This window comes from Mycobacterium paraintracellulare, from assembly GCF_000276825.1.
GTDB lineage: Bacteria > Actinomycetota > Actinomycetes > Mycobacteriales > Mycobacteriaceae > Mycobacterium > Mycobacterium intracellulare.
Genome location: NC_016948.1, coordinates 2,512,634 through 2,569,465, shown reverse-complemented (window position 1 = coordinate 2,569,465; position 56,832 = coordinate 2,512,634). Strand labels below are relative to the sequence as shown.

General features: G+C 66.2%; 57 protein-coding genes and 1 pseudogene (2 of these 58 only partly in view). 32 read left to right on the top strand and 26 right to left on the bottom strand.

Going from position 1 to position 56,832, the window contains the following annotated elements:
* The 3 genes from OCQ_RS11900 to OCQ_RS11890 form a co-directional block, all read right to left on the bottom strand.
* Positions 1-417, bottom strand: the 5' portion of a protein-coding gene (locus OCQ_RS11900) for an SRPBCC family protein (RefSeq protein ID WP_014384690.1). 72 nt of this gene lie to the left of the window's left edge; the window shows 417 of its 489 coding nt (coding positions 1-417); it begins with the start codon at positions 415-417; its stop codon lies off the left edge, out of view.
* Positions 418-639: 222 nt separating this feature from the next.
* Positions 640-894 (bottom strand): hypothetical protein, encoded by a 255-nt coding sequence (locus tag OCQ_RS11895; RefSeq protein WP_009957172.1) that lies wholly within the window; start codon positions 892-894, stop codon positions 640-642.
* Positions 895-939: 45 nt separating this feature from the next.
* On the bottom strand, positions 940-1,956 hold the full coding sequence (locus OCQ_RS11890; protein ID WP_014384689.1) for a zinc-dependent alcohol dehydrogenase family protein: 1,017 nt from the start codon (positions 1,954-1,956) through the stop codon (positions 940-942).
* A 320-nt stretch (positions 1,957-2,276) separates the two neighbouring features.
* On the opposite strand from OCQ_RS11890, the gene OCQ_RS11885 reads away from it, so the two are divergent.
* Together OCQ_RS11885 and OCQ_RS11880 are read left to right on the top strand one after the other, a co-directional pair.
* Entirely contained in the window at positions 2,277-2,834 is a 558-nt protein-coding gene (locus OCQ_RS11885; protein ID WP_009957170.1) for a general stress protein CsbD, read from the top strand.
* Positions 2,835-2,860: 26 nt separating this feature from the next.
* Positions 2,861-3,535 carry a hypothetical protein gene (locus OCQ_RS11880; RefSeq protein WP_014382546.1) on the top strand — a complete coding sequence of 225 codons (675 nt, stop codon included), beginning with the start codon at positions 2,861-2,863 and terminating at the stop codon, positions 3,533-3,535.
* 8 nt (positions 3,536-3,543) lie between these two features.
* Here OCQ_RS11880 and OCQ_RS11875 read toward each other — a convergent pair whose 3' ends face one another.
* The 3 genes from OCQ_RS11875 to OCQ_RS11865 form a co-directional block, all read right to left on the bottom strand.
* Positions 3,544-4,206: a cutinase family protein gene (locus tag OCQ_RS11875; RefSeq protein WP_026071609.1), complete on the bottom strand. Its 663-nt coding sequence runs from the start codon at positions 4,204-4,206 to the stop codon at positions 3,544-3,546.
* Between the two features lie 67 nt (positions 4,207-4,273).
* Positions 4,274-5,047, bottom strand: a complete 774-nt coding sequence (locus tag OCQ_RS11870) for an enoyl-CoA hydratase/isomerase family protein (RefSeq protein ID WP_014382545.1) — start codon at positions 5,045-5,047, stop codon at positions 4,274-4,276.
* Between the two features lie 59 nt (positions 5,048-5,106).
* The gene (locus OCQ_RS11865; protein ID WP_009957166.1) at positions 5,107-6,129 is read right to left on the bottom strand and encodes a YhjD/YihY/BrkB family envelope integrity protein; all 1,023 of its coding nucleotides are present in this window, start codon (positions 6,127-6,129) and stop codon (positions 5,107-5,109) included.
* 139 nt (positions 6,130-6,268) lie between these two features.
* Between OCQ_RS11865 and hrpA the strand changes: the two genes are divergently transcribed.
* From hrpA to OCQ_RS11850, 3 genes are all read left to right on the top strand, one after another.
* The gene (gene hrpA / locus OCQ_RS11860; protein WP_014384687.1) at positions 6,269-10,186 is read left to right on the top strand and encodes an ATP-dependent RNA helicase HrpA; all 3,918 of its coding nucleotides are present in this window, start codon (positions 6,269-6,271) and stop codon (positions 10,184-10,186) included.
* A 192-nt stretch (positions 10,187-10,378) separates the two neighbouring features.
* The gene (locus OCQ_RS11855; RefSeq protein WP_231117685.1) at positions 10,379-11,806 is read left to right on the top strand and encodes an FAD-dependent monooxygenase; all 1,428 of its coding nucleotides are present in this window, start codon (positions 10,379-10,381) and stop codon (positions 11,804-11,806) included.
* A gap of 95 nt (positions 11,807-11,901) precedes the next feature.
* Positions 11,902-12,879 (top strand): hypothetical protein, encoded by a 978-nt coding sequence (locus OCQ_RS11850; protein WP_014384686.1) that lies wholly within the window; start codon positions 11,902-11,904, stop codon positions 12,877-12,879.
* 4 nt (positions 12,880-12,883) lie between these two features.
* Here the strand turns inward: OCQ_RS11850 and OCQ_RS26780 are convergent, their stop codons facing one another.
* Positions 12,884-13,054, bottom strand: coding sequence for a hypothetical protein (locus OCQ_RS26780; protein WP_162832316.1), 171 nt, complete (start codon positions 13,052-13,054; stop codon positions 12,884-12,886).
* A 142-nt stretch (positions 13,055-13,196) separates the two neighbouring features.
* Here OCQ_RS26780 and zwf point away from each other — a divergent pair, with 142 nt between their 5' ends.
* Positions 13,197-14,696, top strand: coding sequence for a glucose-6-phosphate dehydrogenase (gene zwf, locus OCQ_RS11845; RefSeq protein ID WP_014380122.1), 1,500 nt, complete (start codon positions 13,197-13,199; stop codon positions 14,694-14,696).
* 18 nt (positions 14,697-14,714) lie between these two features.
* Here zwf and OCQ_RS11840 read toward each other — a convergent pair whose 3' ends face one another.
* On the bottom strand, positions 14,715-15,638 hold the full coding sequence (locus tag OCQ_RS11840; RefSeq protein ID WP_009957159.1) for a class I SAM-dependent methyltransferase: 924 nt from the start codon (positions 15,636-15,638) through the stop codon (positions 14,715-14,717).
* 177 nt (positions 15,639-15,815) lie between these two features.
* On the opposite strand from OCQ_RS11840, the gene OCQ_RS11835 reads away from it, so the two are divergent.
* A complete protein-coding gene (locus tag OCQ_RS11835) occupies positions 15,816-16,697 on the top strand; it encodes an HpcH/HpaI aldolase/citrate lyase family protein (RefSeq protein ID WP_009957158.1) in 882 nt (293 codons plus the stop codon).
* Between the two features lie 82 nt (positions 16,698-16,779).
* Positions 16,780-18,015 (top strand): osmoprotectant NAGGN system M42 family peptidase, encoded by a 1,236-nt coding sequence (locus OCQ_RS11830; RefSeq protein WP_009957156.1) that lies wholly within the window; start codon positions 16,780-16,782, stop codon positions 18,013-18,015.
* Here the strand turns inward: OCQ_RS11830 and OCQ_RS11825 are convergent.
* Entirely contained in the window at positions 18,012-18,779 is a 768-nt protein-coding gene (locus OCQ_RS11825) for a class I SAM-dependent methyltransferase (RefSeq protein WP_041784973.1), read from the bottom strand. The two genes, OCQ_RS11830 and OCQ_RS11825, sit on opposite strands and share 4 nt — an antisense overlap.
* A gap of 52 nt (positions 18,780-18,831) precedes the next feature.
* Positions 18,832-19,515: a GAP family protein gene (locus OCQ_RS11820; RefSeq protein ID WP_008256612.1), complete on the bottom strand. Its 684-nt coding sequence runs from the start codon at positions 19,513-19,515 to the stop codon at positions 18,832-18,834.
* Positions 19,516-19,874: 359 nt separating this feature from the next.
* Here OCQ_RS11820 and OCQ_RS11815 point away from each other — a divergent pair, with 359 nt between their 5' ends.
* Together OCQ_RS11815 and OCQ_RS11810 are read left to right on the top strand one after the other, a co-directional pair.
* On the top strand, positions 19,875-20,636 hold the full coding sequence (locus OCQ_RS11815; protein ID WP_008256611.1) for an SDR family NAD(P)-dependent oxidoreductase: 762 nt from the start codon (positions 19,875-19,877) through the stop codon (positions 20,634-20,636).
* A 158-nt stretch (positions 20,637-20,794) separates the two neighbouring features.
* Complete coding sequence (locus OCQ_RS11810) at positions 20,795-21,238, top strand: limonene-1,2-epoxide hydrolase family protein (RefSeq protein WP_008256610.1); 444 nt, start codon at positions 20,795-20,797, stop codon at positions 21,236-21,238.
* A gap of 30 nt (positions 21,239-21,268) precedes the next feature.
* Here the strand turns inward: OCQ_RS11810 and OCQ_RS11805 are convergent, their stop codons facing one another.
* Positions 21,269-21,826: an FKBP-type peptidyl-prolyl cis-trans isomerase gene (locus OCQ_RS11805; RefSeq protein ID WP_179960074.1), complete on the bottom strand. Its 558-nt coding sequence runs from the start codon at positions 21,824-21,826 to the stop codon at positions 21,269-21,271.
* Between the two features lie 185 nt (positions 21,827-22,011).
* Here OCQ_RS11805 and OCQ_RS11800 point away from each other — a divergent pair, with 185 nt between their 5' ends.
* The 3 genes from OCQ_RS11800 to OCQ_RS26030 all read left to right on the top strand — a co-directional run bounded on the left by OCQ_RS11800 (position 22,012) and on the right by OCQ_RS26030 (position 23,704).
* On the top strand, positions 22,012-22,368 hold the full coding sequence (locus OCQ_RS11800) for a type II toxin-antitoxin system prevent-host-death family antitoxin (protein WP_008256608.1): 357 nt from the start codon (positions 22,012-22,014) through the stop codon (positions 22,366-22,368).
* Positions 22,369-22,381: 13 nt separating this feature from the next.
* On the top strand, positions 22,382-23,032 hold the full coding sequence (locus OCQ_RS11795) for an AAA family ATPase (protein WP_014380118.1): 651 nt from the start codon (positions 22,382-22,384) through the stop codon (positions 23,030-23,032).
* Between the two features lie 207 nt (positions 23,033-23,239).
* On the top strand, positions 23,240-23,704 hold the full coding sequence (locus OCQ_RS26030) for an SRPBCC family protein (protein WP_225331369.1): 465 nt from the start codon (positions 23,240-23,242) through the stop codon (positions 23,702-23,704).
* A gap of 209 nt (positions 23,705-23,913) precedes the next feature.
* Here the strand turns inward: OCQ_RS26030 and OCQ_RS11790 are convergent, their stop codons facing one another.
* Both OCQ_RS11790 and OCQ_RS11785 read right to left on the bottom strand, forming a co-directional pair.
* Complete coding sequence (locus OCQ_RS11790; protein WP_036428866.1) at positions 23,914-25,170, bottom strand: PPE family protein; 1,257 nt, start codon at positions 25,168-25,170, stop codon at positions 23,914-23,916.
* Between the two features lie 553 nt (positions 25,171-25,723).
* Positions 25,724-26,686, bottom strand: a complete 963-nt coding sequence (locus OCQ_RS11785) for a LysR family transcriptional regulator (protein ID WP_008256578.1) — start codon at positions 26,684-26,686, stop codon at positions 25,724-25,726.
* A 78-nt stretch (positions 26,687-26,764) separates the two neighbouring features.
* On the opposite strand from OCQ_RS11785, the gene OCQ_RS11780 reads away from it, so the two are divergent.
* From OCQ_RS11780 to OCQ_RS11755, 6 genes are all read left to right on the top strand, one after another.
* Positions 26,765-29,119 (top strand): CehA/McbA family metallohydrolase domain-containing protein, encoded by a 2,355-nt coding sequence (locus OCQ_RS11780; protein ID WP_014384682.1) that lies wholly within the window; start codon positions 26,765-26,767, stop codon positions 29,117-29,119.
* Positions 29,120-29,326: 207 nt separating this feature from the next.
* Positions 29,327-30,346, top strand: coding sequence for an ABC transporter substrate-binding protein (locus tag OCQ_RS11775; protein ID WP_014384681.1), 1,020 nt, complete (start codon positions 29,327-29,329; stop codon positions 30,344-30,346).
* A 75-nt stretch (positions 30,347-30,421) separates the two neighbouring features.
* Positions 30,422-31,156: an ABC transporter ATP-binding protein gene (locus OCQ_RS11770; RefSeq protein ID WP_014384680.1), complete on the top strand. Its 735-nt coding sequence runs from the start codon at positions 30,422-30,424 to the stop codon at positions 31,154-31,156.
* A 64-nt stretch (positions 31,157-31,220) separates the two neighbouring features.
* Positions 31,221-32,012: an ABC transporter permease gene (locus OCQ_RS11765; RefSeq protein WP_014384679.1), complete on the top strand. Its 792-nt coding sequence runs from the start codon at positions 31,221-31,223 to the stop codon at positions 32,010-32,012.
* 29 nt (positions 32,013-32,041) lie between these two features.
* Complete coding sequence (locus OCQ_RS11760) at positions 32,042-33,199, top strand: metallophosphoesterase (RefSeq protein WP_008256571.1); 1,158 nt, start codon at positions 32,042-32,044, stop codon at positions 33,197-33,199.
* A 23-nt stretch (positions 33,200-33,222) separates the two neighbouring features.
* A complete protein-coding gene (locus tag OCQ_RS11755; RefSeq protein ID WP_014384678.1) occupies positions 33,223-34,197 on the top strand; it encodes a PPE family protein in 975 nt (324 codons plus the stop codon).
* A 55-nt stretch (positions 34,198-34,252) separates the two neighbouring features.
* On the opposite strand, the gene OCQ_RS11750 is transcribed toward OCQ_RS11755, so the two are convergent.
* From OCQ_RS11750 to OCQ_RS11720, 7 genes and pseudogenes are all read right to left on the bottom strand, one after another.
* Positions 34,253-34,963 (bottom strand): cutinase family protein, encoded by a 711-nt coding sequence (locus tag OCQ_RS11750; protein WP_014380113.1) that lies wholly within the window; start codon positions 34,961-34,963, stop codon positions 34,253-34,255.
* Positions 34,964-35,133: 170 nt separating this feature from the next.
* Entirely contained in the window at positions 35,134-35,460 is a 327-nt protein-coding gene (locus OCQ_RS11745) for an SseB family protein (protein WP_008256568.1), read from the bottom strand.
* A gap of 69 nt (positions 35,461-35,529) precedes the next feature.
* Positions 35,530-36,674 (bottom strand): annotated as a pseudogene (locus OCQ_RS11740) (PP2C family protein-serine/threonine phosphatase).
* Positions 36,675-36,796: 122 nt separating this feature from the next.
* Positions 36,797-37,540 (bottom strand): GAF and ANTAR domain-containing protein, encoded by a 744-nt coding sequence (locus OCQ_RS11735; RefSeq protein WP_036428863.1) that lies wholly within the window; start codon positions 37,538-37,540, stop codon positions 36,797-36,799.
* 226 nt (positions 37,541-37,766) lie between these two features.
* The gene (locus OCQ_RS11730; RefSeq protein WP_008256566.1) at positions 37,767-38,651 is read right to left on the bottom strand and encodes an MEDS domain-containing protein; all 885 of its coding nucleotides are present in this window, start codon (positions 38,649-38,651) and stop codon (positions 37,767-37,769) included.
* An 83-nt stretch (positions 38,652-38,734) separates the two neighbouring features.
* Positions 38,735-39,484, bottom strand: coding sequence for a cutinase family protein (locus OCQ_RS11725; RefSeq protein WP_036428861.1), 750 nt, complete (start codon positions 39,482-39,484; stop codon positions 38,735-38,737).
* A 187-nt stretch (positions 39,485-39,671) separates the two neighbouring features.
* Positions 39,672-40,430 (bottom strand): TetR/AcrR family transcriptional regulator C-terminal domain-containing protein, encoded by a 759-nt coding sequence (locus OCQ_RS11720; protein WP_014380107.1) that lies wholly within the window; start codon positions 40,428-40,430, stop codon positions 39,672-39,674.
* Between the two features lie 479 nt (positions 40,431-40,909).
* Here OCQ_RS11720 and OCQ_RS11715 point away from each other — a divergent pair, with 479 nt between their 5' ends.
* Positions 40,910-41,548 (top strand): maleylpyruvate isomerase family mycothiol-dependent enzyme, encoded by a 639-nt coding sequence (locus tag OCQ_RS11715; protein WP_008256561.1) that lies wholly within the window; start codon positions 40,910-40,912, stop codon positions 41,546-41,548.
* 36 nt (positions 41,549-41,584) lie between these two features.
* Here the strand turns inward: OCQ_RS11715 and OCQ_RS11710 are convergent, their stop codons facing one another.
* Both OCQ_RS11710 and OCQ_RS11705 read right to left on the bottom strand, forming a co-directional pair.
* Positions 41,585-42,061: an SRPBCC family protein gene (locus OCQ_RS11710; RefSeq protein WP_014384673.1), complete on the bottom strand. Its 477-nt coding sequence runs from the start codon at positions 42,059-42,061 to the stop codon at positions 41,585-41,587.
* Positions 42,058-42,765 carry a DUF899 domain-containing protein gene (locus OCQ_RS11705; protein WP_008256559.1) on the bottom strand — a complete coding sequence of 236 codons (708 nt, stop codon included), beginning with the start codon at positions 42,763-42,765 and terminating at the stop codon, positions 42,058-42,060. Before OCQ_RS11705 ends, OCQ_RS11710 begins: the two co-directional genes overlap by 4 nt.
* 174 nt (positions 42,766-42,939) lie before the next feature.
* Between OCQ_RS11705 and OCQ_RS11700 the strand changes: the two genes are divergently transcribed.
* The 8 genes from OCQ_RS11700 (at position 42,940) to OCQ_RS11665 (ending at position 49,020) form a co-directional block, all read left to right on the top strand.
* Entirely contained in the window at positions 42,940-43,749 is an 810-nt protein-coding gene (locus OCQ_RS11700) for a PPOX class F420-dependent oxidoreductase (RefSeq protein WP_008256558.1), read from the top strand.
* A 119-nt stretch (positions 43,750-43,868) separates the two neighbouring features.
* A complete protein-coding gene (locus OCQ_RS11695; protein ID WP_008256557.1) occupies positions 43,869-44,777 on the top strand; it encodes an RNA polymerase sigma-70 factor in 909 nt (302 codons plus the stop codon).
* A gap of 3 nt (positions 44,778-44,780) precedes the next feature.
* Positions 44,781-45,572, top strand: a complete 792-nt coding sequence (locus tag OCQ_RS11690) for an SDR family oxidoreductase (RefSeq protein WP_008256555.1) — start codon at positions 44,781-44,783, stop codon at positions 45,570-45,572.
* Positions 45,569-45,958 carry a hypothetical protein gene (locus OCQ_RS11685; protein ID WP_008256554.1) on the top strand — a complete coding sequence of 130 codons (390 nt, stop codon included), beginning with the start codon at positions 45,569-45,571 and terminating at the stop codon, positions 45,956-45,958. Before OCQ_RS11690 ends, OCQ_RS11685 begins: the two co-directional genes overlap by 4 nt.
* Positions 45,959-46,076: 118 nt before the next feature.
* Positions 46,077-46,505, top strand: coding sequence for a cellulose-binding domain-containing protein (locus OCQ_RS26025; protein WP_080588015.1), 429 nt, complete (start codon positions 46,077-46,079; stop codon positions 46,503-46,505).
* Positions 46,506-46,650: 145 nt separating this feature from the next.
* Positions 46,651-47,607: an SAM-dependent methyltransferase gene (locus OCQ_RS11675; RefSeq protein ID WP_036428858.1), complete on the top strand. Its 957-nt coding sequence runs from the start codon at positions 46,651-46,653 to the stop codon at positions 47,605-47,607.
* A complete protein-coding gene (locus tag OCQ_RS11670) occupies positions 47,604-48,293 on the top strand; it encodes a type 1 glutamine amidotransferase domain-containing protein (RefSeq protein WP_008256548.1) in 690 nt (229 codons plus the stop codon). The genes OCQ_RS11675 and OCQ_RS11670 overlap by 4 nt, the downstream gene beginning before the upstream one ends.
* Positions 48,294-48,411: 118 nt before the next feature.
* Positions 48,412-49,020 carry an LGFP repeat-containing protein gene (locus tag OCQ_RS11665; protein WP_008256546.1) on the top strand — a complete coding sequence of 203 codons (609 nt, stop codon included), beginning with the start codon at positions 48,412-48,414 and terminating at the stop codon, positions 49,018-49,020.
* A gap of 180 nt (positions 49,021-49,200) precedes the next feature.
* Here OCQ_RS11665 and OCQ_RS11660 read toward each other — a convergent pair whose 3' ends face one another.
* Complete coding sequence (locus OCQ_RS11660; protein ID WP_014384669.1) at positions 49,201-50,076, bottom strand: phosphotransferase family protein; 876 nt, start codon at positions 50,074-50,076, stop codon at positions 49,201-49,203.
* 396 nt (positions 50,077-50,472) lie between these two features.
* Here OCQ_RS11660 and OCQ_RS11655 point away from each other — a divergent pair, with 396 nt between their 5' ends.
* Positions 50,473-50,712, top strand: a complete 240-nt coding sequence (locus tag OCQ_RS11655) for a hypothetical protein (protein WP_014382512.1) — start codon at positions 50,473-50,475, stop codon at positions 50,710-50,712.
* Positions 50,713-51,071: 359 nt separating this feature from the next.
* On the opposite strand, the gene OCQ_RS11650 is transcribed toward OCQ_RS11655, so the two are convergent.
* Positions 51,072-51,899 (bottom strand): DUF1906 domain-containing protein, encoded by an 828-nt coding sequence (locus tag OCQ_RS11650; protein ID WP_008256524.1) that lies wholly within the window; start codon positions 51,897-51,899, stop codon positions 51,072-51,074.
* 115 nt (positions 51,900-52,014) lie between these two features.
* On the opposite strand from OCQ_RS11650, the gene OCQ_RS27340 reads away from it, so the two are divergent.
* The gene (locus OCQ_RS27340) at positions 52,015-52,446 is read left to right on the top strand and encodes a hypothetical protein (protein ID WP_197538612.1); all 432 of its coding nucleotides are present in this window, start codon (positions 52,015-52,017) and stop codon (positions 52,444-52,446) included.
* Positions 52,447-53,945: 1,499 nt separating this feature from the next.
* Here OCQ_RS27340 and OCQ_RS11640 read toward each other — a convergent pair.
* Both OCQ_RS11640 and OCQ_RS11635 read right to left on the bottom strand, forming a co-directional pair.
* Positions 53,946-54,770, bottom strand: a complete 825-nt coding sequence (locus OCQ_RS11640; protein WP_041785589.1) for an acyl-CoA thioesterase — start codon at positions 54,768-54,770, stop codon at positions 53,946-53,948.
* Positions 54,771-54,796: 26 nt separating this feature from the next.
* The gene (locus OCQ_RS11635) at positions 54,797-55,804 is read right to left on the bottom strand and encodes a CobW family GTP-binding protein (protein WP_014384667.1); all 1,008 of its coding nucleotides are present in this window, start codon (positions 55,802-55,804) and stop codon (positions 54,797-54,799) included.
* Between the two features lie 136 nt (positions 55,805-55,940).
* Between OCQ_RS11635 and OCQ_RS11630 the strand changes: the two genes are divergently transcribed.
* Positions 55,941-56,570: a TetR/AcrR family transcriptional regulator gene (locus tag OCQ_RS11630; protein WP_008256519.1), complete on the top strand. Its 630-nt coding sequence runs from the start codon at positions 55,941-55,943 to the stop codon at positions 56,568-56,570.
* A 34-nt stretch (positions 56,571-56,604) separates the two neighbouring features.
* Positions 56,605-56,832: the beginning of an enoyl-CoA hydratase-related protein gene (locus tag OCQ_RS11625; protein ID WP_008256518.1), read on the top strand. Its footprint extends 441 nt past the window's final position; only the first 228 of its 669 coding nucleotides appear in the window; the start codon lies at positions 56,605-56,607; its stop codon lies off the right edge, out of view.

The window sequence follows — 56,832 nt, the reverse complement described above, 5'->3', positions numbered from 1 at the left end:
CAGCCGGTAGAGGACCTTGAAGGCCGCCGCGCCGGACAGCAACGCGGGCGCGGGCGCCTGGACGCACAGCGTGACCTCGGTGCCCAGCTCGCGCGGGGCGGGCCGGTAGTTGACGACGATCTGGTTCCCGTTGCCGACGAAGCGGATTCCGCCGGATTCCTCGACCAGCGTGGAATCCCAGGCCACGTCAGGCGCCGCGGATGACCGCCAGCGATAGCGATTCCGTCCGTCGGATTCGACGTCGGCGATGTCGCCGAGCACCACCGACAACTGGTCGGGGTCGTGCCAAAAGCGCTCGATCCGCTCGACGGGGCACGCGATCGTGACCGTTTGCGCCTTGGCGCGTCGCGGCACCTTGTCGATCACCCTGTTCACCGCGCCCAACACTTGGTTTTTCGCGAAGCCGAGATAACTCACCGCGCGCTCCCTCCGTCGGGGCATTGCGGTACCCGCCCACGGGCCGCCCAAACCGACCGCGGGCGCGGGGCCGGTGACGCGAAGGGGTCCCTACAGCGGATCGCCGTCCGGCGATGCCGTCTGCAAGGTGCGGCCGACCGGCGGGTCGGTCACCGAATAGGCTGCGGGCCAAGGCTTTTCGTGCGGTCCGCCGCGTTCATGGAGCCGGAATCGCCGGCGTCGTCAGTTTTCGGAGTTCGGTGTGGGACTTTGCGCGGATTCCCACTTCGCCTCGAGGGACCTCTCCACCGTGGTGCCGGCGGCCAGGTCGAGCTGAAAGGTCTCCCCGCGGTCGCTTTCCAGCGTGACGAGATATCCCGCATCGGTGGGGTCCTTGAACACGACCTTGTAGGGCTGTGCGCCGGAGCCGCGGTCAACGGCGATGATGTCGCCAGGGGTGACGTCGTCGATGCGGTCGTTACCGGAGGCTTTGGACATACCGCCGACCGTAGCCGATGTCCGCCCGCCGCGGCCGGGGCCCGGTCAGGGCTGCAGGAAGGCCTTGATGGCGCGCCGCTCATCCATGGCCCGGTAGGCCTCGGCGACTTGTTCAAGCGGCAGGTGTAGGTCGAAGACCTTGCCGGGATTGATTCGCCCGTCGAGCACCGACTCGATCAGGTCGGGCAGGAAGTGCCGGACCGGGGCGGGGCCGCCGCGGAGCCCGACCTGACTCCTGAAGAGTTGCTCGCCGGTGATGCTGACGTCGTGGGGGACTCCCACGAACCCGACGAAGGCGCCTGGGCGGGCGGATTGGATGGCTTGCTGCATGGATTGGCCGGTACCCACGCATTCGAGCACGGCGTCGGTGCCGACGCCTTCGGTCATGTCCTTGATGACGGCGACACCGTCGTCGCCGCGCTCGGTGACGATGTCGGTGGCGCCGAACTCGCGCGCCAGCTTCTGCCGGGGCTCGTGGCGGCTCATCGCGATGATCCGCTCGGCGCCCTTTTCGCGGGCGGCGAGCACCGCGCACAAGCCGACCGCGCCGTCCCCCACGACGGCCACCGTCATGCCGGGAGCGACGTTGGCCGCTTCGGCGGCAAACCATCCGGTCCCCATCACGTCCGACAGGGTCAGCAGGTCCGGAATCGATTCGTGGTCGGGTTGGTCGGGGAGGGCGACCAGGCTGCCGTCCGCCCACGGGATGCGGATCACCTCCGCCTGGCAACCGCTCATCAGTACCCCCTGCACACACGATGTTTGAACTCCGTTGCGGCAGTTCGGGCAGGTGCCGTCGGAAGCGAAGAAGGATCCGATGACGAACTGGCCGGGCTTGACCGAGGTGACCTCGCTGCCAACGGCTTCGACGACGCCGCAGTATTCGTGACCGAACGGCTTGGGCTCGGGAACGGGGTTGATGCCGCGGTAATCCCAAAGATCCGAGCCGCACACGCACGTGGCGGTGGTGCGGACGATGGCGTCGGTGGGGGCGACGATCTCGGGGTCCGCGATGTCCTCGAAACGGACGTCGCCGGCGCCGTAAATGACGGCTCCTCGCATGATGCCTTCCCTCCCGCGCCAGCCGGCCCTACCCAAATCGATGGGTTTCAACCGCGCCTCGACGCCATTTGACGTGCCCATCCGTCGAGTCGGACGCGACGGCCCTGCCGGCAAGAGTATCGCCCTGCCGCTCTTTCGCGCATGGCAAGGCGCCTCCGTCACGAACGATGTTGCGGCAGTTGTTAATTCACGCCCGCCGACCGCGGCGATGACGTCCTGGCGATCAGTGACGCGGTTCACGTCGTGTTTGAGCCACCGAGTCCGTGGAATCCCCCTGCGTGAACGAACGTTCTTGGCCAACGCCGCAAGGAGAAATTTCGATGAGTAAGCACGACAAGGCAGACGAGGCGCGTAGGGGCCTGATCGATTCGGTCAAGGGCAAAGCCAAAGAGGTCGTCGGCGCCGTGACGGGCAATGATTCGCTGACCGCCGAAGGACAGCTCGAGCAAACCCAGGCGCACGAACGCAAAGAAGCGAACGCAACCGAGGCCGTCGCCGAGGCCCAGGCCAAGCAAGCGCGGGATGACGCGGCCGAAGCCAAGGCGGATGGCGCCCGACAGCGCCTGGCGGCGAACGCCAGCGCGGTGGTTACGGAGGATTCGATCGAAGCCCGACAAGCCGCGCAGAAGCGCGCGGCCGAGCGCGCGGCGCAGCAGACCGCCGCAACGGAACAAACGCGGGCTGAGCTCGACGCACAACAGCAGATCCAACGGGCCAAGGCCGACGAACGCGAGGAAATCGGTGACGCGACGGAGGACGTCGTCGATGCCGCCGCGCAGCATCAAACCTCGGTGCAGGTGGCCGCGAACGAAAAGGCGGAGGCCGATCGCCTTCGCCACCATGCCCAGAACGTGTCCGACGAAGCCGACCTGCCCTGAGGGCGGGCCACGTACAGGAGAAAACGATGAAAATATCCGACGCCCCGTTGGCGGTTCTGCGGTTTCACTACCAACTCGCCCGGTTCCCGCTGCAGTTGATCGAAGATCGGGTCGTTACCCGAATCCCAGCGGAAGCGCGTGCGCGGCTGCTCTATGAGCGCTCGCTCGGGATGCTTGACAGCACTGTCGGGAATGCGCTCGGCGATCCCCGGCTGGTCGAGCGGGGGACGGCGCTCGTGGAACGCAGCGACGCGCTCGGACGTGCCGCACAGCTGGATGCGACGGCGGCGACCAGGAAAAAGCAGGCCGACGCGGAGTTGGCGGGTGCTCGTGACGAGGCGATCGAGGAACGCCAGCAAGCGCAGGCGGCAACAGCTCAGGAGATCGCGGAGGCCCGCAACGCCGCCGGGGACCGCAAGCGGCAGGCGGCAGATTCGGCGCAGAAGGCGAGCGCCTCGGCAAAGCAGCGCGTCGACGAGGCGGCCGCCAAGCAGAAGGACGCCGTCGAATCGGCAAAACGCCAGGTGGAGAACAGGACTCAGGCCGCCGAGCGGGCCGCGTCCAAGGCTTCCGCCGCCAAACTCGATGAGGCCGAGGACAAGCTAGGCGAGGCCGCCGACAAGCGCGCCGAAGCGGATCGCGTCGCGGATTTGGCGGCCGCCGAAAAGCAAGAACGCCAAGAGCGGCGCGCGAACGACTAGAACCTGCCTCAGACGCGCGGCGCGGCTTGGTTGACCTTGTCGGCCGCGAACGTCGCGGCCTGGGCCGTCATCCCGGCGTCGATGTAGGAGACGTGCGCGATGATGTTGCCGCCACCCGAGCAGATCGGGTCGTCGGGGGCGCACAGGCTGATGGTCTTGGCGCCGTACGCCGGGTTGATCGTGGGGAGCGGCTGGCCGCCCCACAACATGGTGGAGAAGCCGCTGGACGGCTCGCCGAAGAGGGCGACGGCGGCGACGTGGTCGGCCGCCGAGGCGGGCAGCGCGTTGGTGGCGAGGTCGATCACCGTCGAGCCCTGCGAGTACCCGCCGAGCACGATCCGCGAGTTCGGGCAGCTGGCCACGGTGTCCTGGATGTGGGTGGCCGCGTCGTCCGCGCCGGCGTTCGCGCTGTTGTGGTAGTCGTCGTTGGCCGGGTAGTTGACGGCGTAGACGTCGACGGATCGCCCGCCGAGCTGCGACGTGAGCGAGTCGACGAACGCCTGGCCGATGTTGCCGAGGCCGGGCTCCTGGTGGGTGCCGCGGGCGAAGACCACCGAGACGTCCGAGCATGGATCGGCGGCGGCGGTCGGAGCGCCGATGGGTGCATTCAGCAGCGCCCACGCCGTCACAGTCGAGATACCAACGAAGCGAGCAAGTCTGCGTGCATTCATCCCCGAATCCTGACACATGCGCCACGACGACGGTGGCGGTGGCCGGTTCGGCGCCATCCGCGGCACGTCAACGGCCACGCCACTGCGGCTTGCGCTTCTCGCTCCAGGCCCGGATACCCTCGGCCACGTCTTCGGTCGCGCCGGCCACCTTGCGCATCGTCTCGCCGAAGCGCACCGACTCGATCCAGCCCATGTCCGCGGTCCGCCAGGCCACCTCCTTGGTCGCCCGCTGGGCCAACGGTGCGGCCTCGGTGAGGGTGCGGGCCCAGGCCTGCGCCTCGGCCTGCAGTCGGTCGGGCTCGACGAGCCTCCAGACCAGGCCGACCTCTTTGGCGCGCTCGGCGCTCATCGGCTTGCCGGTCAACAGCAGTTCCATGGCGTTGGCCCAGCCCACCCGCTGCGGCAGCCGGATCGCCCCGACGATGGTGGGCACCCCGATCGAGACCTCGGGGAAACAGAACGTGGCCTCGGTACTGGCGATGACGAAGTCACAGAACAACACCCCGGTCACCCCGTAGCCGATGCAGGGACCGTGCACGGCGGCGATCGTCGGCTTGAACAGTTCCATCCCGGATTCGAACGAGTTGATCGTCGGTTTCTCCCAGAAGGTGCCGCCGAACGTGCCGACGGAGCCTTCGCCGTCCTTGAGGTCGCCGCCCGCGCAGAACACGCTGCCGTTGGCGGTCAGGATCCCGACCCAGGCGTCCAGGTCGTCGCGGAAACGATCCCATGCGGCGTTGAGGTCCTGGCGCAGCGCGCCGTTGATGGCATTGCGCGCCTCGGGGCGATTCAGCGTGATGGTGGCGACGTGATCTTGCAGCTCATAGGTGACCAGACTCATGCCTGCAGAGTATTGCGCCGGGCGTGACGACCCACCGATACGCCGGGCGCGAACCTACCTCACGGCGTGCGGGAGCGGCGAGAGTCGTCGGAAACCCCGGGGCGCCCAACGGCTTTCGCGGAGAGACGCCTGACGTCATCGAACCGCACGCTGACACGCTCGAAGGCCTTGACGCGTTCGGCTTTGACTTTCTTGGTGTAGGTCCTGCGGTCGGCCGGCGTGAGGTCCGCGTCGTCGCTGAACGCGCTGAGCAGGGCGCGCGGGTACAGCTTTTCCACCAAGACGACGTTGACCTCGGCGCACAACACCAGCGCCACCGAGGCGAGGAACAGGAAGGCCAACGCCCCCAACACCAGTGCGAACACACTGTTGGTGGCGCTGGCCCGTTTCACGGTGTGCGCGACATAGCCCGCCCCGAACCACTGCAGCATCTGCCAGATGAAGGCCGCGGCGACCGCCCCGGGCAACACCTGCCGGTACGTCAGTGCCCGCGCGGTTGTCACGCGAAAAGCCACCAGGCAGATCAACGCGTTGATCACGACGGCGGCGAGCGCGAGGCCGGCGGTTTCGAGAATGCCGACGGCGCCGGCGGCGTGACCGACCGCGGCCAACACGGTGGCCGCGATGGCCGCCGAGCCGAGCACCAACAGCAACAGCAAGCTGCGCAGGCGTGACCGAATGGGGTTGGGCCGCTTGTGTTTCGGCACCGCCCAGACGGAATCCATCGCGTTCTGCAGCGCCTGTCCCACACCCAGACCGCCGTATAGCGCTCCGAGCAGGCCCACGATCACGCCGACGGCGCCTCCGCTGAGCCCCTCGGGGTGATGCAATTGGCTGCCCAGGACCGGGAACTGGCTCAGCGTGCTGTGCAGCACCTGTGCCTGCAGATCGGGCCGGCCGGCCAGCACGACCCCCAGCGCGGTGGTCAACAGCAGCAGCAGCGGAAACAGGGACACCAGCGCGTAGTAGGTGATCAGCGCGGCGAGGTAGCCGCCCTGATCGTCGTTGTATTTGTAGATGACGGCGACGATCACGCCCACGGTTCGATTCCGTCGCTGCAGCTCGTCTAACCAACCGACCATCGCCGATCACGTCCCCCGCACAAGCCCGCATCCCGTTCGATGCGCTCGCCAGGTCATACCCGAATTGGGCCGCCGTCAACCGCGGTGGGCGCCCCGGGGCTTGGGACGCCACCGGCGGCGGGTGCCTATTCTGTGCGGGGTGGCCGGACCGTCTGCAGCGCAGTTGCGCAACCAACTCGACGGCCTGACGTTGCGCGACGCCGCCCGCATCGGCAGGCGCCTGAAGAACCTCCGCGCCGCCACGCCCGAGAAGCTGCGGCGGCTCGCCGACGAGATCGCGGCGGCGCGGCCGCTCGTCGCGGCCCGCCAGGCCGCCGTTCCGACGATCACCTACCCCGACCTGCCGGTCAGCGCACGGCGGCAGGAAATCGCCGACGCAATCCGCGGGAATCAGGTGGTGGTGATCGCCGGGGAGACCGGGTCGGGCAAAACCACGCAGCTGCCCAAGATCTGCCTGGAGGCGGGTCGCGGCATCCGCGGAACCATCGGGCATACCCAGCCCCGCCGGCTGGCCGCGCGCACCGTCGCCCAGCGCATCGCCGACGAGCTGGCAAGCCCGCTGGGCGAGACCGTCGGCTACAGCGTGCGGTTCACCGACCGGGTCGGCGACCGCACCCTGATCAAGCTGATGACCGACGGAATCCTGCTCGCCGAGATCCAGCGCGACCGCCGCCTGCTGCGCTACGACACCCTGATCCTCGACGAGGCACACGAGCGCAGCCTCAACATCGATTTTCTGCTCGGCTATCTGCGCGAGTTGTTGCCGCGCCGGCCCGATTTGAGGGTGATCGTCACCTCGGCGACCATCGAGCCGCAGCGCTTCGCCGCGCATTTCGAGAATGCGCCGATCATCGAGGTGTCCGGGCGGACCTATCCGGTCGAGGTGCGTTACCGGCCGCTGGAGGTCGCCGTGCCTTCCGCATCGACGGACGATCCCGACGATCCGGACCACGAGATCGTCCGCACCGAGACCCGCGACGAGATCGAGGCGATCGTCGACGCCATCCGTGAACTCGAAGCCGAGCCGCCCGGCGACGTCCTCGTCTTTCTCTCGGGTGAGCGCGAGATCCGTGACACCGCAGATGCTTTGACGTTTTTGACGAACGGCCCGGGCCACACCGAAGTGCTTCCGCTGTATGCCCGGCTGCCCACCGCCGAGCAACAAAAGGTGTTCGCGCCGCATACCGGGCGTCGCGTCGTGCTGGCGACCAACGTCGCCGAGACGTCGTTGACCGTGCCGGGAATCCGCTACGTCATCGACCCTGGCAACGCCCGGATTTCGCGCTACAGTCGCCGCCTGAAGGTGCAGCGGCTGCCGATCGAGCCCATCTCGCAGGCCTCCGCCGCCCAACGGGCCGGCCGGTGCGGCCGGGTCGCGCCCGGCGTGTGCATCCGGTTGTACTCCGAGCAGGACTTCGCGGCCCGGCCGCGCTACACCGAGCCCGAGATCCTGCGGACGAACCTCGCCGCCGTGCTGCTGCAGATGGCGGCGCTGCAAATCGGCGATATCGAAAAGTTCCCGTTCCTCGATCCGCCGGACCGGCGCAGCGTCCGCGACGGCGTCCAGCTGCTGGTCGAGCTCGGCGCGTTCGACGGCCGGGGCGCGATCACCGAGCTCGGCCGCCGCCTTGCCCGGCTGCCGGTCGACCCACGGCTGGGCCGGATGATCCTGCAGGCCGAGACCGAAGGATGCGTGCGGGAGATGCTGGTTTTGGCCGCGGCGCTGAGCATCCCGGACCCGCGGGAACGGCCGAGCGATCGCGAGGAAGCCGCCCGCGAAAAGCACGCCCGCTTCGCCGACGAACACTCCGACTTCATGTCGTACCTCAACCTGTGGCACTATCTCCGCGGACAACGGAAGTCGTTATCCGGCAGCGCGTTTCGACGGATGTGCCGATCCGAATTCCTGCACTACCTGCGCATCCGCGAGTGGCAGGACCTGGTCGGCCAGCTACGCAGCATCGCCGGCGACCTGGGCATCGTCGAAGACACCGCCGGCGAGCCCGCCGATCCGGCCCGCGTGCACGCGGCGCTGGTCGCCGGGTTGCTGTCGCATGTGGGCATGCGCCGCGAGGACACGCGCGAGTACCTGGGAGCGCGTAACGCGAACTTCGTGCTGGCGCCCGGCTCGGTGCTCACCAAACGGCCGCCGCGCTGGGTCGTCGTGGCGGAGTTGGTCGAGACCAGCCGGCTGTATGGGCGCACGGCCGCGCGCATCCAGCCGGAGGTGGTCGAGCGGGTGGCCGGCGACCTGGTGCAGCGCACCTACAGCGAGCCGCATTGGGACGCCAAGCGCGGCGAGGTGATGGCCTACGAGCGGGTGACGCTGTATGGCCTGCCGCTGGTGGCGCGCCGCCGCGTCGGATACGCCCGCATCGAGCCGGTGGTGGCGCGCGAGCTGTTCATCCGGCACGCCCTGGTCGAAGGGGAGTGGCAGACCCGGCATCACTTCTTTCGCGACAACGCCCGGCTGCGCGCCGAGCTCGAGGAGCTGGAGGAGCGTGCCCGCCGCCGCGACCTGCTGGTCGGCGACGACGACGTCTACGCGCTCTACGACGCCCGCGTTCCCACCGAGGTGGTCTCGGCGCGGCATTTCGACGCGTGGTGGAAACGCCAGCGGCACAAGACACCCGACCTGCTGACGTTCACCCGCGCCGACCTGCTGCGCACCGACGACAACGCCGGCACCGATCGGCCCACCACGTGGCGGACGGGCGACGCCGCGCTGCCGCTGACCTACCGGTTCGAGCCGGGGGCCGCCGACGACGGGGTCACGGTGCATGTCCCGATCGACGTGCTGGCGCGCCTGGGGGGTGACGAGTTCGCCTGGCAGGTACCCGCGCTGCGCGAGGAACTGGTCACCGCGCTCATCCGCTCACTGCCGAAAGACCTGCGCCGCAACTTCGTTCCCGCCCCCGACACGGCACGCGCGGTGCTGGCCGCAATCGAGCCGGCCGCCGAGCCGCTGCTGTCGGCGTTGCAGCGCGAATTGCGCCGTCGCACCGGTGTTTTGGTGCCCGTCGAGGCGTTCGACCTGGACAAGCTGCCGCCGCACCTGCGGGTGACGTTCGCGGTGGAGTCCCCTGACGGCGCCGAGGTCGCCCGCGGCAAGGATCTGCAGGAGCTGCAGGAACGACTCACGACGCCGGCCCGCCGCGCGGTGGCGCACGCGGTCGCGGGCGAGCTCGAGCGCACCGGGTTGCGCGACTGGCCCGACGATCTCGACGAACTGCCGCGCGTCATCGAACGCGCCGTGCAGGGGCGCACCGTGCGAGGCTTTCCGGCGTTCGTCGACACCGGCGGCGCCGTCGACCTACGCGTGTTGGCGACGCCGGACGAACAGCACCGGGCGATCGGTCCCGGCCTTCGGCGATTGGTCCGGCTCAGCGTTGCGTCCCCGGTGAAAGCCATTGCGCGACAACTTGACCCGCGCACCCGTCTGACGCTCGGCACCAACCCCGACGGCGACCTGTCCGCGCTGCTGGAGGACTGTGCCGACGCCGCGGCCGACACCCTCATGCCGACGCCGGTGTGGACGCGGGGGGAGTTCGTCGCGTTGCAAGAACGCCTGGGAAAGACCTTGGCGCCCACGGCCGCCGAGATTGCGCGCGCGGTCGAGCGGGTACTCGCCGCCGCCCACGACGTGCGACTCCTGCTGCCCACCAACCCGCCGCCCGCGCACTCCGAGGCGATCGCGGACGTGCGCGCCCAGCTCGACCGGCTCTTGCCGCCGGGCTTCGTCACCGCGACCGGCCGGGCGCACCTCGCCGATCTCACCCGCTATCTGCTCGCGATCCGTCGCCGGCTCGACGGGCTGGCGCGCGGCGCCCAGGCCGACCGGGAGCGGATGGACCGGGTGCACGCCGTGCAGGACGCCTACGACGAACTGCTGCGTGAGCTGCCACGAACGGCGAGGACGGACCCCGACGTCCTCGATATCGCCCGCCAGATCGAGGAACTCAGGGTGAGCCTGTGGGCCCAGCAGCTCGGCACGCCGCGCCCGGTCAGCGAGCAGCGGATCTACCGCGCCATGGACGCTGTGCGCGATCGTCGCTGAATGTTTTTCCCCGCCACTTTCAACCTATAGCGCATCCCGGGGCTTGCCGCAAGACCCGGGTGATGTCGCAAAATCGCTGTCCGAAACCAAAATTCGGGAGAGCGCGGGGGTATCGACGTGGTTGTTTCGCAGAGCTCGGGCGGGAAGGTCGAGCATGCGGTGCTCATCGCCGGAGGTGGCCCCACGGGGCTGATGCTCGCCGGCGAATTGGGTTTGGCCGGCGTCGACGTCGCGATCGTCGAGCGGCGCGCCAACCAGGATTTGATCGGATCGCGCGCCGGGGGTCTGCACGCTCGCACCATCGAAGTCCTCGATCAGCGCGGCATCGCCGATCGATTCTTGTCGCAGGGACAGGTGGCGCAGGTGGCGGGTTTCGCCCAGATTCGGCTGGACATCAGCGACTTTCCCACCCGCCACCCGTACGGACTGGCGCTGTGGCAGAACCAGATCGAACGAATCCTGGCCGAGTGGGTCGGCGAACTCGGCGTGCGCATCTATCGCGGCACAGAGGTGGCCACCCTCGCCCAGGACGACAACGGCGTCGACGTCGGCCTGTCCGATGGCCGGGTGATGCGGGCGGGCTATCTCGTCGGGTGCGACGGCGGACGCAGCGTGGTCCGCAAGGCAGCCGGCATCGAATTTCCGGGGTGGGATGCCACGACGAGCTATCTGCTCGCCGAGGCGGACATGGACTACGAAGATGACCAGCCGCCGCCGTGGGGTATCCGCCGCGACGCGCTCGGAGTCCACGCCCTGTCCACCACCGAGGAGGGCGGGCCGGTGCGAATCATGGTCACCGAGAAGCGCCTCCGGAACTCCGGCGAACCCACGGTGCACGATGCGAGCCGGGCGCTCGTCGCCGTCTACGGGACGGATTACGGAATCCACAGTCCCCGTTGGATTTCCCGCTTCACCGATGCCGCCCGGCAGGCCGCGTCCTATCGCGTCCGACGGGTGCTGGTCGCCGGCGACGCCGCGCACGTCCATCACCCGGTCGGCGGGCAGGGTCTGAACACCGGCGTCCAGGATGCCGTGAATCTGGGATGGAAGCTGGCCCAGGTGGTCAACAACACGTCACGCGACAGCCTCCTCGACACCTATCACGCCGAACGGCACCCGATCGCCGCGCGGGTGCTGCGCAACTCGATCGCGCAGCTGGCGCTCCTTCGCGCGGACGACGGCACCGAGGCGCTGCGAGAAACGATGGGCGAGCTGCTGGGCATGGAGGAGCCTCGCAAACGGTTCGCCGCGATGATGTCCGGGCTGGGCATCCGCTACGACCTCGGGGAGGGACACCCGCTGCTGGGGCGCCGCATGCCCGACCTGGACCTGATCACCGCTGACGGTCCGCTGCGGGTGTTTGCCCTCCTGCGGGACGGCCGGCCCGTTCTGCTCAACTTCGGCCCGGCCGGGCGCATCGACATCGCGTCGTGGGCGGGACGGGTGCGTGTGGTCGACGCGAAACACGAAGGGGATTGGGAACTTCCGGCACTGGGGACGGTGTGCGCCCCAACGGCGGTGTTGATCCGTCCGGACGGATATGTTGCCTGGACCGGTGAGGGAACCGACCCGGCGCTGCGTGATGCCCTCACCGCCTGGTTCGGGCCACCGGCCGGGTGATTGGCGCCGGTCGCGGGCCACCGTCGGGTGACTTGTTTTGGGGGGCGCACGGTGTATCGTGCGTGTTCCCTGATCATGAGCAGGAAGCACGCACCGTGGACATGGCAAGCGACCAATCGTCGACACCGCCGCTGGATTGGGGCGAAGCCCAACCCCTGCTGAGGCCGGTGCTGCGGCCGCAAAGCTACGCCAATCAGCTGGTCAACAACGGGGCGCAGCCCTGGGTCCGTCCGGTGTTCCCGCACATCAACGAGATGGTCGTCGTGGACCTTCCCACGGTTCGGGCCATGGTGACGCCGGCCGAAGCCGGCGCCTGGGGCATTACCGGCGACCAGGCGTTCGCGGTGGCCCGGGAGAATCTGACCGCGCGTCAGCAGGTCTTCACACCGGGCGAGAAGTATCTGTTGAAGGACGCCGACGGTGCCAGCTATGTCGACTCGATGATTCTGGCCACCGGGTGGCTGGGTTCGCTGGCGGTGGCGGGCGGCCCACGACCGCTGGTGTTCTTCCCCGGGGACGGGTCGCTGGTGCTGGGCACCGACGCCCCCGACCAGGTGGCCGAACTCTTCGAGGTCGCCGAGCAGCTGTACCTCGAGGCCGAACAACCTGTCTCGCCGCAGGGCTACACCATTGCGGGCGCCATCATCGTGCCGTTCGATCAGGCCGGCCCGCACCCGCTGCGCGGGTACGGCCTGGCGGCTCGAAGCCTCTTGGCCGCAAGGGAATACCAACACCAGACCGACTACCTGCGGCAGCATTACGAGCGCGAACTGTTCCCGCAATACGTCGGCGAGGCCCAGGTGATCGACACGCCGTGGGGGCGGCGCACCACGACGGTGTGGGGGCAGGGCCCGGCCTGGGAGCTGCCCCACACCGATTACGTGACGTTCCTCGTCGGCGACCCGTCGAACGTGTCGGACAAGTTCACCGTGCCGTTCGCCACGGTCGTCGACGTGGTGGGCATCCTGCCCGTCGCGGGGATCACCCCGGCGCGATACCGAGCCAACGAGTGGCCGGCACCGGAAACGCTGGCGACGCTGAAGGCTCACGCCATAGATCTGCCGAGCGGATGACTCGCTAGTCCGGCGGCTCGTTGTCCGAGCCTCGGACGGCGGCATGCTCCCGGTCGCTGGGCTTGCCGGGGACGTCTTCGGCTTCGCGGTCCCCGGCGACCTTCTCCTCGAGCCGATCGACGATGTTCTCCAGCTCCTGAGCGCGGCTCAATGGGTCTTTATCGGGCTTTGTCATGTCGCTTTCCGTTGGCTTGGTGGGGCGGCGAACCCCGATGCCGGGGGCCGCCGCTATCCCATACCCGATCGAGCGATCGCTAACCGGCCGCAACCGGAGAACAGGGGCGACAGAGCGTCGCGGCGGTGGAAGTATCGCAGGAGTGGCCACCGCAAAACCTCAGACGATCTCGTACCCCGCGCCCGACGCACGCCCGCGTCGCCACCACCCCGATCCGTTGGACCCCCACGTCATCGTCCTGTTCGGCGCGACGGGGGATCTGGCCAAGCGAAAGCTCATCCCCGGCCTGGCCTACTTGGACCAGTCCGAGCTGGCGCCCAACATTCAGATCGTCGCCACCTCACTGGAAGACTTGACCGACGACGAATTTCGCGAGCTCGCCAAGAACGCGATCGATTCATTCGGGACACACAAGCTCACACCCGACCAATGGGCGAACTTCGCGAGGATCATGACCTACGTCCCGCAGGGCGCCGGACCCGAAGCGCTGGCCACCGCCGTGGCGGACGCCGAAGCCAACCTGGGCCCCAACGCCCGGCGGCTGCATTACCTGTCGGTGCCGCCCAAGGCGGCGCGCGCGGTGATCACCATGCTGCGCGACGCGAAATTGGTCGACCGCTCACGGGTCGTGATGGAGAAACCATTCGGCACCGATCTGGCCAGCGCGGTGGCGCTCAACGACTTCGTGCACGAAACCTTCGAGGAATCCCAGATTTTCCGCATCGACCACTTCTTGGGCAAAGAGGCCGCCCAGAACATCTTGGCGTTCCGCTTCGCCAACGGGCTGTTCGAACCGATCTGGAACCGCAACTTCATCGACCACATCCAAATCGATATCCCCGAGGCACTGGGCCTGGATCAACGAGCGAGCTTCTATGAAGAGACCGGCGCATACAAGGACATGGTGGTCACCCACTTGTTCCAGGTGATGGCGTTCGTGGTGATGGAGCCGCCGACCGCGCTCGAACCCTTTGCCATCAGCGAAGAGAAGAACAAGGTCTTCCGGTCGATGCTGCCGGTCAAGCCCTCGAATGTGGTGCGCGGCCAGTACCAGGGATACCGCGACGAAGCCGGGGTGGCAAGGGATTCCGACACCGAGACGTTCATCGCCCTCCGGGTCGGCATCGACAACTGGAGGTGGGCCGGGGTGCCCATCTACCTGCGGACCGGCAAGAAGATGGCCGAGGGCATCCGCATCATCTCCATCGCGTTCAAGGAGGCCCCGCGCACGATGTTCCCACCCGGATCCGGGGTGGGAACCCAGGGTCCCGATCACCTCACGTTCGACCTCGCCGACAACTCGAAGGTGTCTTTGTCGTTCTATGGCAAGCGGCCCGGCCCCGGCATGAAGCTGGACAAGCTGTCCATGCAATTCTCCTCGCAGGAGATCGAGACGGTCGTCGATGTGCTGGAGGCCTACGAACGGCTCATCCTCGACGCGATGCGGGGCGACCACACCCTGTTCAATACCGCGGAAGGCATCGAATCCTTATGGGAGCGTTCGGAAGAGCTCCTCACCGATCCACCTGCGGTCAAGCTGTACCAGCCGGGAACCTGGGGGCCCAACGCCATTCACCAGTTGATCGCGCCGAACGCCTGGCGGTTGCCGTTCGAGCGGGAGTGGCGCCACGCCAGGCCCTGACGCGGGCGCCGGATCAACTCAGCTCAGCTCGGCGCTGAGGTAACTGATGGCGTGACGGAATCGCTTGAGGATTTCGTTGTCGGGCATCGCGAAACCGTAGTCGGCATACACCTGTTCGGTGGGGTGGCGCGTGACGTTCCAGCCGGTCGTGGACAGGTGCTCGGCGGCCGGACGGCGCTCCCCGAGCCAGACGAGTTCGGCGACGTCGATGTCGAGGCCGTGCTGGCGCCAGTTGTTGCGCATCGCCCGGGCCCGCTCGTCGGTGAACACGCTCATGTCGGTGATGTTCTCGGTGGCCAGCCGGCTACCCGGGGCGCTGAGCGCGGTGATGTTGTCCAGCAACCTGTCTTGGGCTTCCGGCGGTAGGTAGGGCAGTAGGCCCTCGGCGATCCAGGCGGTTGGAGAGTCGGCGTCGAAACCGCTGCCGCGCAAGGCGGTTGGCCAATCATCGCGCAGATCGATGGCGACGGTGCGGCGCTCGGCGGTCGGTTCCGCGCCGATCTGGGCGAGCGTGTCGGTCTTGAACGAGATGACCTCGGGCTGGTCGACCTCGAAAACCACGGTGCCCGCAGGCCACGACAACCGGTAGGCCCGGGCGTCGAGCCCGGCGGCCAAAATGACGGCCTGGCGTGCGCCGGCCGCCGTCGCGGCGCGGAAGAAATCGTCGAAGAACCTGGTCCGCACCGTCATCTGCTCGCGCCGCTGCTGCAGTGTCATCGGCGAGTCGTCGGTGTCGAGCGGGATCTGGCCGTCCAGCATCCGGACGAAGAAGGGATGTCCGACCGCCCGCACCAGCGGCTCGGCGAACCTGTCGTCGAGCAGCGGGTCCGGCTCGCGAGACGCCAACGCCCGGGAGGCCGCCACCATCGTCGCGGTCGCCCCCACGCTGGAGGCCAGGTCCCAGCTATCGCCCTCGCTTCGTGCCGAATCGATCGATGACATCCGTGTTTCCCTTCCAGGATCCGGCCGCCGCGCCGGCCGATTGGGCCGTGGGGCGGCCGCCACCCGCGACTACACCACCGCTACCGAAGGGTACTTTCTGCTATGCCGCGGTCACCACGCGCCACATGCAGGTGACTCCTTTCCCGCACGACTAGACGACAGGAAGCGAATCACGCTATGGCACCGACCCTGCGCCCGCGCCGCTCCGCCCTGTACTTGCCCGGCAACAAGCCCCGGGCGCTGGAGAAGGCCAAATCGCTGCCGGCGGATGTGCTGATATTCGACCTCGAAGACGCCGTGGGGCCCGACGCGAAGGCCGAATCGCGTGCGACGGTGTGCGAGGCCGTCTCGTCGGACAGCTACCGGCCCCGCGAGGTCGTGGTGCGCATCAACGGATTGGACACCAACTGGCACAGCGACGACTTGGCCGCGGTGGCCGGATCGGCCGCCGACGGGGTGCTGGTGCCGAAAGTCGAGACGGGCCAACAGGTTCGGGCGCTGGCCGACGCGCTCGACGCGCTGGGGGCACCGAAGTCGTTGCAGCTGTGGGTGATGATCGAAACGCCCCGGGCGTTTCTGAGGGCCGAGGAGGTCGCGTCGGCCAGCGAGCGCCTGGCCGGTTTGGTGGTCGGCACCAACGATCTCGTCAACGAGCTGCACGGCCTGCACGTCCCCGGGCGCGCGCCCGTCGTCCCCGCGCTGGGCATGGCCCTGCTGGGCGCGAGGGCGGCCGGAAAAATCATTCTGGATGGCGTGTTCAACGACATCACGGATGAGGGCGGATTCCGGGCCGAGGCGCAGCACGGCCGCGAAATGGGATTCGACGGCAAGACCCTGATCCATCCGTCACAGATCGCCCCGGCGAACGAGCTGTTCGGCCCATCGCAGAAGGAGCTCGACGACGCCCGCAAGGTCGTATCGGCCTACGAGGAGGCGCGGGCCGCGGGCACCAGCGTCATCACGGTCGATGGCCGCATGATCGAGAGCCTGCACGTGCGCGACGCCCAGCGGATTCTCGCCCTGGCCGATTTGATCGCGGAGATGGAAACCGCTTCCTAGCTCGGATTAGGCCGGGCAGAGCGATCGGGGTCGGCCACACGGTAGGTTGTACGCGATTCCCGACGACTCGAGAGGAGACAAGGTGGGCGAGACCGCGGCCATGGCCGAGGCCGACCGCACGTGGATGATCGACACGCTGCTCGCACTGCTGCAGACCCCGAGTCCGTCGGGGCGCACGGATGCCGTGATGCAGGTGATCGGCGACATCCTCGACGACTTCGGCGTGCCGTTCACGCTGACGCGGCGCGGGGCGCTGACCGCGGAGCTCCCGGGGGAGTCGGCGACCACCGACCGGGCGCTGGTGGTTCATTCGGACACCATCGGCTGCATGGTCCGCGACCTCAAGGACAACGGCCGCCTGGGACTGGTCCCGGTCGGCACCTTCTCGGCCCGGTTCGCCGCGGGAGCCCGCGTGCGCATCTTCATCGACGACCCCGACGAGTTCATCACCGGCACGGTCATGCCGCTCAAGTCCAGCGGACATGCGTTCGGCGACGAGATCGACACCCAACCCACCGACTGGGACCACGTCGAGGTTCGGATCGACCGCAAGGTGTCCTCGCGCGAGGACCTGCTTCGCCTCGGCCTGCAAATCGGCGACTTCGTCGCGTTGATCACCAGCCCCGAGCTCACCGCCGACGGCTTCATCGTCTCCCGCCACCTGGACGGAAAGGCGGGCGTCGCGATCGCGCTCGCGCTGGCCAAGAACTTCTCCGAGAACAAGGTGGTGCTGCCGCACCGCACCACGATCATGGTCACCATCACCGAGGAGGTCGGCCACGGGGCCAGCCACGGGCTGCCCGCCGACGTCGCCGAATTGGTGTCGGTGGACAACGCGGTGTGCGCGCCCGGGCAGCACTCGCTCGAGGACGGCGTGACGATCCCGATGGCCGATATGCACGGGCCCTTCGACTACCACCTGACCCGCAAGCTCTGCCGCCTCGCCCAGGAGCGGGGAATCCCGTTCGCGCGCGACATCTTTCGCTACTACCGTTCCGACGCCGCCGCGGCGATCGAGGCGGGCGCGAACACCCGCGCCGCGCTCGTCGGCTTCGGTCTCGACGGCAGCCACGGCTGGGAGCGCACCCACATCGATTCGCTCGAAGCCGCCTACAACCTGCTGCATGCATGGCTGCAGACGCCGTTGACGTTCGCCAAGTGGGACGCCAAGCCGACGGGCAGTCTGCGCGACTTTCCGTCGTCGAAGCAGCCCGCGCCCAGCGAGCGGTGGGTGCCGCTGTCTCGCGGCGATTACGAAAGCCCGGGCGAGGCGTCGCCCGGCACGCCGTGGCCGCCGTCGGAGGGACCCCAGGCCTAACAGCCGCGGGGCATCCGGTCGGCGCGCCAGCAGCGGGACTGCATGGGGACGTCGATCGAATCAGCCGCGGGGAAGCGCTCACGCAACACAGCGCGGGCGTTGGCCAGCCGGCGTTCGCGGTCGTCGGGAGACGCGGTGATGATCCTGCTGTAGGTGCCCACCATCCCGACGACGTCGTCGAGCCTCATCGTGCGCACGAAGGTGAACGCCTCGCGGGCCACCTGGTGGAAGATCTGCGGATCGGGGAGTGTGACGTTTTCGTGGAGCTGGCGGAAGCGTTCGGGGGCATCCGCCTCAGTCCTTTCGTCGCCGGGCAGCAGGTCGAGGTCGCGGACCCAGTCCACGTCGCGATCGCGACTGGTCCAAATCAGGCCGAAGCGCCCGCCGTCGCGAAGCACCCGCCCGATTTCCGGAACCGCCCGTTCGGGATCCATCCAGTGCCACGCCGCCGAGACGAACACGGCGTCCGCGGCACGGTCGGGGAGTGGGATCGACTCACCGCTGCCCTCGAGGACGCGGACGCCGGGGGAGCGCTCGGCCAGCACCGCGCGCATCCGGGCGTCGGGCTCGACGGCGATGACCTGTGCCGCCCTGCCGATGAGCGTGCGGGTGAACAGCCCCGTCCCCGCGCCCACGTCGACGGCCACCTCGCACTCCGATGGCATCAACCAGTCCACCGCCTGCCGCGGGGCCTGCGGACGCAGCCCGTCGTAGTTTTCGGCGATCGATCCGAACGACATTGCGCGCGCTTGACGATCAGTCACACGCGACAACGTAATCCAGCTCGCTATGCAGAACGTGAGAAAGGATCGCGCGTCACCAGAGGGCGCTGTGATTGACGAGCGCATCGGCGATGAGGCCGACCCCGAAAACGAGAAACAGAAGCCGCACCGACATGGGGCCGTAGCGGGTGAGCGCGCGCACCAGTCCCCGCTGAATGCGCGCGGCCCGCACCGTTCGTCTCATCGACAGCGCAAGGATCGCCAGCGGCGGCGACACCGCGATTGCGCAGTAGGTGATGATGACCAGCGGCCAGAGCGGGGGCCGGGGATGCAACGCGGCCAGCATGGCCAGCCCCGTGAGGTAGGGCACCGCGGTCGGCGCTTGTCCGCTTCCCACCGCCAGCCCGAGGAATCCGAGCAGCCACGGACGTTTGCGCATGGCCGCCATCGCCCAGCCGGGCGCCGACGATTGTGCGGTCAGCGGGAAGTATGCCAAGCCGATCAGCACGATCCCCAACAGCAATTCGCCACGAAACCGGATGGCCGGCGTGATGTGAAAATCGAACGCCTCGGTGATGAAGCTGATACCCAGCACCGTGCACAGGCCGAAGGTGGTCGTCACGGCGAACACGCCCGCGACGAAGCTCAAGGCGCCCGGGATGGGGGAGCGGCGACCGAGCCGGCTGTCGAAGATGACCGCCGAGACGACGCCCACGTTGAGGACGTTCAGCGAATCGAGAAACGCCAGCCCCGCCAGGGCAAGAATCAGAGCTGCCACGCGCCTGTACCGGCTCTAGCGTGCGGATTCGCCGGGTGCTCGGAAGCGGCTGGGCACTGACCACGGCGACACGATCAAAGCGGCGATCATGCTGCAGACAATACGGTCAGACCGGAGCGCTCACGCAGGGGGCGATGGCGCCAGCGCGGGCGATCCGCGGCATGATCGAGGCGTCGACGAAGCGGCTGACGCATCCACACAGCCACAGCACATCGAATCCGGAGGCGCGCCACCGATGAACACGCTGACACCGCAGGGGCTGCACGAATACCTCATCGGGTTTGCTGGAAATGACCCGGCTTCCAAACGAACTCGGGCATAGACCGCCGACACCGCCGCGCCGACACCGGGAGAACTGAATGGGATTGCTCGACCGCAAGACCGCCGTCGTGACCGGCGCCAATTCGGGGATCGGGCTGGCCACCGCCGAGCGATTCCTCGCCGAAGGTGCCGAACGGGTGTTCATCACGGGCCGGCGTCAGACCGAACTCGATACCGCGGCAAGCAAATTGGGACCGAGGGCAACCGCCGTGGCCGGCGATGTCGGCGTTCCGGAGGACTTGGATCGGCTCTATGGGGAGGTCGAGTCCGCCGGCCGGGGCCTCGACATCGTCATGGCCAACGCGGGGGTGACCCGGGTGGCGCGGCTGGGGGAGATCACCGACGATGACCTCGACGCGCTGCTGACCACCAACGTCAAGGGGGTCGTGCACACCGTCCAAAAAGCGCTGCCCCTGCTCAACGACGGCGCCTCGGTCATCCTGACGGGCTCCACCACCGCCGACCGCGGCCGCGCCGGGCTGAGCATCTACGCCGCCACCAAGGCTGCCGTCCGATCACTGGCCCGCGCCTGGGCCAACGAGCTCGCCGACCGCAACATCCGGGTCAACGTCATCGTCTCTGGGTCCACCGCCACCCCGGGCAGCGATAGACTGGCCGCGCAAACCGACCCGGAAGCGTCGATCGAAGAGTTCCGCGCCGGCCGCATCGCGACCATTCCATTGGGTCGCTTCGCCGATCCCATCGAGATCGCCAATGCCGCGGTCTTTTTGGCGAGCGATCTGTCCAGCTTCACCACGGGATCCACGGTTACCGCCGACGGTGGATTCAACCAAGTCTGACGCAGAACGCGCGGCTGCCACGGCAGTACCCACCACAGCGTGGAGCTAAGCGCTTCGTATACCTGCGCGAATCGCGCGAAGCGCGGACGCCGACGGGCGCGGCCCTCTACAGTTCGACGAATGACGAACACCCGCACTGGCACTTAAGGGAAAACGCGATGTCGAAAAGTGTTGCGACCAAAAACGACAACGAGAAGATCGTGGTCGACTTTATACATGCCGCTTACGGCGAGAGCATGGACATCGACGCGATGACCGCGCTCATGGCCGAGGACTTCGTGTGGCAACTCCACGTTCCGCTGTCCCCGGTCGTGCGGGGACGCGACGCGGCGCGCGCAGAACTCGAGAAGCACAACACGCTGTCGACCGGCATGGTCGAGGGGAGCGAGATCCGCACGATCGTGTCCGACGGCGACACCGTCGTCGTCGAACGAGTCGACGTGAACTCTATGAATGGCGTGGCCGTCACGTTTTATGTCACAGCCATTTTCGAGGTTCGCGACGGTGCGATCGCTCATTGGCGAGAGTATTGGGACACCGCCCACGTCGCGCAGCAACTCGGCATCGATCCCGCGCTGATGTTCGCCCCGCTGACGAATTAGTCGCCGGCGCAGGGTGTTTGGCGGGCGGAGCTAGCCCGATGTGCTGAGGATCTTGATCGCGAAAACCAGCGTGTCACCCGGGCGGATTCCGGCGCTGGGCTGACCTTCGGGGTAGCCATCCGCGGGGACCATCGCGACGGCGACGGTGGACCCCACCTTTTGTCCCGCGATGGCCTTTTGGAAGCCCGGCACGACGCCCGTGAGCGGGAAGTCGACGGGGGCGCCGCGTTGGTAGCTGCTGTCGAACACCGACCCGTCACGACCATTGACACCCATGTAGCAGACGGAGACCTTCGCGGTGCTCGAGACCACGGGTCCATCTCCGGCGCGCAGCGTATGCACCTGCGTCTGGGTCACGGCGAACGGTGCCGTCACGGTCACCCGCGGGGCCGTCGTGTCGGTGGACCCGGTGACGGCGACGCTCCCCGTGTTCCCGGCGAGGGTCCAGTCAGGCGTTCCACCATTCAGCGGTGCCGCGGTTGGGCACGAGTCGGCCGCGTTGGCCGTGCCCGATCCAGCGAGCAGGAGAGCGGTTGCCGCGGCGCCGGCCGCGAGCGCCACAGACGAATACATCCGGAACGAGTTCACGGCCGTCACGCTACAGCGACGCATCGCGCGCCTTGCTGGTAGCTCATCTGTAGCGACTGCGCTGCGCAATTTTTTCGATGAGTGCCCGAACGATAAGGCAGAGGTTCTCGGCGCAAAATAGGCCATTCGTACAAAATGGACAAAGCAGCTAGAATGGCTAAGGTGCAGACCAAGGAGGGAGCGCCATGTCCACCGTCTCGTTCCGCAACCGCGACGGCAAGCTCGTCGATGTCCCCTCGGTGACCGCCAGCCGCCTCAAAAATGAGTTCGGCACAGTCTTCGATGAGGCCGCGGTCAGCGGGGCGGTGGTGATCACCAAGCACAACACCCCCAGGGCAGTGCTGCTGTCGTACGCCGAATTCGAGGCCCTGGCCGCAACGGCGGCACCCGCCCTCGACGACCTCAGTGCACGCTTCGACGAACTGCTGGCGACCATGCAGACGCCGAAGGCCAAAGCCGGGGTCGCCGCCGCGTTCGACGCCACACCGGAAGAGCTGGGCGCCGCCGCGGTGAAGGCGGCACGCACCGCGCCGCTGCGCTGATCCGGCGCGGCCCATGGCTCGCACGACGACACCGGCGCAGATACACGTGTTGGCGGGCGTCAACGGCGTCGGCAAGAGCAGCGTCGTGGGCGCGACGATCCGCGACAAGGGCGGTGAGTACTACAACCCGGACGAGGCCGCGCGAGAGATCATGGCGGCCAACCCCGGATTGGGCCAGGCCGAGGCCAACGCCGCGGCGTGGGAACAGGGCCGAAAGATGCTGCAGCGGGCGATCGATCAACGCCTCGACTTCACCTTCGAGACCACGCTCGGCGGCACCACGATGCCGGCACTGCTGGCCGAGGCCGCCAAGCGCGGACTCGAGGTCCATGTTTTCTATGTCGGCCTCGACAGCGCCGATACCTGCATCGAGCGGGTCCGCCAACGGGTCCGCGCCGGCGGGCATGACATTTCCGACGCCGACGTCCGTCGCCGTTACCGCCACAGCCTGATCAATCTCGTGAAACTACTGCCGGTGCTCACCGGGTTGCGGATGTACGACAACTCGGCGAGCGCCGATCCCGCCGAGGGGCAGGCGCCGAAGCCGGTCTTGGTGTTGCACATGGACCGCGGCCGCATCGTCGGGCCGTCCGACTTGAGCTCCACACCGGCTTGGGCCAAGCCGGTCGTCGCGGCGGCGTTGGAGCTCGCGCAGGGATCGTAAGCGGGAGTCTGGATCTCGGAACCGCAAATTGTTCTCGATTTGCCAGCACGGTCTTGACCCCGTCGCCCGCCTCGGTTCGATAATGCTCGTACCTCGAGGGAAAGGCCCGCATTGACATCGATGGCAACCGTGACGATCGCGATGCGCGCGGTCAGCCCTTTGCGCAGCAGCTCCGGTGGCCCGCGAACCTACCGGTCGGAATGATCGATGGGCGCAATGCGGACGGTAAGCCGGCGTCGGACCATCGCCGCGCCGATCGACGCGGTGTTCGACTGGCTCATTAACGGAAACAATTGGAGTGACATACCGGGGATGTTTTACTCCCGCGTTCGCCCGGTCGATGGGCCAGAGCCTTTTGGAGTCGGCTCAATTCGTGAATTCGCCAGCTCGGGTTCGAAAGTCACCGAAGTGGTCACGGCGTTCGAACGGCCACACTCGATTAGCTACCAAGCCCTGTCAACCGTGCCGCCAGCGCAACACAGCGGTGGCTCGGTGACGTTGCAGGAGGTGCCGGGAGGCACCGAAGTTCTATGGACAACAAGCTTCCGCCTCAAAAGCCCCGTCCTCGCTGGCTTATTCACCCGGCTCTATGCGCCCTTAATCGGATTGGGAATCCGCATGGTCCTGCGAACAGCAGAGCGGGCTTTGACCAGCGACCAAGCGAACACCTGACGCACCAGTGCCGCAACAACATTGGGCGCGCACGGCGCACCAGCGCCGCCGCGGCCGCCATGGAGGCCGACGACGGACCCTCCCGCGACTCGCTGGTCAGATTCGAAATCGCCGAGCCGTAAGAGGATGCGGACCGGCGTAGAGCTGGATGGAGATGACCTCTGGTGGCACCGCCGCCAAATCGGCGAAAACCATGGCCGTGCCTTTCCTTATTTCGCGTTCGGCGGGATCACGATGACCGTGGAGGTGGTGGCGATGTCATCAACGGCCACCGCCCCGGGCACCCGGACCGCCGGCCCGGCCACCGCGCGGGTGGCGCTGCCCCCGACGGCGCGTCCGGCCAGGCTCGACAGGGCGGTGGGGCCGAACAGGCCCTGGCCGGGATTGACGGTCATCGCCGGTGCGGCGTCGAGCATCGTCTCGGGCAGCTCGGCGGCCAGGGTCCTGATCGCGGGCGCGGCCGAGGCCCAGTTCGCCGGAACCGACAGCGACCCGACGACACCGGCACGGCCCACTGCCGCCGACACCGTTCCCGCACTCGGCGGCTGGAACGAGGTGGAGCCGGTCAGCAGATCGCTGTGCAGCAGCGGAGCCAGAACCCCGTGGAGGCCTTTCGGATGCAGTGTGCCACCGATGCTTCGCAGGTTGGCGCCCATCCCGCGGACATTGAGCGCGAGCTGATAAAAACCCTTCCCCGCGGTCCCGATCCCGATCGGAGAGTAGGGCCCGGTAAGGACGTTGAGGAAGTTGTTGAAACTCTTCAAGCCCCCCGTGGCTTCCCCGAGGCCGAGCGAGATTCCCGGCGACGTCGTCGCCGTCGCCGCGGTTTGCGTCGCGGCCGGGGCCTGCGAGAGCGCCTGGGAGACCGTGGATTCCACGTTGGAACTCGCCGAGGACTGGGCCGCCGAGGCGACCGCGGCGGCCTGGTTGGTTTCCGCACCGCTGTCGGTGGTCGTCGGCGGCGCGGTGAACGGGGCCAGTTGAGTCGCGGCCGCCGAGGAACCCGCATAGCCATACATCGCGGCCGCGTCTTGGGCCCACATCTCGGCGTACTGGGCCTCGGTGGCCGCGATGGCCGGGGTGTTTTGGCCCAGGATGTTGGTCGCGACCAGTGACGCCAACAACGCCCGGTTGGCCGCGATCACCGGCGGCGGCACCGTGGCCGCGAAGACGGCGTCATACGCGCCCGCCGCCGCCTTCGCCTGACTGGCCGACTGCTCGGCCTGCGCGGCGCTGCCGATTAGCCACGCAACGTACGGCGCGGCCGCGGCCGCCATCGACGTCGACGAGGGGCCATTCCACGCGGTTCTCAGCTCTGCGACGACGGACCCGTAAGACGCTGCCGTGGCGCGTAATTCGGACGCTAATCCGTCCCAGGCGGCCGCCGCGGCCAACAACGGGGCCGGCCCGGGGCCTGAGTAGATCCTGCCGGAGTTGATCTCCGGAGGTAACGCTCCGAAATCCATTGCTTCCCTCCGCATCCGGATATGGCCAACGTCGGCCAGCATCTCAACCGCCGATAACGTTGTCCTTCAACAGCATTCAGCATGCTCAGCTATCGAAAACCCTGGCCGCCGATGGCTTGAATGCTCGTGTGCCCAGAAGACTAGCCAGCTCCGGCGGAAGCAACATCGACCAACAAGGGCCGACTCCGCACGGTCACCACCCCCGGAGGGCAGTGGGCGCGCCTTGGCGATGGGGGTCGGCATAAGCGCCCCTGCGCCCCGTCTACCTCGGACGAATCGGGAAGTACCCCGGCGTGAACGGAAGCCAACTTCCGCACGAAACGTTGCCCGATGAAACAGTTTTCATCAGTAAAAATCTCGGCGTCAAATAATTCGAAAGGGGCGTTTTGGCCGCGAGGCCGTTTGCCGGCTTCCCGCTCGCACGGCGACGATATTGCGTCGCCATCGAATGTTGGCTTGCTTCATGGCGTCCAGCTCCTGAGTCGCATGTCCATGTGTTGCACCGCGCGACCATCGAACGCCGGCCCTGCCACGGACCAGGTGACGGCATGCATCAGTTGGAGCGGCGGGTCCGCTTCGAGGTTCCCGCAGTCTTTTTCGACAACGCGTCGCGAGACGGCACGGTCTGTTCGATGTGGTCGGCGACGCAACCGACAAAGGCCTGGCATGCGGCGGAGCGCATTTCAGGGCGCGGTGCCACGAGGTTTACCCGGCGGTGCATGTCAGCTCCGGCGACCGGCCGCAGTGCCAGTCTCGGATCGGCGTTAGCGCGGGTACGGGCGACGGATTCGGGCAGCAACGCGACACCCAGGTCTTTGCGCACGAAGTGGGTGACCTCATCGACACGCGTCACTTCGAAAGCCACTCGCCGCGTCACGTTGGCGAAGCCGCGGTCGGTTTCGTGTCGCAGACCGTAGCCAGGGGGAAAGTCGATGAACGGTAATGCGGCCAGCGCAGTTATCGACACCGATGATTTTTTTGTGAGCGGGTGGTGGGCGGGCATGACGGCGATGAGCGGCTCGCTGAACAGATGGGTGAACGTCAAGGCACCGCCGGTCCTGGATACGTTGGAGCCCACGATCGCCACGTCCAGCTTCCGGTCGCGGACCGCCTCGATCAGCACGTCGCTGCCGCCGCTGCGCAACGTCACGCTGACGTCGGGATAGTGCGAGTGAAAGGTCGCCATCAGAGTGGCCACATCGAGGCTTTCGGATGGGATCTCCATCATCCCGACCGTGAGCCGGCCAACGACCGTGCCGCCGAGAGCCTGTGCGTCAACGGCGATCTGGTCAATGCCCGCAACCACCTGGCGCACCAGCGGCATCAGCGCTTCACCGGCGGGGGTCAGCGAGACCGAGCGGGTCGTCCGTTCGAACAGCCGTAAGCCGATCTCACTTTCGAACCGACCGACCTGCTGACTCAAGGCTGATGGCACGACGAACATCGCCTCGGCCGCCTTGGTGAAACTATTCGCCTCGGCCAACGCCACGACGTAGCGCAATTGCTGCAGGTTCACAATCCTTCATCTTTCGTGATTAATCGCATCATATCTATTCACTGGACTCGTGGATGCGTTGCCTTCAGGATCAAGGGCATGTCCGCGGATTCGTCGTCACCGGCTGCCTTGGCGGCTGCCGGCATCGTGGTGCGTCCGCAGCCAGGCATGGCCGGCAACGACTGCTCGGTGGCAGCGGTGCGCGACGAAATCACCGAACAGTTTGACCGCCTTGCGTTCCTGGGAGAGTTGCGCTGCTCGCATGACCGGGTGGTCGCGGGTTCTCTCGAGGAGTTGGTGTTCACCTACACCGTCGGGGGATCCGGCATTGCCGACAGCGGTTGGCTGAAGCTGTGCTTCCGCTACTACTCGGATTGGGATCTGCAGACAACGTCGCCGGACGCCCGCGACTTCGCGACCGCCCGCTTGGTGAGTCGGTCGCTGATCGGCGGGGCCTCCGACGACAGTGCCGCGACGGTGCAGCACCTGGTCACGAGATATGACGTCAAAGGCGGGGAGCGGCCATTTCAGAAGTCACTACTGATCCACGTCGTGGACGGGTACCTGCGTCCCGGTGATGTGATCGAGATCCGCTGCGGCGACCGCCGTTTCGGCGGCCCCGGGACACGCGTGCAGACTTTCGTGGAAGACGAGTTCGAGGTCCACCTGTTCGTCGACCCGCTGGGCACGTCGCGCATGGCGCACGCTGATGTGCATCGAATTGCGGTCGTACCGGGTGCACCCGAACGAGTCGTCGTGCACGGCCCTCGCATCGTGCGCAGCGATGCGCCGGCGGTGCACCTGCATGCCCATCTGCAAGACCGTTGGGGCAACACCTGTTCCGACGTTGCCGCGACGATGCATGCGCTCATCGACGGTGTCGTCGTGGACAGCGCCCGTACGCCTGCGAACGGGTGGTCCAAGGCGTCGCTCCGCGTGCCGCCGGTCGCCACCCGCATCGACGTTGCCGCCGAGACAAGCACAGCCGTGCTGCAGGGCGGTGAGACCGTGATCGACATCGTCGACGACTTCCCGTCGCCGCGGGCGTACTTCTGCGACCTGCACGTTCATTCCAACGACACCGTCGGCACTCAGGACACCGACTGGAACCTGCACTACGCGCGCGATATCGCCGCGCTCGACGTACTTGGGTATACCGCCAACGACTTTCAGATCACCGACGACACGTGGGACGACGTCGTCAGGGCGTGCAGGCAGATCGCCGAGGACGGCGCGTTTGTCTGCTACCCCGGAGTGGAGTGGTGCGGGACCGCCGGCGCCGGCGGCGACCACAATGTCGTCTTCCTCGGTGAGGACACCACGTTGGCCCGCTCGCTGGAATGGCACCAGCGCATGGCGACCACGGCGCCCACCCCGCAGACCTGGCCGGTCACCCAGTTATACGCCGCCTACGAGAAGGACCCGGAGTCTTACCTCTTGATCCCGCACGTGGGCGGGCGACGAGCGATCCTGGACTGGCACCACCCCGAGCTCGAGCGGCTGATCGAGGTGCATTCGGCCTGGGGGAGTAGCCCATGGTTCTTCGAAGACGCCCTGGCGCGCGGCCTACGGCTGGGGGCGAGCGCCGCCAGCGATGAACACCGCGGACGGCCGGGGGCCGGGGCGCCAGGCGCCAACATCTTCGGCGGCTTCGGCGGGCTCACCGGCGTCCTCGCGCCGGCCCTTTCCGCCGCAGACGTCGGTCGTTCGCTGCGCGCCCGCCGCACCTGGGCCACAACCGGTGCGCGCGCGGTCGCCCTGCTGCGCAGCGGTGAGAACTGGATGGGTGACGAGTTCGCCGCTGACGCCGGAGAACTGACCGCCGGTTACGCCTTGTACGGCACGACGGGATGGGATGACGTGACGGTCTACGACAGCGCCGGTTTGCTCTGGCGTCGTGACCTGCACGCCGAGACGGGGCTTTCGCCCAACCTCGTTCGCGTCAGCTGGGGTGGCGCTCGGCACCGTGACCGCTACCGCTGGGCCAGCTGGTCGGGCCGACTGCGTATCGATGGCACCGCCGTCGAACACGTAACGCCGTGGGCGATCACCCATCCCGAGCAGATCGTCGATGTCGACGGACCGGCCGTGGCTTGGGATACCAAGACTTACGGCGCGGATATCGGCATCGTGATACGGCTCGCCGACCTGAGCCGCGCGCGCTTCGAACTCGACGCGACGGTGCAGGAAGACGGCCTGCGCACCCGGGCGAGCCTTTCCGGGGCGGAGCTCGTCACCGAGGGACATCGTGACATCGCCGTCGGCGGTCTCAATCTGCGCGTCCGCCTCGAACGCATCTCCGACCCGAAGGCACTGCCGACCACCGTCACCGGCGAACTCAACCTGCAGCTGCCCAAGGGCGACAGCGCAATATACGTGCGCGGCAAGCAATTCGATGGGCATCAGGTATGGACAAGCCCGCTGTTCGTGACCCGAACCACGGGGACCCCGTAGTGACCCGACTTCGAACCGGCCTTACCCGCCGCCTCCACATCGACTTGCGCCGCATCACCTGCGCGGCTTGTCCGGCCCCCAGGGCCGTCTGACGCGCGCGCACCGCCGCGCCATCAGCACTCACCGCTCCCGCGGTACGGCAGCAACTCTCGTTGTGAGCCGCGGCCAAATCCGCCAGGTTCTGATCCGTTTCGATTCGAGGAAACCATGTCACTGCACCGATTCGGCAGCAAGCTCATCGCGCTGATCGCCGCGTCAGCTACCGTCGCCGTGCTGTCCGGGTGCTCGAGCCAGGGCGCGTCGCCGACCTCCTCCGCCGTATCGCTGCGCCTGGGATATCTGCCGCGCATCACGCACGCCTCGGCACTGGTGGCTCTCCACGACGGCTTCTTCGCCAAGCAACTCGGACCCCAAGTCAACTTCACCGCAAAGCCATTCAGTCGAGGGACCGAGGAAGTGACCGCGCTGCTGTCTGGCCAACTCGACGCCGCCTACGTCGGTCCCAATCCCGCCTTCAACGCCTGGCAGAAATCGGGAGGGAAAGCGATCAAGATCATCTCCGGCGCGGCCAGCGGAGGTACCTCGATGGTCGTCAAACCCGACATCAAGACCGCCGCAGACCTCAAAGGGAAGACCGTGGCGGACCCCGCGCTCGGCGGGACCCAGGACGTCAGCCTCCGCGACTGGCTCGCCCACAACGGGTTGAAGACGAATATCCAAGGAGGCGGCGATGTTTCGGTCAAACCGACCAGCCCGGAATCGGCGATCGTCCAGCAATTCCTTACCAACCAAATCGTCGGCGCCATCGACTCCGCGCCTTTCGACGTGCAGATGATCAAGGCTGGTGGGGTGCGACTGTGGTCGGACCCCAACACCATCACCGTCCTGGTGGTCCGCCAAGAATTCCTTGCGGCCCATCCTGACGCGGTCGCCGGACTGCTGCGCGCCCAGGCCGAGGCGACCGAACGTATCGCCACGGACCGCGGTGGCGCGGCCCAATCTGCCAATGCCGCGCTGGCGAAAGATCTTGGCAAGGGGCTTGAACCGGATGTACTCGCGGCCTCCTTCGAGGAAACCACCTACACCAACGATCCCGGAATGGCCTCACTGCGCGACCAGGTCTCCAAGGCCGTGGCCATAGGGTTGCTGAAGCCACTCGATATCAGCGGCCTGTACGAGCCGGGACCGCTCAACAAAGTCCTCGCCGAGCCGGCAAGCCGCAGGTGACCCGTGATCCACTACGTTCAGTCTGATCACCTCAGCGGGCCGCCAGCCGAAGCGAGCGCCCAAACGTCACGGGCCGTGCGGCTCACCGACGTGACCAAGCGGTACGGCCGGGGCCGGTCGGCCGTCACAGCCCTCGATCGCATCACCTTGACGGTCAACTCCGGTGAATTCGTCTGCGTTGTGGGGGCATCCGGCTGCGGTAAGAGCTCACTGCTGTCGCTGATCGCCGCGATGGACCAACCGTCCGCCGGCGAGCTCAGCACCGATGGGCAACGGGTGGCCTTGATGTTTCAGGAACCGGCGCTGTTCCCATGGCTGACGTCGGCCGCCAACGTCGAGTTGGCCTTGCGGGCGCGCTCGGTGCCGCGCCCGCAACGCCGCCAGCGGACGACTGACTTGTTGCAAACGGTGGGCTTGGCTGACTTCGCCGACAAGCGTCCTCATCAGCTGTCCGGTGGCATGCAGCAGCGCGTCGCATTGGCGCGTGCGCTCGCCCAAGACGCCGACGTCTTGCTGATGGACGAGCCATTCGGGGCGCTGGATGCCCTGACCCGTGATCGCCTGCACGAGGAGCTGGAGCGCATCGTTGACGAACGCGGACTGACCATCGTGTTCGTTACGCACAACGTTCGCGAGGCAGTGCGACTCGCCGACCGTGTCGTATTGCTCAGCCCGCGGCCCGGTCGCATCGTCGAAGAGATCGCGGTCCCGGTGGCGCGCCGCCACAGAGTCAACAACCCGGACGTTGCCGAATTGGCCTCCCGCATCTCCACCCAGCTACGGAACGAGGGAAACCGTGGCGGTGCTTGACAGCGATCTCGCTACCAAGAGTCACCGGCCTGCGCTGACGCCCCAAGCGCCGCGCCCAAACCGGGTGCGGATCAGGTCGGTGCTGGCGGCGATGCGGGCGAAAGTCTTTGCCGTCGCGATGGTTCTGCTGATCTGGCAGCTCGTGTACCTCAGCGGGTGGAAGCCGTCATTCGTGCTGCCCGGCCCCGGAACCGTCGCGGCCAACCTCTGGCAGCGGCTGCATGAGGCCGTGCTGTGGGACGCGATCGGGATCACGATGTGCCGTGCGCTGGCCGGTTTCGCGCTGGCATTGCTCATCGGCTCGGTCGTCGGCGCAGTGATCGCGCAAAACCGGCTGCTGCGCACGGCATTCGGGCCGGTGATCACCGGTCTGCAGACCATGCCGGCCATCGCCTGGTTTCCCTTCGCCATCATTTTCTTCGGGCTGCACACGTCGGCGATCCTGTTCGTCGTCGTCATCGGCGCCGCACCGTCGGTGGCCACCGGGGTGCTCGCCGGAGCCGGACAAATCCCGCCCCTGCAGCTGCGGGTCGCAAAAAACTTGGGATTGCACGGCTTTGGGCTCTACCGGCACGTGGTTCTGCCCGCCTCGCTACCGATGTTCGTCGCCGGCCTGCGCCAGGGATGGGCGTTCGCCTGGCGTAGCTTGATGGCCGGCGAATTGGTGGTGCTGATCAGCGACACCGCGTCGATCGGGGTGCTGTTGGAAAACGCTCAGAACCTCAGCGATATGCCGTCGGCGATGGCCATCATGATCGTGATCCTTTTGATCGGCATTGCCATCGACGCCGTCTTCGACGCGGCCGATCAGCGTATCCGCCGGTATTGGGGACTGATCGAAACCAATTCTGAATGACTCGACCATCCACTCGGACAAGGAGCCCCATGCCGGAGGACCACCACGATCATCGACTGCCGGACAGCCCATTTCGTCTTTGGGCGTTCGGTGATGCGCACGTCGGGACAGACAAGCGCTACGGCAGACGGAGCCTGGCCGAGGCGATAACGCATTCGGAGGCCGGCGGATCCGAAGGTGGCCCACCGTTCGAGTGGGATATCGCCATCGACGTCGGCGACATGTCCGGGGCCCATCACCATCTTCCCGACGACGCCGAGGGATCCGAGCTTCGCCGCCAGTTCGCGAGCCTGCGTCGCCACCGACGCGAGGCCATCTACAGCGTCTGCGGCAATCACGACCGCAGCGGCCTACACGAGCCCGAGGCATGGTGGTGGCAGAAGTGGGTAGATCCCCTTGGACAGCACACCGAATTCTCCGGAGTCGACGCCAACGCGCGGCCTTATCCAGTCGAGGGCGCGTGGGACCACTATTCCTTCCGGGTGGGCAACCTCTTGTTCCTCATGCTCAGCGACCGCAACGAACCCACCCAGACCGTGGGGCGGGGCCCGCTCGGCGGCAACCCGGGCGGCGTCGTCAGCGGCGAGGCGTTCCGCTGGTGGAAACACATGGTGCTGAGCAACCCCGATTCGATCATCATCGTCGTCCACCATTACGTCCTCAAGGACACCACCGTGGCCTCCGGGGAGTGGGAAGGCGTTCGCAAAGGGCCGGACGGGCAGCTGCTGGAGCACTATCATCGCCCGTTCGAACTCGGAACCCCACACGCGGCGTCCTATCTGTATTGGGTGGACAGCAAACCAGACTCCGGGGCGTTCGAAGACTTCCTCACCGAACATCCCGGCCGGGTTCACTTGTGGATCGCCGGGCACACCCACACCCACCCCGACGACAGCTATGGCGGCAAAACCCATATCGAACAACGCTGGGGCACATGGTTTCTCAACGTCGCATCACTGAGCCGCCACCATATGCCCATTACCACACTTCCGATCAGCAGGCTGCTCACCTTCACGCCCGGCAGAGCTGAGGTGCGGGTCCAGTGCTACCTGCACACCAGCCAATACGCACCGCAAGGCTGGTATCCCAAGGCCGAACGGAGCCTCACGCTCAATAAGGCGTTCGTGGCACCGGCGAACCATTCGCTTGAGCGGACAGGCGCATCGCGCTCGGCCGTCGTTAGGTGACGCGCAGCTGAAGTGAGTAATCAGTGAGTCTCGGTGAGCTACCACCGGAAATCAATTCCGGCCGACTGTATTCAGGTCCCGGCTCGGCCTCGATGAGCCTGGCGGCTGAGGCGTGGGATGAAACGGCGGCGCAGTTATACGACATCGCGGAGAGCTATGGCTCGGTGGCGTCGATGCTATTCCAGGTAGAGCAGCACCCGGCGTCGATCGCGGTCGCGGCGGCGGTGGTGTCCTTTACCGCATGGCTCAATGCCGTCGCCGCCCGCGCGCGGCAGGCCGCGCGCCAAGCGAGAGCGTCCGCCGACGCATTCGAGTCCGCGTTAGGGGCGGTGGTGCCGCCGTCGGTGATCGACGCCAACCGCGCGCTGCGGCTGGCGCTCGTGACGGCAAACGGCCTGGCCCAAAACGGCCCCGCAATCGCCGACACGGACGCTGGCTACGAACGGATCTGGGCACAGGACGCCGACGCCATGTACGCCTATGCCGCAGCCGCTGCGGCCGCGTCAACTCTGGCACCATTCGACTCGCCGCCGACCGTGGGATCGGGCCAGCACGACCCCGCGGTCGCAGAAACCGCGTGGAGCCTGATCGCGGCTCCGCAAGTGGTATCGGCCGGCGGCCACGTGATGCCCGTGATTCCCCGAGCGCTGCGGGCGCTGTCTCGTTCGCCGATAACGACATTCGACGCATGCCTGTCCGCGGCGACATCACCGCTGTCAAAACTGGGTTCACTGTCCGCTCCCACCGACTTCGCGATAAGCCGTCTGAGTTCGCTTAACAAGACAGCGTCACTGAAAAGGGCCGCAGCGTTGCTGCCGCTCCCGGGTCAGGTCGGCGGCGCTACGACCTCGGCAACGGCGCGGTTAGGTCGCGCGTCCTCGATCGGGGCACTGTCGGTGCCCCAATCCTGGGCCAAAGCCGCGATGCCCCGCGGCATTGAGCTCGAGACATCGGATAGCGACTATGTCCTGATCGACCCGTCCAACCTCCTGTGGTGAGCGGGCATCCGGCCTCACAATACCGCTGTGTCTCAGGACTATTCGCAGTGTGGCGCTACAGACGTTGGGCAGCAAAATCCGCGCCCTGGTCGACCATGCCGTTCGCCGCGTACAGGGTATGCGCGATCCCGGGCGGTCCAGGAGGTGCGCCATTGCAAACCGTGTCGTCGGGGGCGCACAACTGAATGGTCTTGCCTGCGTACAGCGGACCGATCGTAATGGGTGGCGCGCCGGCGCCGCGCAGGAATTCATTGGAGGGTGTTCCGAACAGGACCACCGCGGCCACGTGATCAGCGACCGCCCGCGGCAACGGCTGCGGCACATAGGACACGAACTCCTGTGGCACTTCCTTGGGTATGGCAGGGGAGGTCACAAAGCCGGCCACGGCAGCGCCTTGGGAATACCCGCCGAGCACCATTTTGGTTCTGGGGCAGTTCGACGCCGTGGATTCGATGTGGCCGCCGGCGTCCTTGATCCCGTCCACAAAGGTTCGGGCGAAGGCGATGCCTCCGTTGAAGTCGCCGCTCGCCTCGTAGTTGACCGGAGAGACGCGCACCGACTTTCCGCCGACTCGCGAGCTGAGCGCGTCGACGAACGCCTGCCCGACCCCGCCGACCCCGGGTGGTTCGCCGGTGCCGCGAGCAAAGACCACGTCGACGTCGGGACACGGTTCGGCGGAGGCCGCCGGGACGGGCGCGCTCAACAGCGCCGCCGAGGCTGTTACTACCGCAGTAGCGAGATAGCGAATGGATCGTAGCGAGCTCATGCATGCGAATGCCCAGACGCGATTGACCCGAAACCGGCAATTATTCAGCGGCAGCGGACTGAGGTTCTGCCTGCCACTGAGGGTGAGGCAACCAGGCCGGCGCGCCGCATCACGACGAGCGCGCTGCACGCCTGGCGCGGTGTCGGGCCCTGACTCTTCCTCAGCGTCCGTCAAGCGTCAGGCGCGATCTCAACGGGATGTTCGCTCAACGGCTCAATCACAATTCCCACGTTCTTCATCACCTCAATTGAGCGGTTGGTCTCCAGCACGTCTTTAATGTCTCCCTCAACTATCATGTACGCGGCGCGGTTCATTCGTTCATAGAACTCGTTCATCGTCTCCACGCTGCGAAAAACCGGGACGAACCACGCACCGTCGCGTTCAAGCAAAAACGGCTTTTGTTTGCCGTCCTTCGTGTCGCCAAAAGGAGTGGAGTAGTAGACCTTAGCGTCGCGAGCAGCTTTTTCGGCCGGCTTCTTCTTTCTGAATGGCCACACAATTTTCTCCCTTCCGCCGGACGCCGTTGCTTCTGGCAACCGCCGCCGGGGCAAGCGCGGCGATCGTGGTCATCTGGCAGACCGCTCGAGGCGCAGCACGGCGATGTCATCGGTAAACCCACCGTGTGGCTGGGCAAGCTGGTGGGCACTGTCGATGAGCGCGTCGACGAATTGTATGCCGGGCAAGTGTGCGTGGGAACGGGCCAGAGCGAGCAGACCGTCCTCGTCCAGGGGTTGGCTGCCGTTGCTTGAAAACCCTTGGAAGAGTCCGTCGGTCACCAACACCAGGCCCTGATCATCCGGCAGTTCCAGCTCGTGTTGTGGCCAGTCGTCGGCGCGCAGTCCCAGCGCCGGGCCGGCCGGAGGCATGATCCATTCCACGGTGCCGCCGCCGTGTAACAACATCCCGGGATGCCCGGCACGGATCGTTTTGAGGCGCGGGTTGTCGGGGGAGATTTGCAGGGTGAGCGCCGTGGCGCAGATCCCCGAGCCGCTTCGTTCTGAACGCAGCACTCGCTCGAGGTGGTGCATCCTCGCCACGTCGTGCACGCCGGCGAGGGTGAGCGCACGAAACGCGATCCGCAATGCCGCACCTAGTGGTGCCTCATGGGGACCGTCCTCAGCGACCTCACCGATCAGCACATGCACGGTGCGGTCAGGTGTTTGGATGACGTCGTAGAAACCTCCGCATAGCAGCGCGTGCTCGCGGCTGGGCCGGTACCGGGCGACGAAGTCGACGCCCGGGTTGTCGAGTAGCAGCGGGGAGGCCGATAGGCCCCGTTCGAGTATGGCGTTCTCGCGGGCCCGCAGCTGGGTGGCATCCAGGTCGACGGCCATCAGCTCGGCGCGCTTGCGTTCGATCGCATACAGCAGCGCACGGCGCACCACGTCGGGTTGGACGCGGCCCTTGACCAAGAAGTCCTGGGCACCGGCCGCCACCGCCGTAGCTCCGAAATCTTCATCGTTCAGCCCGTCAGCACGACAATCGGTACGGTGGCATCACGTTTGGTGATGCGCTCGAGAGCGTCCATTCCGCTGGCGTCCGGCAGATGCAGATCCAGCAGCACGCAGTCGGGCCGGGCCGAGGCAAACACCTGCTCCGCGTGTGCCATCGACCGCGCCCACACCAGCCGTATGCCGCTGACGGCATCATCGATCAGATCTTCGACGAGTAGCGCATCGGCGCGGTCGTCCTCGATCAGCAGCACGGACAAGGACCGCGCGGCGGGCGTGATGGGAGCACGCAACGGAATCAATTCCCGATCACCGGTGAAGGCCCAGGTCGACTCGGGTTGTTCGCGGGACCTGTCGTGCGTTGCGTGCAGGCCCACCACGTTCAGATCTCGCCCGCGGCGCCGCGGGTGTGGCGTTTCACCATTGCGGCAGCGACGTCGACGAGCTTGATGTTGGCCTCTTGGGATACGCGGCGCAGCGTATCGAAGGCCTCGGCTTCGGTGAGGTCGTTGAGCGCCATCAGCATGCCGATGGCTTTGCCGATCTCGCGGTTGCTGGCAAGGCCGCGTTGCAATGTCGCGGCATCTTCGCCTTGAGCCACGGCGTTGGCGGCGACGCCGGCGAAAGCCGCCAAAAGGATTGCGCGTTCGACGGCCACCATGTCGAACGCATTGGGGCTGTCGGAGAACAGGTTTAGGGCGCCGATTTTGTGAGGGCCGACAAGCAGGCGAAAGCCCATGATTCCGTGCACCGGTGTTTCGGTGAGGACCCGGGCGGCCAGAGCGGGCCACTGACTGCCGGCGCGGAGATCGGGATCGATTTGTGGGGTTTCCTCCGAGATGGCATCCAGGCAAGGGCCTTCGCCGAGCGCTTGCTCGAGCTTATCGATCTTGCGGGCGACGCTGTCGCTGGCTGCCGCCGTCGTGGCGATGTGGTTGTCGCGCAACATGACGCTGGCATGGTCGCAGCCGGGAACCATGAGTGTGGCTGCGATGCAGATCGCAGCATAGATCTCTGCGGGCGTTGAGCCTTGGTAGACGATGTCGGCTAAGCCGGTGAATACCGCGGTGGGCTCGGCACGCGAACGCGATACCGCCACATCGGGGGATTCGTTACCGTCTGGCATCCTCAACCCGCCTCGTCATAGCCTCACGCCGCCAAAGGTGCGCCGGCGCGCCAGGTTTCGACCTGGCCGGCCCTTGGCTCCCGCCGGCCCGCAACGTCGCTGTGGCAATATTCTGCCCACTGGTGAGCCTGACCCCCTCCCGATGTCGGTACGGCGCGGGCGCCTGTCGCAGTCCGCGCGCTGCCGAACTCCGTTGTAAAACCACGTGACCGCAGTGCCCCTGCGTTCATCCCGCCGATCCTGCGTAGGTGACCTGCCCGGCGGAGGACCCGGTCGCTTGTGTTGCGTTGTGCGGCGGTGCCGGCTGCAACTCCACGTTCGTCAGTTGAAGCACGCCGACCAGCCTGGTGGGGATTCGTTGACCGGTTCGCAGAATCACGGTGCGGCCGTTGGCGCGCGCGTGGTGATCGAGGGTGTAAAGCTGCTGGTGACTGATGAACTCTAGGCCTTGCGCGTCGATGACGATCAGCGGGTCATCGTCGAGCAGCGACCAAATGCGTTGCAATGCGGTGGTGTAGAGCCCGTCGCTGTGTAAGTCGATATTGCCGGTCAGCGCGAACGTTGCTTGCGGTGCAGGGTGCAGCCGGAAACGGGGCGCACGCTCACCGAGATCGGGGTGAAGGCAAATGAGTTCGTCCGCGGCACCCGCCAGCTGATGGGTGTCGTAGGCGCACAGCGCGGAAAAGGGCAGCCCTGTCATCGTGCGGGAGAGGAGGAACTCAAATTGCGACAGGGCGGCGCGTTGGTCGGGGCGGCGGGCCAATGTCGTAGCGTCGACGACCACGCGAAAGCCGTTGTAACCATTTTGGATTGCGTGATCGAGGGCCGCCACACTGATGGCCACAGCGGTATGCGGGTCCACAATGTCGGTGCCGTCTAAGACGGCGTAAAACTTCGATGCCGGTGTCACGCCGACCCCGCCGGCCGTAAGCCGGTCGGCGATGCCGGGCAGCGCCGTCAATTCCGCCCACAATTGCTCGCGGCTGCCGTGCCCGACGAATTCGATCCAGTAATTATGGGCGAGTCCCTCGGCGATGTACCGCGCAGCGCGGGCGTGGAAGTCGGTGCGGTCCTGGAACTTCCAGCCGAGATGCTCGAAAGCCGAGGTCACCTCTGCTGCTGTGGGCTCCATGGAATCAAGCGTCGAGCACGTCGGCGGTGGCTGCGTGCAGAGCCAATCCTGATTCCGCGCCATCAGTCGATGGGGTTTCCAGACCAGTCACCCGGCGCGGGTGGTGGGTTATCAGGCGCCGGCGCGGGAATCGGGGGATTCCCGGCATCTTGATTAAGCCGCCCGGCGGCGAAATTTGCGCCCTGGTCAATCATGCTGCTGTTGTCCGCATAGGTGTTGTGCGCGGCGAAATTGAGGCCATCAGAACACACCGGGTCCTCGGGAACGCACACCTTGATGGTCTTGGCCGCATACGTCGGTCCGATGACCACCGGCGGCTGACCCAGGAAGTTCATGGCCCGCACATTGGGCATTCCGAACAGCACCACCGCGGCGACGTGATCGGCCACTTCAGGTGCTAATGGTTTCGGTACCGTTGCGGGATCAACGCCCTCGGGCACCGCATCCGAGGTGACAAAGCCCATCACGGCCGCGCCCTGCGAATAGCCGCCGAGCACCATCTTGGTCCTGGGGCATCCGTTGGCCGTGGAAACCACATGCGCGCCAGCGTCTTTGATGCCCTCGAGGCCGGTGTCCCACTGGTCGCTGGCGGGGTAGTTGACCGGGTACACGTCGAACGAGCCGGCGCGCACCCGCGAGCGCACAGCGTCAACGAACGCCTGTCCCGTCGGGCCCACGCCCGGTGGCTCACCGGTGCCGCGTGCGAACACCACCTCGACATCGGGACATCCCCGGGCGACGGCGAGGGGAACCGCGGCGGACGGGAGCACCGATGCCAGCGCAATACCTACAAATCCAACGACCAAATGCACGCGCACGTTTCGTATTCCTCGTCGTTTCGGGCCTGAGCGGAACCGCAGTGCACCGTTCGGCCGCAACGGACCAGAGTCGCATTGCTGGTGGCTGACGAGCACGCCGCGTCGTTTACAGCGTAAACAGCAGGGCTTACGTTGTAAACAGGTGGGCGCGATTGTTGGGTTGTCGGCGGCGACAGCCCTATTAGCGACGAGCCATCAGAAGTTCGATGCGATCGAGCAACGACTCGAGTCCCTCTTCGAACTCTGCGGTGCTGTGATCCTCGGACAACATCGGTTGTAACCGCTGCAGGCACGGGTAGCCCGTGAGATGCCGACGCGGTGGTTCGCCGTCGAGAATGGCCTCGTCCGGATGTAGTTCGGCGCCGTGGGCGTGCACTTCCAGAAGCAACTGGCCCAGCAGGAACGTGGTGTAGGCGCGGTAGGCGGCCACTGCCGCATCGTCGTCGAAGCCGTAGGAGAAGAGCGTCTCGAGGAAGGTTTCCATCCAGCGCAGGCTGCGCAGCGGCGGGCGGACCCATGGCGCTTCGGGCGCATGCGTGGCCAACAGCGGGAATATCTGCGGGTGTTCAAGGGCGATTTGGCGTACCCCATGCGCCAGGCGTACCAAGTAGTCCTGCCAGCCGTCCTCTTGACGACGCGCGGCAAGTTGTTCGGCGTGGAGGCGATCAACGATGCGGTCAATGATGCCGGTGAGCAGGTCACCACGACTGTGAACGTGGCGGTACAGCGCCATCGCCTCCACGCCGCAGGCCGCCCCCAGCCGACGCATGGTCAGCTGCGGCAGACCGTCGCGGTCAACGAGCGCGATGGCGGTATCCAAAACCACTTCGCGGGTCAACCGCGCGCCCCGGGGAGCATCGTCTCCATCAGCCGATGTCACCACCTGCTGGTCAGCATCGGCTATGTCACGCTGTGTGCGGTCGCGGCCATCACCGTTCACCGAATCGCCTCCTACGTTGGATCGGTGACGTGTCATCGAAGATTCGGCCTATACAAGTGGTGTTTGTCGACCAGATGCGGCGAGATGATCACCTCGGTAATTCTTTGTATCGCCGACTCTACAGCTGCTACCGATCGCAATAGGGGCGATTGCGGGCATCTCAGTAGATAAGGAAGCCGACCCGACAGCGATCCCTGACTGGCGCGCTCGGCCCCGATAAGCGTCGAAGTCCGCGACCGCGGCAGCAACATCACGTCGACGCCTCTCAACGCCCGGTCGGCGCCGCTCCCGTCTATACGAGACCTGACGATTGCTCCGCGGTTCCGGCTGCGGTAACGGCCCCTGGTTCCCTCCAGACCTTTGGTGCCACAGACGGATTCGTGCCACTAGCCATCAACGGCGATGCACGCCAGGCGCGCTAAAATCCTTCTTAGCCGCTACGGCGGTCGCATCCCAGCGATAGAGTTTTTCTCGTGCGAGTGGACCGCGAGCGTGTCTTCGCCGCTGTCGCGAACGAGCGGCGCCGGATCGCGACACTGGTCGAAGGGTTGGACGACACCCAGCTGGCAACGCCAAGCCTGTGTGCCGGCTGGGACGTCAAGACGGTGGCCGCCCATCTCGCCTGCTCGGTCGCTGATGGACTCCCGCCGGCCATGACGATGGCTCTGCGCCGCGGCAGCCTGAACCGCGCGATTGATGAGCTCGCGCGTCGTCGTGCGCAGCGGCCGGCCGCAGAAATCGTTGCCACCCTGCGTCAGTGCGCCGATCACCCTTTGAGCCCGCCGGTGATCGGGCCGGTGGCTCCGTTCACCGATATCTTGATCCACGGCGGCGACATCAGCATTCCGCTCGGGCTCCCGTTTGATCCCGATCCCGAAAGCGTCGGGCTTGCGCTGGATTTCCTGACTGGGCCATGGCCCGTTGGCTTCGTGCGGCTGGGCCGACTGCGGGGCATCTCGTTGCACGGCACCGACATTGATCGATCCTGGCGTAAGGGAGCCGAAATCCGGGGCCGCGCGTCCGCTTTGATGATGGCCGTCAGCGGCCGCAGCGCGCTGCTGGACAAACTCGATGGGCCCGGACTGCCTGTACTGCGCCAACGGCTGCTGTCCGCTTGACGATGGGTGCATTGGTGCCGGGTAGGGGAGATGTGATCAGTCCGCGACCCATCGCTCCAGAGCGGCCAGCGATGCGACCAGGTAATCCTCAGAGAAAATGGGCATTTCACCAACGCGTTCTCGGAAGTGCTGCGGCGTGCCGCTCCAGTCGTAAGTGAGGGTGACGTCCGTGCGGTGGCCGTTGGGGGCGAGGTCGTAACGCCAGAACCACCCGCCGGGCACATGCCCGCCCGCGTCGTCGAGCACGCCCGGCATCCACCCGATGACACGGTTCTCGTCGAACACGTTGACCAGATTGTGCGTGACGTAGTCGCCTCCCGCCCGCGTGAGGTACATGTTCATCGCGAACATCTGTCCCGCGCCGGTGAGCGGCGCAGTGTCGACCGGGTCGCGGACCCAGTCGGTGGGCTCGGTGTCCTGGTGGCGCGCTGGGTCGACGAGGACAGCGAAAATCTCGGCCGGGGTCGCGGCGATGGTGCGGGTGACGACGTATCGTTCATCGCTGGCGCTCATGCGTTGTCCTCGTTTGTCCCTGGGCCGTAGGCGGCTGCGATAGCGGGGGAGTCGAGCCATCCGGAGTATGTGGGTCGCGAGGGCCAGCCTTCGGGTGAATCGAGCCATTCCTCCTGGCGGCCCCATGGCAGGACGTCGATCAACGCGAAGGTGTGACTGAGTTGTTCGGTGCCCCGCCCGTTCGTATGCCACGTGCGGTACACGGTGCCGCCGTCGCGTAGGAACACGTTGACGCCGAAACCGCCGCCGGGTGGCGCATCCATGTCGGCGGCGAAGGGGCTCTGCGATGACGAATACCAATCCATGCGATTGCCGACCTTGCGCTTGTAGGCGAGTGCTTCCTCGATCGGTCCGTTGGTGACAACGACGAACCGGGCGTCATAGCGGTCGAGGAACTCCAGCCGGGTGAACTGTGACGTAAAGCCGGTGCACCCGCTGCACTGCCACTCCGCGCCGTCCGACCACATGTGGTGGTAGACGATGAGCTGGGCGCGACCGTCGAACACGTCGACCAGGCGGATGGGCCCGTCGGCACCGATCAGAATGTAGTCGGGCAACTCGACCATCGGCAGTCGGCGGCGCTGCGCGGCGATCGCATCCAGCTCGCGGGTGGCGGCCTTCTCACGTTTGCGCAGTTTGTCGAGTTCGGCGCGCCAGGTTCGGTGATCGACCACAGGCGGCAAGGCCGCGGTTTCGGGGGGCATGGCATCTACCTTCGCTCTCGATTTGTTCGTCTGGAAGGACTGACTGCCGGAGCGCCCGGGATTCATCGGTAGGGATGGGCGGCCCGTCGATGCCGCCGCTAGCGATGTCACATGTTGCCGCCCCGTCCCGTCTAGCGAATGAGGAACAGACAAGCCAATTGTGGGAGAGGCGGCATGATGAAGCGCTTGAGTGGCATTGCGCGGGCATACCTGATCGCGGTGACGGCCTTTGTCGGGACGGTCACCACCGGCATCGGGATCTGGTGTGTGCTCGATCCGCCCTCATTCGCCCGTGCCGTCGGGTTTGGCGAGCACCAGCACTTTCTGCACGACGTGGGCGCGTTCCAGATAGGCCTGGGAATCACGCTGCTGCTCGCCCTGATCTGGGCGGACGCTCTGGCTGTCGCCCTCGCGGGGTTCATTGTGGCCAACACCGTGCATACCGTGAACCACGTGATGGACCTTGACCTGGGAGGTTCGCCCGCCCAAGCGTGGGCGCTCGGTGCGGTATCGGTGGCCCTGGTCGCGGCGTTCGTGCTGCGGCTACATCAACTGGGCTACGTACTGGGCAGCGTTCCCATGGCCACCAGCCAGACGTTGGCGCCATTGGTGCGCCAGAAGACGATCCGGCTGATCACCTTTCGCAAGGACGGCACCCCCGGCTCGAGCCCCGTCAGCATCGTCGTGGACGGCGATCGCGCCTACTTCCGGAGTTTCGAGCAAGCGGTCAAGATCCGCCGGATCCGGCGTAACCCAACCGTCGAATTCGGGCCGTCCACGGGGTCGGGCAAGCCGACGGGACCCGTGCAACCTGGCGTCGTGCGCTTGCTCGACGGAGATGAGTATCGGCAGGTGGGGCGCCTGCTGCGGCAGAAGTATCCCTTCCTGCACGGCGTCCTGGTCCCGTCGGCGCATCGCTTGATGCGGTCCAAGTTCGGTCGCACGGTCCACGCGGAGCTGACCCCGTCGTCTCGATTCGAGTAGCCCAACGTCGCGCTTCCAGGTTCAGCAACGCCACTCGTCAACGTGCCACCGCGGTCGAGATATCGGGCGAGGTTTCTCAGCGATTCTGATCCGCGCGCACCGGTGGCAGGCTTGCACGGGTGAGCGATGTCGTGCGGGATTTCGAGTCTCAGCGGCCGCGTCTGTTCGGGTTGGCATACCGGCTGTTGGGGTCGGCGAGCGAGGCGGAAGACGCCGTGCAGGACGCGTACCTGCGCCTGCACCGCGCTGATGCGGAGGCCATCGAATCGCTGCCGGCCTGGCTCACCACGGCCGTCACGAACCTGTGCCTCACCCGGCTCACGTCGGCCCGCGCCCGCCGGGAGGTCTACCCCGGCCCGTGGCTTCCCGAACCCGTTCTCACCGACGACCGGACGCTCGGGCCGCTCGAGACCGCCGAACAGCGCGAGTCGGTATCGATCGCGCTGCTGAGCCTGATGGAGCGACTCGGGCCCACCGAGCGTGCGGCGTTCGTGCTCCGAGAAGCGTTCGCCTACAGCCATTTCGAGATCGCCGAGATCCTGGAAACCTCGGAAGCCAATGCCCGCCAGCTGTACCGGCGGGCGCGCCAGCGGCTGGGTGAGCCCCGGCGGCGCTTCCAACCGGACCGGGCGCAGTGGCGGCGCCTCGTCGAACGGTTCTTTACCGCCGCCCGAGCCGGCGACGTGGACGGACTCGTCGAAATCTTGACCGACACCGTGACGTCGACGGCCGATGGCGGCGGCAAGGTGGCGGCCGCCCGGCGCGTCGTCTCGGGCCGCGATCGGACGGCCCGCTATGTGGCGCGCGTGTTCGGCAGGAACCTGGCGCAGGCGGGTCCGCGTCTCGACGTCGCCGAGATCAACGGCGAGCCCGCGATGCTGGCGTTCGACGGCGACACGCTGGCCGGCGTCCTGTGCTTCGACATCGCCGGGGACCAGATAGCGGCGCTGCGGGTCTTGGCCAATCCGGACAAATTGCGCTTTCTTGCCAAGCAGTTGTCACATCCGGTGGCGCCATCCGGTTCATAAGACGTGACGAACTGTGTACTCGTAACCGGCGGCACCGGAACTGTAGGCCGCGTCGTCGTCGACCAGCTGACGGCCGCGGGCAAGGACGTCCGGGTCCTGAGCCGCGGACGGCGCCCGAACCAACGCGCGGACGTCGAACATGTCGTGGGGGACGTGCAGACCGGTGCTGGGCTCGATGCTGCGCTGGACGGCGTCGACACGATCGTGCACTGCGTCTATCCCACCGAGAACCTGGTCGCGGCTGCCAAACGGGCGGGTTCAGCGCATCTGCTGTACGTCTCCATCGTCGGGATCGATCGCGTTCCCTTCGCCTTCTACCGCAGAATGCTCGCCAACGAACGCACGATCGCCGAGTCGGGCGTGCCATGGACGGTGCTGCGGGCGACGCAGTTTCACGACCTGATCGCTTTCGTATTGCGCGTGCTCGCGAAACCGCCGGTCATGGCGCTGCCGTCAGGCCTGAAATTCCAACCGGTCGACGTGCGCGACGTGGGCGAACGGTTGGCGGGTTTGGCCCTCGGCGAGCCGATCGGGCGCGCACCAGATTTCGGGGGTCCACAGGCGCGTACGCTCGACGATCTCGCCCGCAGCTACCTGGCGATTGCCGGTAGGCGTCGTCCCATGGTCCCGATCCGATTGCCCGGCAAGGTATTTGGTGGGATTCGTGGCGGCGGGCTGCTGACCCCCGAGCACACCGCCGGCACGATCACGTTCGAGCAATACCTCGAAGAACAGCAAGCCGCCGGCCGGCTGCCGTACCGCGACGCCATCCGCGCTTACTTGAGGCGACGATGACCAGCCCCGTGCTGCGCGGCGGACTGTGGTTTTTGGCATTCGTGGAAGTCGCGGTCGGGCTCGTCGCGACGCTGGCTCCTCGGGCCTTTTACGACTATGTCCCGTGGGTCGATCGCATCCCGCCCTACTCCGAACACCTCATGCGCGATTACGGCGCGATGAACCTCGCGCTGGCACTCGTCGTCGTCGCCGCCGCGATGACGATGGAACGACGCTTGGTCCGGGTCGCACTGGGCGCCTACCTGCTGTTCGCAGTCCCGCACTTGGTCTTCCACGTCACACACCTCGAGAACGTCACGACGACGGCCGCGGTTGCGCAGACCACAACCCTCGCGATCGCCACGCTGCCGACCGGGTTGCTGATCCTCACCCGAGGGCGCGACTAAGGGGAGTCCGGGGACGGATCAAGGCTAGATTTCATGACGGTTTCGGTTGGGCAAAGGTACTGCGGCTTACCCGCGATGCGAGGCCCGATGTCGCCTCTGCGGCTTTAGTGTTGCTGGTATGGCGGGAGTGGACAATTGCGTGAAGCGCTGGCGCACAGCGCTTCACGCGGCCGTGGCGGCCTTGATGGTTGTCATACTCGGACTCGCCATCACGCCGGCAGCTCACGCGGCCGCTGCCACGGCAACGTTATCGGTGTCCCATTCGTGGCAGAGCGGTTTCATCGCCCACTTCACCGTCACCAACTCGAGCATGGCGCCGCTGAACGATTGGAAACTCGAATTCGACTTGCCGGCGGGCGAATCCGTCTTGCACGCGTGGAACAGCACCGTCACGCAGACTGGCACGCACCATGTGCTCACTCCCGCGAATTGGAATCGCGTCATTGCGCCCGGTAGTTCGGCCACAGGTGGTTTCAGGGGCGTGCTGAGCGGTACCTACTCACCACCGGTGAATTGCGTGCTCAACGGGCAATATCCTTGCACTTAGCGCCGACGGTGCACTGAGCCTGTGCCGCTCCGGGGCCCACCGGCCCAAGCCGGGCGCCGATGCGCTTCTTGCCGTGCAGCGGCGAGTTCGTTGCCTCCGAGCGCAGCGCAACGCACTACGTAGCCAAAAACTTCGGAGGTAGAGAATGCCACCAACGAAGGGATCGTGGGATCCCGCCACCAGCGTAGGAACCACGGCGACGATGGCGGCCGCGGCGCGGGCCATAGCGACCGCCAATGGTGACATCAACGATCCCTTCGCCGAGCCGTTGGTCCGCGCGGTCGGCGTGACCTTTCTGACCCGCTGGGCTACCGGTGAGCTGTCCGCGTCGGATGTCGACGTGGAGGGCAGCCCGTGGGGCCTGGCACAGATGCCCGCGTCGATCGCGGCGCGCACACGGTACTTCGACGAATTCTTTGCGGATGCCGCCGCGGCTGGCATCCGCCAGGCCGTCATCCTCGCCTCGGGCCTGGATACCCGCGCGTATCGGTTGGGGTGGCCCGGAGGGATGACGGTGTTCGAGATCGATCAACCGGCCGTCATCGAGTTCAAGACAACGACGCTGACCAGTCTTGGCGCCGAACCCAAAGCCGACGTGCGCCCCGTCGCGACCGACCTGCGCCAGGATTGGCCGACGGCGCTGAACGCGGCGGGCTTCGAGCCCAACAGAGCTTCGGCGTGGATCGCCGAGGGGCTGTTTGGCTACCTGGCACCCGGGGCCCAGGACCAGCTGCTCGACACCGTCACCGCGCTCAGCGCGCCAGGAAGTCGACTCGGCACCGAGGCCGTCCCGAATACGGCCGACATGGACCCCGACGCGGCCCACGAACGCATGCAGGCGGCGACCGCCAAGTGGCGCCGGCACGGCTTTGAACCCGACTTCACCGTGATCGAGTTCGAGGGCGAGCGCCACGACGTCGGCGCGTACCTCGACGCGCGCGGCTGGACATCGGTCGCAACTCCAATGGGTCGACTGCTCGCGGACCACGAGTTGGGGCCGATCCCACAGACCGACGACAATCGACAAACGATGAACGGTGTCACCTACTACACGTCGACGCTGGGCACAGGGCGGGCTATAAGTGGAATCCTGGGAGGATGACCAAGCGCATCCTCAACGTCGTCTCCAACGTCGCCCATTACGACGACCCCGCCGAGCCGACCGGGCTGTGGCTCTCCGAGTTGACGCACGCCTATGACGTCTTCGCCGAAGCGGGTTACGAACAGACGATCGTCAGCCCGAAAGGCGGCGCTTCACCGCTGGAGCCGCGCTCGTTGAAGTTCCCCAGTTTCGGCAAGAGCGCCAAGGCCTGGAAGGCCGACGATACGAAGATGGCGCTGCTGGCCCGCACCGCCGCACCCGATGAGATCGACTCGACGGCCTATGACGCGATTTACTTCACCGGCGGCCACGCGGTCATGTATGACTTCCCGGATAGCGAAGGCCTGCAACGCATCACGCGCGAGATCTTCGAGCACGGGGGAGTCGTGTCCTCGGTCTGCCACGGCTACTGCGGCCTGCTCAACACCAAGCTGTCGGACGGATCGCTCTTGGTTGCCGGGCGCAAGCTCACCGGGTTCGCCTGGTCGGAGGAGGTCCTGGCCCGGGTCAACAAGCTGGTGCCTTATAACGCCGAAGCGGAAATCAAGAAGCGCGGCGCCCGCTACGTTAAGGGTCTGATTCCCTTCGCCTCGCACGTCGTTGTCGATGGGCGGCTGGTCACAGGCCAGAATCCGGGATCGGCCAAGGCTACCGCCAAGAAGATCGTCTCGGTGCTGGGCAGCTGACAAAGCTGCGGTGATCCTCCGTTAGGTGCCCTGGCTCGCCGTCGATGACCGCGGGTAAGTTCGTTCGGAGCCACGACGACCGCGACCGCCTGCCTCAGGAAGACGCGAGAGGAAGCTCATGAGAACGATCGCATACCGCCACGCGGCAGTCGCCGGCCTGGCCGCCGTCGCACTGATTGCTGTGGGCTGCGGCAATGGCAAGAGCGTCGACGCGTCGGCACCGCCTCACGCAGGGGTGAACGCCACCACCACGTCTAAGACTCCAGCGCCGCCCGCGGAGGTGAAGCTCATCGGTGAGGGCAACGTCGAGGTGATCCTGACCGGCCCGATCGCCGCCAAGTACTCGTCGGCAACCCAGGATCAGAAGCAGGCCCTCGGCAAACCGCTGACGGGTGACCGCAACGCGGGAAAACGGGAGAGCGGCTTGGTATTTCAGCAGTTCCAGGGCGGCGTGATCACCGCCAGGAACGACGCGGTCGGTACACCCGCGTTTATCACCACGGGCAAGATCCGGGAGGCATGGAATGTTCCGCGCGACCCGAACGGCGCGCCCGCGATCACCGGCAATAACGGGTCGGCGGGACCGCTGGGCTTTCCGACCAGCGACGTGAACACCGTTGGCGATCTGCTTGTATCGAACTTCGAGCACGGCAAAATCGAGTACAACCCGAAGACCGGCCAGGTCGAAGTGACGGTAAACGGCAACGTCGTACCATCCGGGCTGTAGCCCGCGGCCCCAACTCCCAGTCACGGGTCGTCGTCTGGCGCCAACAGACGAATGTTGATCTGAAACACCCCCTGCTGAGGAATTGTCAATTCCTGTGGATGGGTGATCTGTTTCCCGCTTCCCCGACATTGCGTTGTGGCGGTGATCGCGTCGGCGGGAGGCGTTGATCAGGAAACGCGGTCAGAGGCGGTTGGCGGCGGCTGCGATGAATTCGTCGAGTTGGTGGTTGGGTTCGTCGCCGCCCATGGACACCGCAGTTAGTAGATCCCAGGTGGGGTGGTATTCAAACTGGCCGCTGGCGTGCATCCAGTGCCGCAGGAAGCGATCTGCGACGGCTTGTCCGTGGTGCATGGCCAGGTTCACGCGGAAGTGGGCGATATCCTCCTGGACGGGTCCGGCGCACGACGAGACCCAGTCGACAAGTCCGGATATTTTGCCTTGCTGCCACAAGATGTTGCCGGGATGAAAATCGCGGTGTAAGAACACACGGTCGCTGCTTGGGCGCACGTCATGGTACGTGGTGACGGCGCGTTCCCATGCCCACCGGTAGCGGGTCCACGTCGGTGGGGCGTTCTCCGGCGGGTAAGGCTCCCACCGGCGTAACTGTTGCGGCGCCGGTATGGCATGAATCGTCATCATGACGTCGATGACGGCGTCCAGCCATGGGTCTAGCTCTGGTGGGTCCCACACGACGGCGCCTGGCAGTGCGGTCATCAATACGGTGGGCACACCGGTGTCCTGTCCGTGCGGGTCGGCGGCAATCACCTTCGGCGCTGGAACCGATGTGTCGGCCAAAAGACCTAAGATCAGTACCTCGTTCGCAGGAGCCCACGGCTCGTCGCGGATCCAGTCCAAGACGAATCGCTGCAGGATCACAGCGCTTCGGTTATCGAGAACAAGACGGTGAATCGCCGCGGACTGGCCGCCTTCCAACGGCCGCTGCGCAATGACCTGACATTTTGTCTGGCGCTCAACCCATGCCAGTACGCCCGGTGGAACTGGAGCACGCAACTGATCGTGCAACTCATCATCAATGTCGAATCCGTACGGCGGCATCCGCCTTATCCTGTCGAACGGGCCGAGCCGTCGATCACCTCAGGCGGATTAATTCCACACCAGAGGGAGTCGATGTCATAGCCAAAGCTTGCCTCAGGCCACCAAGGCTAATCGCGACGTGCGATAGCGGAACCGTCCGGATTACCGGTAACACTGCATATTCGAATCCGTCGTATTCAGGCGCCAGTCCCGATGTCATGCCTTCAGAATCGCCGAGTGGCCAGCGCAATGCCGAGCGCGATTTCGAGGGGACGGGCGTTGCGCATGGTCCATTGTTCCTGGAGCGGGGAGGTTGTGCTGCGACCGTTAAGGAGCGTTGCCGCAATCTTGATCTCGCACTCTTACCGTGGGTATACGAGATAACGCCTGTTGGCGACCGCAATCCTGGGGGTTCATATGACGACCGCAATCGCCGCGCTTGAGGCAATCGAGAAGGATGCGGACGACGCGAACGATCTTCTCTTGGCGGTCGCAGCAATCAACGCGGTTGCGCCCCTAAGGGAAACCGCTCTTGTCGACGAACCGCGTTGGCGCCTCACGGAAGAAGAGATCGTGGGCGTGTCGATTACGGTGATTTGGGTGTCCCTCATGGTGGTGATCAGCGTCGCCGTGGGCACGGCCTTGACGATGAGTTAGCGACCGGAGCTCACTGATCAGTCAACCCGCACACAGGGTGAGGCGCTTTTCAGCGGTTGCATATGGGCACATTCCACCATGCAAAAGCTGGTGGTGCAGTGTGCACACGGGATTAGATTCGCGAGCTGGTTGCCTCAGATCCTCCTCGGTGAGCACGGCCTCCAGCGGGCCTGATTCATCAGATGAACCCGGCGTAGTTCTGCCGTCTGGCGCATAAGCCCACGCCAGCCCTGGGTCAGATTGCACCGCAACATCTTTGATGTCGGCGCTTAACCGACTTATTCCATGGACGCTCGCGCTGCGTGCTCTGCGACGAGCATGAGCGGCGCGTTGGTATTGCCGGAAGTGGCGGCAACACCTTATCGCACGTCGCCGCTTGGACGACCCGCATGGAGGTTCCACTGGCCGCAGTCGGGGGCCAGGACGTCGTTGACGTCCACTTCGAATCCGCCGACCTTCGGCCCGGGATTGGACGCGGTGCTCACGACGCGCTGGTAGAGAACAGCGGCGGGGTGGACCTGATCACCGGACCAGGCTCGAGTTTGCCAGGCCCACCGGCGGCCAGGTGTGCTCGAAGACCCGATAACGCCATCGGCCGCGGCCCACTGGCAGACCCTGACACCTCCGTAGACCCCGGTGCGCTGAACCCCAAGAACTGAGTTGATTCCGCGAAACCACGGCAGCGCGGTGTGAATCCAGGTGTTGCGGTTGATGTCCTCGTCGATGGTGAAGAAAATCGGCGCACTCTGGCCGCCGCCTGCCGCGGTGTGCAAACGCCAGGCGGTGCGCGCATCCGCGACGCCGCCCGCGTAGCCCCGCGTGAAGTCTGACGGTGTCGACCCGCCCGGCTTGCCGTATTGGTAGTTACTGACAATCACCAAACCCGCGGCTGTCAGTGAGTCGGCGTAGGACCGAGTGATGGGCTTGGCGCCGAACGAGGAGCCGGGACGTGACAACGAGACGTAGTTGACCACCCCGCTATAGCCGGCAGCCCGGATCTGCTGCGCCGGAATCTGGTGTGCGGCAAAGTCGATCAGCTGAGGGGGAGCGGCGGCAGTCGCTGTCGGCATGCCGCAAGCTACCGATGCGGCACCCAGACCGGCCAACGTGGCGGCGTAGCGCAGCGCGTCGCGCCGGGAGACAGTGCGCAATGGCACATCGGTGGCGGCAGAGGGCAAATTGCGCACGGCGCAAGGTTAAACATGTGACTGTTGTTACCGATAGTGCTGCGCCAGTCGAAACGCGGTTGCATGCCCAAATAGATACCAAGCGGTGATCGTTCGGCTATAACCGCGAAAGGACATGCGGGAGAACGACCTACCGACGATCGCCCGCGCTGCGCGCTCGGCGATGCGCATGGTCGGCGCGTTGGTGTTGCCGGAAGTGATGGTGGGCATAGCCGAAGCATCGGCCGGTAAACATCCATATTGGATTGGTGCATATCCGTCCCGCGCCGCAGCAGGGAGGGTCTTTAGTCACGATGGCAACTTCACCGCGGGTCACCCTGCTCGCCGCGCAGTGCAGGAGCACGACTGTGCTGTGGTCGCTAAGGACCGTTACCGCAATCGTGATCTCGCGCTCGTATCTTCGGATATACGAGAAAGCCGAAGCTTCGACCGTCCATTAACGCCTATCGGCGTCCCGGGGGCTGATATGACGACCGCAATCGCCGCGCACGACCCGGTCGACAAAGACGCGGCCGACGGGCATGATGATCTCCTTTTGGCGGGTTAGCCCGACGCAGCTTCGCGCCTCTACGGCGAACGGAACCTTGAGCAGACCATCAGCGCGCGGACGGCCGCCAACCCTGTGAGATCAACGTCCGCCTCACTGATACCGCAAATGCCGCAACGATAGCCTTGCTCGGCTCGAAGGGCGTGGTACTGCTCAGGGTTTGAGTTGTCCGCACCCATTAACGGGAGAGCAGCGGATCAACTCCAAGTCTGACGGTGTCAATGTCATGCCCAACTCATGCCGCAGGACACCGATACTGATGGCAACGTCCGAGAGTGGAGCCTTCTCCCGATTACCCGACATAATGTCGCTTATCGGCATAATGCTCACCGGCGCAAAGCGGCTAGCGGGGCTACAACGAGTCCCGTAACCCGTGTCCACTGCCTTCCATGGCAGCAAGCCCAGAACGCTCAGTTGGCAAATCTGTCGCGTGGGTACGGGCCCAGTCGCGCGACGAACCAACTCTTGTGATGGTCTGATCGAGCGCTTCCGGACGACATCGCGCGCTAGCCCATTGAGTGATCCTCGGCCTCGCTCGCCTGACCGGCCTTTACCGCCATCATTACGTCACAGTGACGAATTGCGTTGCAGCGGCGGCACATAAGGCCCGCACCAATGTGCGGCCAATGCGGGTCCGATGCTGGGCGGGGGCGCGCTACGGCCCCGATCCCACCTCGCCGCGCTCGGCAAGGGTACGTACGTCAGCGGGAGGCGCTACTCCGGCGGCGGGGGCGCCACCGGCTGGCACGCATTGGCCCCCGGGTTCCACCAGTTGCCCGGACCGCAATCAGGGGGTGCCGTTGGCTGGCACGCATTGGCCCCGGGATTCCACCAATTGCCAGGACCGCAATCAGGGGGCGGCGGTGCCACCGGCTGGCACGCATTGGCGCCCGGGTTCCACCAGTTGCCGGCACCGCAATCCGGGGGCTGGGCGGAGGCCACGCCGGACGATACCGCCGCCACGTAGGCCATTGGTCCTAATGCCACCGCCACGGTGCACACGACGCGACGAACGAACACACTCATCGAGCCCTCCCATCGCAGGCGTCCAGACTTTAGCTGGGCGTGAGTGTAAACCGACTACCCAATCCGGCGGCCTCGCAATCACCACCTCGCACTTTTACGCAGCGGCTTCCGGGCCCCCGCGAGGTGGGTGGGAATCCCCGACCCGCCCGATTCGTCACGGTGACGATTATGCAAAGCGATAAGCGCTACTGCGATCACATCGTGGCCGGCTCGGCTTACGACTCCTTCGTCGGGCGCAGAAAGCTCCACGAGACTCCGATCACCACGAGACAGTGCAGGGACATGGCGCGGAAGGGCACCGGGTCGCGCTACAGACCGCACCCGACCACCGTATCCCCTTCCCCACCGTGGAAAACCCTATGGCCTAATTACGTCACTGTGACGGAATTGCCTTGCGGCGCAGCCATATTGAGACGGTGCGATGTCACGCGTTGCGATAGTCAACCATCGGCACGTGCACTGTGACTGTCCCATCAATTGTGCGTCGGAAAATACATCTCCTGTTTCACCGTGCACACCAGTTCGCCGGTGCGGTTGAACATCGTCCCACTCGCCAGTGCCAGCGAACCGGCGCTACTCGGCGAGGACCGGTCGTAGAGAAGCCAATCCGACAACGCCGCCGGGCCGTGGAACCACACCGAATGGTCGCGCTGCGCCGATGCCCCGACACCGCCGCGTGCGGCATATGCCGGTTCGGTCAACGTCACCGCCGACAGGTACGCCACCAGGCTGGCGGTCAGCACCGGGTCATCGGGAACTCGCCCGTCGGGTCGCCACCACATCGGCGCGCGTGCGGGCGGAGCAGCCTCGGTGTCGATGATCCGGCGCTCGAACCAGCGCAGGCTCGCCCACCGCCCTTGGGCGCTCTCGTCGGATTCCGCGAGATGCGGGGCAACCCACGGCAGGGATTCCGGGCTGGAAGCCGGCGGCATAGGTGGCTGATAGACGACCTGCGCGGGAGCGGAATCGGCGACTTTGAACGACGACATGGCCTCCATCAGAATCTTGCCGTCTTGGCGCGCGGTGACCCGTCGAGCAGAAAACGTCCGGCCTTCTTGGAGGTCTACGACCTCGAAATCAACCGGGAGACGCGAGTCGCCGGGCCGCAGGAAGTACGTGTGGACGCTGTGCGGCGTTCGGCCAGGTGCGGTGTGGCTTGCCGCCAACAACGCCTGAGCCGAGATGTGCCCACCGAGTATATGGTTGGCGGGCGCGGGAAGCTGCCGCCCGACGAAAAGCCACTGATCGACTCGGTCGAGCTCCAAGGTGGCGAGCACGTCGCCGAGCGAAGATGACATCACGACGTATCTTGCCGGATCCTCGCTCACGCGCTGAGTCGCCGGTACCGTTGCAGCCGCCGCAACGCCGGTGCCGACGCCGACCCCGACACAGGCTGCAGCGCGTCATCGAGCCGCGCGCGTACGGCGGGGATGTCGAGATGCATCCCGATCGCCACGAGGCAATTGGCCATGGCTCCCGACGGCGCCTTCGCGATGTGGACGGCGCCACCCACCAAGTTGACCACGTATTCGCGCACGGTCGCGCGCTCCCGCACAGCCACAATGCCTTTCATCCTGAACACCTGCGGAGGCGGCTGTTCGAGAAGATCGACCAGGGCGTCGGGGTCGATACAACCAGCGCCGGCCACGGTGACCGCATCAGCATGGACGTGGTCATGCTCGTGCTCGGGCACCAAGTCCAGGAACGAGAGCTGGCCAACCTGTCCGGACGTGCCAGACGCGTCGAAGAGCAGCTCCGGGTCGATCCGGCCACCCGATGTGCCCACGACATGAACGTGCGGGTTCCGTTGCGCCGCACGCTGTGTGACGCGCTGCACCACAGCCGACCTCTCGCAGTCAGGCACTTGGTCGAGCTTGTTGACAACGATCAGCGACGCCGCACCATAGCGGACCGGCGGTAGCGTCCCGGAGTCGACGGTGTCGAAATGGTTCACCGCATCGACGACATCCACGAGTCCCCCCGGCCGGACCCCCCGTATCTCGCTGAAACCGATGATCCGCGCGATCGCCACGGGGTCGGCCAGACCACTGGCCTCGACGACGATGGCATCAAGGCGCCGGGCCGGATCCGCGAGTTTGACGAGTGCGTCGTCGAGCCCACCGCCATCGGGCAGGCAACAGATGCATCCGCCGGCGATCGAGGCCGGTTCGTCGACCTGACCGGCCACCAGAGAAGCGTCGATGTTGATGTCGCCGAAATCATTCACCACGACACCGATTCGGGTGCCGGGATGGCGCAACAAGTGGTTGAGCAGCGTCGTCTTGCCAGCGCCGAGATGACCGGTGAGCGCGATGACGGGTATCGCAGCCAATGCCCTACCTTCCGCACCGACATCCGGACGTCCGATGCTAACCGGCGCCATATCACGGTCGGATCGTGCCCCGCGGCACAGGGAGATACTCACGCCCCGGCGCGTAATAGAGCATCCGCTCTGTTATGGTGGTTGCATGCCGCGGCCCCGCCTTCACGATCCCGACGCCGTACTCGACGCCGTCGAGGACCTGGTGGCGCGGTCGGGCCCGAGCGCGGTGACCATCCGGGCGGTCGGCGCGGCCGTGGGTGTCTCCAACGGCGCTGTGTACCACACGTTCACATCGCGGGGCGGGCTGATGGGCCAGGCTTGGCTGCGGGCTGGCCGGCGTTTCCTGGCGGTACAGACGGCACTTGTCGACGACGCCGCGACCGGTACCGACCCGGGCGGTCCCATCGAAGCGGTGGTGGCCGCCGCCGACGCGCCGGTGGTTTTCACTGAGCAATATCCCGGCTCATCGACGCTGTTGTTGCGTGTGCGCCGCGAGGAAGTACTCGCCGACGATGTCCCCGACGACATTGCCGACGAATTGCGACGCCTCGACAAACTTCTCGTCGATTTGATGGTGCGGCTTGCGGTCGCGGTGTGGGAGCGCAAGGACGCGGCGGCGGTGGACACGATAACCAGCTGCGTCGTCGACCTGCCCACCGCGTTGCTGCTTCGGCGAGACCGCCTCGGAAGCGCCACAGCGCGAGCGCATCTGCGCGCGGCCGTGCGCGCCGTGCTGGAGATCGGCCCTCCCGCCCCGCGGCAACGACGCGGCTGACCGATGAGAACCATGAAAGAAGTCAGGGGAACACATGGCTGTAAAACTGGATTACGACGACAAGATCGCCATCATCCGGCTGGGCGACGATGAGAACCGTTTCTCCCCAGCATTTTTGGATGACGTTGAGGCCGCGCTCGATCAGGTCATCTCGGACGGCGCCCTGGGGCTGGTCACCACCGCCGGCGGAAAGTTCTACTCCAACGGGCTGGATCTGGACTGGCTGAGCGCCCACACCGACCGGGGCTCCTGGTACATCAAT

Coding starts and splice junctions, on each gene's coding strand:
- OCQ_RS11855 (WP_231117685.1), top strand. CDS start 10,379: ATGCTCGCCGGCGAATTGGGTTTGGCCGGCGTCGACGTCGCGATCGTC.
- OCQ_RS11655 (WP_014382512.1), top strand. CDS start 50,473: ATGACGACCGCAATCGCCGCGCTTGAGGCAATCGAGAAGGATGCGGAC.
- OCQ_RS11795 (WP_014380118.1), top strand. CDS start 22,382: ATGGCTCGCACGACGACACCGGCGCAGATACACGTGTTGGCGGGCGTC.
- OCQ_RS11660 (WP_014384669.1), bottom strand. CDS start 50,076: ATGCCGCCGTACGGATTCGACATTGATGATGAGTTGCACGATCAGTTG.
- OCQ_RS11870 (WP_014382545.1), bottom strand. CDS start 5,047: ATGAGTCTGGTCACCTATGAGCTGCAAGATCACGTCGCCACCATCACG.
- OCQ_RS11735 (WP_036428863.1), bottom strand. CDS start 37,540: ATGCCAGACGGTAACGAATCCCCCGATGTGGCGGTATCGCGTTCGCGT.
- OCQ_RS11685 (WP_008256554.1), top strand. CDS start 45,569: ATGACCAGCCCCGTGCTGCGCGGCGGACTGTGGTTTTTGGCATTCGTG.
- OCQ_RS11710 (WP_014384673.1), bottom strand. CDS start 42,061: ATGAGCGCCAGCGATGAACGATACGTCGTCACCCGCACCATCGCCGCG.
- OCQ_RS11895 (WP_009957172.1), bottom strand. CDS start 894: ATGTCCAAAGCCTCCGGTAACGACCGCATCGACGACGTCACCCCTGGC.
- OCQ_RS11800 (WP_008256608.1), top strand. CDS start 22,012: ATGTCCACCGTCTCGTTCCGCAACCGCGACGGCAAGCTCGTCGATGTC.
- OCQ_RS11670 (WP_008256548.1), top strand. CDS start 47,604: ATGACCAAGCGCATCCTCAACGTCGTCTCCAACGTCGCCCATTACGAC.
- OCQ_RS11840 (WP_009957159.1), bottom strand. CDS start 15,638: ATGTCATCGATCGATTCGGCACGAAGCGAGGGCGATAGCTGGGACCTG.
- OCQ_RS11665 (WP_008256546.1), top strand. CDS start 48,412: ATGAGAACGATCGCATACCGCCACGCGGCAGTCGCCGGCCTGGCCGCC.
- OCQ_RS11750 (WP_014380113.1), bottom strand. CDS start 34,963: ATGAGCTCGCTACGATCCATTCGCTATCTCGCTACTGCGGTAGTAACA.
- OCQ_RS11700 (WP_008256558.1), top strand. CDS start 42,940: ATGATGAAGCGCTTGAGTGGCATTGCGCGGGCATACCTGATCGCGGTG.
- OCQ_RS27340 (WP_197538612.1), top strand. CDS start 52,015: ATGCGGGAGAACGACCTACCGACGATCGCCCGCGCTGCGCGCTCGGCG.
- OCQ_RS11880 (WP_014382546.1), top strand. CDS start 2,861: ATGAAAATATCCGACGCCCCGTTGGCGGTTCTGCGGTTTCACTACCAA.
- OCQ_RS11640 (WP_041785589.1), bottom strand. CDS start 54,770: ATGTCATCTTCGCTCGGCGACGTGCTCGCCACCTTGGAGCTCGACCGA.
- OCQ_RS11675 (WP_036428858.1), top strand. CDS start 46,651: ATGCCACCAACGAAGGGATCGTGGGATCCCGCCACCAGCGTAGGAACC.
- OCQ_RS11630 (WP_008256519.1), top strand. CDS start 55,941: ATGCCGCGGCCCCGCCTTCACGATCCCGACGCCGTACTCGACGCCGTC.
- OCQ_RS11835 (WP_009957158.1), top strand. CDS start 15,816: ATGGCACCGACCCTGCGCCCGCGCCGCTCCGCCCTGTACTTGCCCGGC.
- OCQ_RS26030 (WP_225331369.1), top strand. CDS start 23,240: ATGGGCGCAATGCGGACGGTAAGCCGGCGTCGGACCATCGCCGCGCCG.
- OCQ_RS11810 (WP_008256610.1), top strand. CDS start 20,795: ATGTCGAAAAGTGTTGCGACCAAAAACGACAACGAGAAGATCGTGGTC.
- OCQ_RS11890 (WP_014384689.1), bottom strand. CDS start 1,956: ATGCGAGGAGCCGTCATTTACGGCGCCGGCGACGTCCGTTTCGAGGAC.
- OCQ_RS11790 (WP_036428866.1), bottom strand. CDS start 25,170: ATGGATTTCGGAGCGTTACCTCCGGAGATCAACTCCGGCAGGATCTAC.
- OCQ_RS11705 (WP_008256559.1), bottom strand. CDS start 42,765: ATGCCCCCCGAAACCGCGGCCTTGCCGCCTGTGGTCGATCACCGAACC.
- OCQ_RS26025 (WP_080588015.1), top strand. CDS start 46,077: ATGGCGGGAGTGGACAATTGCGTGAAGCGCTGGCGCACAGCGCTTCAC.
- OCQ_RS11885 (WP_009957170.1), top strand. CDS start 2,277: ATGAGTAAGCACGACAAGGCAGACGAGGCGCGTAGGGGCCTGATCGAT.
- OCQ_RS11760 (WP_008256571.1), top strand. CDS start 32,042: ATGCCGGAGGACCACCACGATCATCGACTGCCGGACAGCCCATTTCGT.
- OCQ_RS11775 (WP_014384681.1), top strand. CDS start 29,327: ATGTCACTGCACCGATTCGGCAGCAAGCTCATCGCGCTGATCGCCGCG.
- OCQ_RS11865 (WP_009957166.1), bottom strand. CDS start 6,129: ATGGTCGGTTGGTTAGACGAGCTGCAGCGACGGAATCGAACCGTGGGC.
- OCQ_RS11875 (WP_026071609.1), bottom strand. CDS start 4,206: ATGAATGCACGCAGACTTGCTCGCTTCGTTGGTATCTCGACTGTGACG.
- OCQ_RS11815 (WP_008256611.1), top strand. CDS start 19,875: ATGGGATTGCTCGACCGCAAGACCGCCGTCGTGACCGGCGCCAATTCG.
- OCQ_RS26780 (WP_162832316.1), bottom strand. CDS start 13,054: ATGACAAAGCCCGATAAAGACCCATTGAGCCGCGCTCAGGAGCTGGAG.
- OCQ_RS11780 (WP_014384682.1), top strand. CDS start 26,765: ATGTCCGCGGATTCGTCGTCACCGGCTGCCTTGGCGGCTGCCGGCATC.